Annotated in this window: 48 protein-coding genes; 26 read left to right on the top strand and 22 right to left on the bottom strand. The window is 62.9% G+C overall.

All coding sequences use genetic code 11. The features are described from left to right. Window positions 1-103: 103 nt before the first annotated feature. The 11 genes from AC097A_RS13730 to AC097A_RS13680 all read left to right on the top strand — a co-directional run bounded on the left by AC097A_RS13730 (window position 104) and on the right by AC097A_RS13680 (window position 11,277). On the top strand, window positions 104-340 hold the full coding sequence (locus tag AC097A_RS13730) for a hypothetical protein (protein WP_479621276.1): 237 nt from the start codon (window positions 104-106) through the stop codon (window positions 338-340). A gap of 95 nt (window positions 341-435) precedes the next feature. After that, the gene (locus AC097A_RS13725; RefSeq protein WP_479621275.1) at window positions 436-639 is read left to right on the top strand and encodes a hypothetical protein; all 204 of its coding nucleotides are present in this window, start codon (window positions 436-438) and stop codon (window positions 637-639) included. Window positions 640-699: 60 nt separating this feature from the next. After that, window positions 700-1,740 (top strand): SPFH domain-containing protein, encoded by a 1,041-nt coding sequence (locus tag AC097A_RS13720; RefSeq protein ID WP_479621274.1) that lies wholly within the window; start codon window positions 700-702, stop codon window positions 1,738-1,740. Between the two features lie 231 nt (window positions 1,741-1,971). Next, entirely contained in the window at window positions 1,972-3,375 is a 1,404-nt protein-coding gene (locus AC097A_RS13715; protein ID WP_479621273.1) for a DUF4178 domain-containing protein, read from the top strand. 20 nt (window positions 3,376-3,395) lie between these two features. Continuing rightward, a complete protein-coding gene (locus AC097A_RS13710; protein WP_105260309.1) occupies window positions 3,396-3,614 on the top strand; it encodes a DUF350 domain-containing protein in 219 nt (72 codons plus the stop codon). 8 nt (window positions 3,615-3,622) lie between these two features. Then, the gene (locus tag AC097A_RS13705; RefSeq protein WP_479621272.1) at window positions 3,623-5,167 is read left to right on the top strand and encodes a polyamine aminopropyltransferase; all 1,545 of its coding nucleotides are present in this window, start codon (window positions 3,623-3,625) and stop codon (window positions 5,165-5,167) included. Further along, a complete protein-coding gene (locus tag AC097A_RS13700; protein ID WP_479621271.1) occupies window positions 5,164-5,628 on the top strand; it encodes a thiol-disulfide oxidoreductase DCC family protein in 465 nt (154 codons plus the stop codon). Before AC097A_RS13705 ends, AC097A_RS13700 begins: the two co-directional genes overlap by 4 nt. Next, the gene (locus AC097A_RS13695; protein WP_479621270.1) at window positions 5,625-6,203 is read left to right on the top strand and encodes a DUF4166 domain-containing protein; all 579 of its coding nucleotides are present in this window, start codon (window positions 5,625-5,627) and stop codon (window positions 6,201-6,203) included. The genes AC097A_RS13700 and AC097A_RS13695 overlap by 4 nt, the downstream gene beginning before the upstream one ends. Beyond that, on the top strand, window positions 6,200-7,816 hold the full coding sequence (locus tag AC097A_RS13690; RefSeq protein WP_479621269.1) for an FAD-dependent oxidoreductase: 1,617 nt from the start codon (window positions 6,200-6,202) through the stop codon (window positions 7,814-7,816). The genes AC097A_RS13695 and AC097A_RS13690 overlap by 4 nt, the downstream gene beginning before the upstream one ends. Before the next feature lie 100 nt (window positions 7,817-7,916). Further along, window positions 7,917-8,849 (top strand): TIGR01777 family oxidoreductase, encoded by a 933-nt coding sequence (locus AC097A_RS13685; protein ID WP_479621268.1) that lies wholly within the window; start codon window positions 7,917-7,919, stop codon window positions 8,847-8,849. Between the two features lie 118 nt (window positions 8,850-8,967). After that, complete coding sequence (locus AC097A_RS13680) at window positions 8,968-11,277, top strand: penicillin-binding protein 1A (RefSeq protein WP_479621267.1); 2,310 nt, start codon at window positions 8,968-8,970, stop codon at window positions 11,275-11,277. Between the two features lie 18 nt (window positions 11,278-11,295). Here AC097A_RS13680 and AC097A_RS13675 read toward each other — a convergent pair whose 3' ends face one another. Continuing rightward, window positions 11,296-11,679: an S-adenosylmethionine decarboxylase family protein gene (locus tag AC097A_RS13675; RefSeq protein ID WP_479621266.1), complete on the bottom strand. Its 384-nt coding sequence runs from the start codon at window positions 11,677-11,679 to the stop codon at window positions 11,296-11,298. A 12-nt stretch (window positions 11,680-11,691) separates the two neighbouring features. Then, window positions 11,692-12,813 (bottom strand): NADH:flavin oxidoreductase/NADH oxidase, encoded by a 1,122-nt coding sequence (locus AC097A_RS13670; protein ID WP_105260314.1) that lies wholly within the window; start codon window positions 12,811-12,813, stop codon window positions 11,692-11,694. 132 nt (window positions 12,814-12,945) lie between these two features. Here AC097A_RS13670 and tkt point away from each other — a divergent pair, with 132 nt between their 5' ends. Both tkt and gap read left to right on the top strand, forming a co-directional pair. After that, on the top strand, window positions 12,946-15,018 hold the full coding sequence (tkt, locus tag AC097A_RS13665) for a transketolase (protein WP_479621265.1): 2,073 nt from the start codon (window positions 12,946-12,948) through the stop codon (window positions 15,016-15,018). 50 nt (window positions 15,019-15,068) lie between these two features. Next, on the top strand, window positions 15,069-16,067 hold the full coding sequence (gene gap, locus AC097A_RS13660) for a type I glyceraldehyde-3-phosphate dehydrogenase (protein ID WP_479621264.1): 999 nt from the start codon (window positions 15,069-15,071) through the stop codon (window positions 16,065-16,067). A gap of 70 nt (window positions 16,068-16,137) precedes the next feature. Here the strand turns inward: gap and AC097A_RS13655 are convergent, their stop codons facing one another. After that, entirely contained in the window at window positions 16,138-17,301 is a 1,164-nt protein-coding gene (locus AC097A_RS13655) for a DUF4268 domain-containing protein (RefSeq protein ID WP_479621263.1), read from the bottom strand. A gap of 105 nt (window positions 17,302-17,406) precedes the next feature. Next, entirely contained in the window at window positions 17,407-18,111 is a 705-nt protein-coding gene (locus tag AC097A_RS13650) for a Crp/Fnr family transcriptional regulator (RefSeq protein ID WP_479621262.1), read from the bottom strand. 127 nt (window positions 18,112-18,238) lie between these two features. Here AC097A_RS13650 and AC097A_RS13645 point away from each other — a divergent pair, with 127 nt between their 5' ends. The 3 genes from AC097A_RS13645 to rarD are packed head-to-tail and all read left to right on the top strand — an operon-like array spanning window position 18,239 to window position 20,546. Next, a complete protein-coding gene (locus tag AC097A_RS13645; protein WP_479621261.1) occupies window positions 18,239-18,760 on the top strand; it encodes an Mpo1 family 2-hydroxy fatty acid dioxygenase in 522 nt (173 codons plus the stop codon). Next, window positions 18,757-19,620: a bile acid:sodium symporter family protein gene (locus tag AC097A_RS13640; RefSeq protein WP_479621260.1), complete on the top strand. Its 864-nt coding sequence runs from the start codon at window positions 18,757-18,759 to the stop codon at window positions 19,618-19,620. Before AC097A_RS13645 ends, AC097A_RS13640 begins: the two co-directional genes overlap by 4 nt. A gap of 59 nt (window positions 19,621-19,679) precedes the next feature. After that, window positions 19,680-20,546 (top strand): EamA family transporter RarD, encoded by an 867-nt coding sequence (gene rarD, locus AC097A_RS13635; RefSeq protein WP_479621259.1) that lies wholly within the window; start codon window positions 19,680-19,682, stop codon window positions 20,544-20,546. A gap of 65 nt (window positions 20,547-20,611) precedes the next feature. Here rarD and AC097A_RS13630 read toward each other — a convergent pair whose 3' ends face one another. The 5 genes from AC097A_RS13630 to AC097A_RS13610 form a co-directional block, all read right to left on the bottom strand. Then, complete coding sequence (locus tag AC097A_RS13630; RefSeq protein WP_479621258.1) at window positions 20,612-22,150, bottom strand: PglL family O-oligosaccharyltransferase; 1,539 nt, start codon at window positions 22,148-22,150, stop codon at window positions 20,612-20,614. Next, entirely contained in the window at window positions 22,143-23,018 is an 876-nt protein-coding gene (locus AC097A_RS13625; protein ID WP_479621257.1) for a hypothetical protein, read from the bottom strand. The genes AC097A_RS13630 and AC097A_RS13625 overlap by 8 nt, the downstream gene beginning before the upstream one ends. Window positions 23,019-23,020: 2 nt before the next feature. Next, the gene (locus AC097A_RS13620; RefSeq protein WP_105262902.1) at window positions 23,021-23,425 is read right to left on the bottom strand and encodes a 5-carboxymethyl-2-hydroxymuconate Delta-isomerase; all 405 of its coding nucleotides are present in this window, start codon (window positions 23,423-23,425) and stop codon (window positions 23,021-23,023) included. A 101-nt stretch (window positions 23,426-23,526) separates the two neighbouring features. After that, window positions 23,527-24,387 (bottom strand): PA4780 family RIO1-like protein kinase, encoded by an 861-nt coding sequence (locus AC097A_RS13615; RefSeq protein ID WP_315480212.1) that lies wholly within the window; start codon window positions 24,385-24,387, stop codon window positions 23,527-23,529. A 12-nt stretch (window positions 24,388-24,399) separates the two neighbouring features. Next, on the bottom strand, window positions 24,400-24,651 hold the full coding sequence (locus tag AC097A_RS13610; protein WP_479621256.1) for a hypothetical protein: 252 nt from the start codon (window positions 24,649-24,651) through the stop codon (window positions 24,400-24,402). A 44-nt stretch (window positions 24,652-24,695) separates the two neighbouring features. Between AC097A_RS13610 and AC097A_RS13605 the strand changes: the two genes are divergently transcribed. Both AC097A_RS13605 and AC097A_RS13600 read left to right on the top strand, forming a co-directional pair. Next, entirely contained in the window at window positions 24,696-25,382 is a 687-nt protein-coding gene (locus tag AC097A_RS13605) for a LysE family translocator (protein ID WP_479621255.1), read from the top strand. Window positions 25,383-25,391: 9 nt separating this feature from the next. Next, a complete protein-coding gene (locus AC097A_RS13600; RefSeq protein WP_479621254.1) occupies window positions 25,392-26,870 on the top strand; it encodes an aminotransferase-like domain-containing protein in 1,479 nt (492 codons plus the stop codon). Here AC097A_RS13600 and AC097A_RS13595 read toward each other — a convergent pair. Beyond that, on the bottom strand, window positions 26,839-27,747 hold the full coding sequence (locus AC097A_RS13595; protein ID WP_479621253.1) for a LysR family transcriptional regulator: 909 nt from the start codon (window positions 27,745-27,747) through the stop codon (window positions 26,839-26,841). The genes AC097A_RS13600 and AC097A_RS13595 overlap by 32 nt on opposite strands. A 111-nt stretch (window positions 27,748-27,858) precedes the next feature. Here AC097A_RS13595 and AC097A_RS13590 point away from each other — a divergent pair, with 111 nt between their 5' ends. Together AC097A_RS13590 and alkB are read left to right on the top strand one after the other, a co-directional pair. Further along, a complete protein-coding gene (locus AC097A_RS13590) occupies window positions 27,859-28,716 on the top strand; it encodes a pirin family protein (RefSeq protein ID WP_479621252.1) in 858 nt (285 codons plus the stop codon). Window positions 28,717-28,803: 87 nt separating this feature from the next. Further along, entirely contained in the window at window positions 28,804-29,454 is a 651-nt protein-coding gene (gene alkB / locus AC097A_RS13585) for a DNA oxidative demethylase AlkB (protein WP_479621251.1), read from the top strand. A 66-nt stretch (window positions 29,455-29,520) separates the two neighbouring features. Here alkB and AC097A_RS13580 read toward each other — a convergent pair whose 3' ends face one another. Further along, window positions 29,521-30,306: a tRNA-uridine aminocarboxypropyltransferase gene (locus tag AC097A_RS13580; protein WP_479621250.1), complete on the bottom strand. Its 786-nt coding sequence runs from the start codon at window positions 30,304-30,306 to the stop codon at window positions 29,521-29,523. On the opposite strand from AC097A_RS13580, the gene AC097A_RS13575 reads away from it, so the two are divergent. Then, window positions 30,305-30,892 (top strand): MepB family protein, encoded by a 588-nt coding sequence (locus AC097A_RS13575; protein WP_479621249.1) that lies wholly within the window; start codon window positions 30,305-30,307, stop codon window positions 30,890-30,892. The two genes, AC097A_RS13580 and AC097A_RS13575, sit on opposite strands and share 2 nt — an antisense overlap. Before the next feature lie 5 nt (window positions 30,893-30,897). Here AC097A_RS13575 and AC097A_RS13570 read toward each other — a convergent pair whose 3' ends face one another. From AC097A_RS13570 to AC097A_RS13550, 5 genes are all read right to left on the bottom strand, one after another. Next, window positions 30,898-31,476, bottom strand: coding sequence for a DUF1439 domain-containing protein (locus AC097A_RS13570; protein ID WP_479621248.1), 579 nt, complete (start codon window positions 31,474-31,476; stop codon window positions 30,898-30,900). 74 nt (window positions 31,477-31,550) lie between these two features. Beyond that, the gene (locus AC097A_RS13565; protein ID WP_479621247.1) at window positions 31,551-31,673 is read right to left on the bottom strand and encodes a hypothetical protein; all 123 of its coding nucleotides are present in this window, start codon (window positions 31,671-31,673) and stop codon (window positions 31,551-31,553) included. A gap of 151 nt (window positions 31,674-31,824) precedes the next feature. After that, window positions 31,825-32,703, bottom strand: coding sequence for a nucleotidyl transferase AbiEii/AbiGii toxin family protein (locus AC097A_RS13560; RefSeq protein ID WP_479621246.1), 879 nt, complete (start codon window positions 32,701-32,703; stop codon window positions 31,825-31,827). Then, the gene (locus AC097A_RS13555; RefSeq protein WP_479621245.1) at window positions 32,704-33,324 is read right to left on the bottom strand and encodes a type IV toxin-antitoxin system AbiEi family antitoxin domain-containing protein; all 621 of its coding nucleotides are present in this window, start codon (window positions 33,322-33,324) and stop codon (window positions 32,704-32,706) included. It lies immediately after the preceding gene. A 39-nt stretch (window positions 33,325-33,363) separates the two neighbouring features. Then, complete coding sequence (locus AC097A_RS13550) at window positions 33,364-33,495, bottom strand: hypothetical protein (RefSeq protein ID WP_479621244.1); 132 nt, start codon at window positions 33,493-33,495, stop codon at window positions 33,364-33,366. A gap of 73 nt (window positions 33,496-33,568) precedes the next feature. Here AC097A_RS13550 and AC097A_RS13545 point away from each other — a divergent pair, with 73 nt between their 5' ends. Continuing rightward, window positions 33,569-34,036: a CreA family protein gene (locus AC097A_RS13545; RefSeq protein WP_479621243.1), complete on the top strand. Its 468-nt coding sequence runs from the start codon at window positions 33,569-33,571 to the stop codon at window positions 34,034-34,036. Window positions 34,037-34,117: 81 nt separating this feature from the next. Here the strand turns inward: AC097A_RS13545 and AC097A_RS13540 are convergent, their stop codons facing one another. Continuing rightward, window positions 34,118-34,498, bottom strand: coding sequence for a VOC family protein (locus AC097A_RS13540; RefSeq protein ID WP_479621242.1), 381 nt, complete (start codon window positions 34,496-34,498; stop codon window positions 34,118-34,120). 122 nt (window positions 34,499-34,620) lie between these two features. Between AC097A_RS13540 and AC097A_RS13535 the strand changes: the two genes are divergently transcribed. The 3 genes from AC097A_RS13535 (at window position 34,621) to AC097A_RS13525 (ending at window position 37,738) form a co-directional block, all read left to right on the top strand. After that, window positions 34,621-35,292 carry a helix-turn-helix domain-containing protein gene (locus tag AC097A_RS13535; protein ID WP_479621241.1) on the top strand — a complete coding sequence of 224 codons (672 nt, stop codon included), beginning with the start codon at window positions 34,621-34,623 and terminating at the stop codon, window positions 35,290-35,292. A gap of 106 nt (window positions 35,293-35,398) precedes the next feature. Then, window positions 35,399-36,739 (top strand): type II toxin-antitoxin system HipA family toxin YjjJ, encoded by a 1,341-nt coding sequence (gene yjjJ, locus AC097A_RS13530; RefSeq protein WP_479621240.1) that lies wholly within the window; start codon window positions 35,399-35,401, stop codon window positions 36,737-36,739. Window positions 36,740-37,171: 432 nt separating this feature from the next. Beyond that, window positions 37,172-37,738 carry a YdeI/OmpD-associated family protein gene (locus tag AC097A_RS13525; RefSeq protein WP_479621239.1) on the top strand — a complete coding sequence of 189 codons (567 nt, stop codon included), beginning with the start codon at window positions 37,172-37,174 and terminating at the stop codon, window positions 37,736-37,738. A gap of 22 nt (window positions 37,739-37,760) precedes the next feature. Here AC097A_RS13525 and AC097A_RS13520 read toward each other — a convergent pair whose 3' ends face one another. From AC097A_RS13520 to AC097A_RS13500, 5 genes are all read right to left on the bottom strand, one after another. Further along, window positions 37,761-39,380 carry a DUF2130 domain-containing protein gene (locus AC097A_RS13520; protein ID WP_479621238.1) on the bottom strand — a complete coding sequence of 540 codons (1,620 nt, stop codon included), beginning with the start codon at window positions 39,378-39,380 and terminating at the stop codon, window positions 37,761-37,763. Window positions 39,381-39,408: 28 nt separating this feature from the next. Further along, the gene (locus AC097A_RS13515; protein WP_479621237.1) at window positions 39,409-39,618 is read right to left on the bottom strand and encodes a KTSC domain-containing protein; all 210 of its coding nucleotides are present in this window, start codon (window positions 39,616-39,618) and stop codon (window positions 39,409-39,411) included. Between the two features lies 1 nt (window position 39,619). Further along, window positions 39,620-41,395, bottom strand: a complete 1,776-nt coding sequence (locus AC097A_RS13510; protein WP_479621236.1) for an ATP-binding protein — start codon at window positions 41,393-41,395, stop codon at window positions 39,620-39,622. Beyond that, on the bottom strand, window positions 41,392-42,567 hold the full coding sequence (locus tag AC097A_RS13505; protein WP_479621235.1) for an SIR2 family protein: 1,176 nt from the start codon (window positions 42,565-42,567) through the stop codon (window positions 41,392-41,394). The genes AC097A_RS13510 and AC097A_RS13505 overlap by 4 nt, the downstream gene beginning before the upstream one ends. Window positions 42,568-42,636: 69 nt before the next feature. Further along, window positions 42,637-44,472, bottom strand: a complete 1,836-nt coding sequence (locus tag AC097A_RS13500) for a DEAD/DEAH box helicase (RefSeq protein ID WP_479621234.1) — start codon at window positions 44,470-44,472, stop codon at window positions 42,637-42,639. Between the two features lie 236 nt (window positions 44,473-44,708). Here AC097A_RS13500 and AC097A_RS13495 point away from each other — a divergent pair, with 236 nt between their 5' ends. Then, entirely contained in the window at window positions 44,709-46,568 is a 1,860-nt protein-coding gene (locus AC097A_RS13495; RefSeq protein ID WP_479621233.1) for a diguanylate cyclase domain-containing protein, read from the top strand. Window positions 46,569-46,572: the final 4 nt, after the last annotated feature.

The raw sequence follows: 46,572 nt of genomic DNA, 5'->3' as shown, positions 1-46,572 counted from the left end.
GCTGGGTTGGTTGACTCCTTTGGAGGTTTACGGCCAGTGGCTGGCCAAGCTTGAGCACTCTCCTGACGTCATCCAATAAACTCCAACTGTGTTGCACTTGGATTTGAGTCCGCCCCCTGTACATATTGCGCGAGCAGCTATTAATTCAATAGCACCTATCGCCCACAAGCTCGCCGCCGACCAAGTCAAGATGGAAGTGGGCACCAGTGGCACGGGCAAGCCCAACATCCAAACCCTGCAAGACAGCAGCACGTACAGCAGCGAACAAAGCAGCTCCGGCTTCAGTGTGAGCGTGTGCCTGCCCCCGCTGTGCGTGGACATGGGCGCTGAGCTTAGCTGAGCGATGCGCGCCTGTGGTACAAAACTCCCCATACAAAAGATGGGCCGGGCGCAGCAATGTGCGAAAAGAGCAGGTCAGAAACTACAGAGGGGTATATGGGCGGTGATCGCATTCAAGTGATCTTCGGTGCAATCGTGGTTGCCATGGGGATCTACACCTTTATCAAACGTGAAGCCCGCTTCTCTTGGTGGTCACGTGACGATGGTGATGGGCCAGAGTCCTATTTCACCGGTTTCATGGCCCAGCTCATTGGTGCCGGCCAAGTCGCCATCGGACTCACCACCATCTATTACGCCTGAACCTGGATTGCCAGATCGGCCCGCTATCATCTTCACCACCTACAAGCACGGGAGCACACCATGGCACTTATGGACTTCATCAAGAAACAGTTTATTGACGTCATTCAATGGACTGAAGAGGACGACGGCACGCTGGCCTGGCGCTTCCCCATGGCGGGCATGGAAATCCAGAACGGCGGCACGCTGGTCGTGCGCGAGTCGCAGCTGGCGGTGTTTGTGAACGAGGGCAAGGTGGCCGATGTGTTTGGCCCCGGCACCCACACGCTCACCACGCAAACCCTGCCGGTGCTGACCTACCTGAAGAACTGGGACAAGCTGTTCGAGTCTCCCTTCAAAAGTGATGTGTACTTCTTCAGCACACGCCAGCAGATCGACCAGAAGTGGGGCACGCCCCAGCCCATCACCATCCGCGATGCCGACTTTGGTGCCGTACGCTTGCGCGCCTTCGGTAACTACAACTTCCGCATTGCCGACCCCAAGCTGTTTCACACCGAGATTTCGGGCACGCGCGAGAGTTACACCACGGCCGACGTAGACGGTCAGTTGCGTGGCTTGGTGCTGCAGAACATTAGCAATGCGGTGGCCAGCAGCGGCATTGCGTTTCTGGACCTGGCGGCCAACCAGCTGAGTTTTGCGCAGGCGCTGGTGCGCCAACTGGCGCCCGAGTTCGAGAAGATTGGCTTGAAGCTCGAAGGCATGACGGTGCAAAACGTCTCGTTGCCCGAAGAGCTGCAGAAGATTCTGGACCAGAAGATCGGCATGGGCATGGTCGGCAATGACATGGGCAAGTTCATGCAGTACCAGACCGCGCAGGCGATTCCCAAATTCGCCGAGGGCGCGGGTTCGGGCGGCGGCATTGCGGGCGATGCCATGGGCCTGGGTGCCGGTGTGGCCTTGGGCCAGGTGCTGGCGCAAAACCTGGCGGCCGGCCTGCAAGGTAACGCGGCACCGGCAGCGGCTGCCGTGGCCCAAGTGGCGGGTGTGAAGCCTGAGGACGTGATGGCCACGCTGGAAAAGCTTGGCGAACTGAAATCCAAGGGCATCCTCACGCAAGAAGAGTTTGACGCCAAGAAGGCGGAGCTGCTGAAGAAGCTGGTGTAGTCATTGGCGAAGCGGCGGGTGGAGCGGCAGAGGGTTCTGCTACGTGTCCCCCGCCCTTCGGGCTTCTCCTTGACCTCCGCATAACCCTCTACCGCTCCGCTCTCCTTGGCTAACGAGACTGCTGCTGTCCAACGCGCATACCGGGCTCCGTGCCCGGGCTGTGGTGCGCCTGTCAGTTTTCTGAGTGCACAGAGCACGCATGCGGTCTGCGCGTTTTGCCAGAGCACCGTGGTGCGCAATGGTGATGTGTTGCAGCGCATCGGCAAGATGGCCGAGCTGTTTGACGACCACAGCCCCTTGCAGCTGCATACCAGCGGCAGCTGGAATGGCCAATCCTTCACGCTGCTGGGCCGCTTGCAATACAAGTACGGCGAAGGTACCTGGACCGAGTGGCATGCGGTGCTGGGCGACGGCAGCAGTGCCTACCTGAGCGAGGACAACGGTGCCTATGTGTTCACTACGGCACAGGCCGTGCAGCGCGAGATGCCGCCGGCCGAGCGCTTCCGCGTCGGCGCCACCACGGCCATCAATGGCAAGTCGTTCACCGTCGCCTCCAACCAGCCGGTCGCGCTGATCGCGGCCCAGGGCGAGCTGCCGCGCCTGCCCGCATTGGGCGCCAGCTTTGCGATGGTGGAGCTGCGCAGCCAGGCGGTGGACGCCAAGGGCGTGGGCGAGGTGCTCAGCGTAGACTACAGCAGCCAGCCGCCCAGCGTGAGCATGGGCAAGTCGGTGCTCTTGGAAGACCTGAAGCTCACGGGCCTGAAAGACGAATCGGCCAAGGACGAAAAGGGTCGGCAGTTTGCTTGCCCCAACTGCGGCGCCACGCTGACCGTGAAGCTGGCGGGCAGCCAAAGCATGAGCTGCGGCTCGTGCCACAGCATCATCGACCTGTCGCAGGGCATAGGCGGCGAGCTCAAGCACGCGATCCAGGACGAACCCGTGCAACCCCTGATCCCGCTGGGTACCACGGGCACGCTGCAGGGCTCGCAGTGGCAGGTGGTGGGCTTTCAGCACCGCATGGGTACCGACCCCAGCGACCCCGACGAACATTTTGGCTGGGAAGAGTACCTGCTGTACAACGCCAAGCGTGGCTTCATTTTTCTGGTGGACTCCACCGACGGCTGGAGTGTGGTGCGCCCCGCCACGGGGGCGCCTGTGGTTAGCAGCAACCAGCAAAGTGCCAAATACCTGGGCACACACTACCAGCTCAAGGAAAGCTACACCGCGCGCACCAACTACGTGGTGGGCGAGTTCTACTGGCAGGTGCGACGCGACCAGGTGACCGAGAACCGCGACTACAGCAGTGGCAAAAACCTGCTGTCGCTGGAGCAAACGGCCAACGAGCTGACTTGGTCGGTGGGCAACACCATCGACAGTGCGACGGTGGCCATGGCCTTCAAGCTGAAGGACAAGCAGGAACTGCTCAAACGCACCGACGTGGGGCCATTGGTGTCCGGCACCAATCCCTTCATGCGCCAGGATTTCTGGGTGTTTATTGTGGTGGTGCTGATCTTCCTGGCCATGACACGCTGCTCACCCGATTGCGACCCGAAGGTGGAGAACTGCTCCAGCAGCAGCTACCGTTCTTCGGGCGGATCGTACGGCGGCTTTTCGTCGGGTGGCGGGCACAAATAGATGTTGGAATTTTCAAGGAGATAACCATGGAATGGTTGAAACCGGATGTGGTGTTGGGCTCGGTGTTGTATGCGGTGATGGGGGTGCTGATCTTCTGGATCAGCTTCCTCATCATTGACAAGATCACGCCCTACAACCTGTGGCTGGAGATTGTGGAAAAACAAAACAAGGCGCTGGCCCTGGTGGTGGCGGCCATGTCGCTGGGCATCTGCATCATCGTCGCCGCCGCGATCCATTGAGGCCAGAGATGCAAGCCGGGCCACGCCCGGTGGAGGTCGCGCTGCTCGCCTCGGTGTTTGTGGTGGCCGCCTGTGGGCTGGTGTACGAGCTGGCCGCGGGGGCGCTGGCCTCGTATCTACTGGGCGACTCGGTGTTGCAGTTCAGCACCGTCATCGGGGCCTACCTGTTTGCCATGGGCATTGGTTCGTATCTGTCGCGCTTTTTCGAGCGCCAGCTCACCGCCCACTTTTTGCGCATAGAACTGATGGTGGCCCTTGCCGGTGGTGCGCTGCCAGCTATCCTTTTTGTAGCGCATGCCTGGGTGCCGGGTTCGTTCCGTTTTGTGCTCTACGCCATGGTGCTGCTGGTCGGCATTCTGGTGGGGCTGGAGATTCCGCTGGTCATGCGCATCCTCAAGCGCAATGTGGCGCTGAAAGATTTGGTCTCGCAGGTGCTGACCTTTGACTACCTGGGTGCACTCGCCGTATCGGTGGCGTTTCCGCTCTTGCTGGTGCCCAAGCTGGGGCTGGTGCGCACCGGGTTGTTGTTCGGCTTGTTGAATGCAGCGGTGGCCCTGTGGGCGCTGTGGCTGTTTCGCCATGAGCTGCGGCGGTTTGCGGCGCATGCCTGGGCCTGTGGCGTGGTGCTGGCCCTGCTGGGCGCGGGCATGGTCGCGGCCGACCACATCACCACCTGGGCCGAGGACCGGCTCTACCAGGACAAAGCCATCATCGCGCAGTCCAGCCCCTACCAGCGTATTGTGGTGACCCATTCCCCGGGCGAGGGGCAGTTGGGCTACCGCCTGTTCCTCAACGGCAATTTGCAGTTCGCCCAGCGCGACGAATACCGTTACCACGAGGCGCTGGTGCACCCGGCCATGGCCGCGTTTTCGGCCAGTGGCGCGGCACCCAAAAAAGTGGCGGTGCTGGGCGGTGGCGACGGCATGGCCGTGCGCGAAGTCCTCAAATACCCTGGCGTGGAACAGGTCACGCTGGTGGAGCTGGATCCGGCCATGACCACGCTGTTCAGCCAGACGCCGGAGCTGGCCGCGCTCAACAGCAAGTCGCTGCGCTCGACGAAGGTCAAGGTCATCAACACCGACGCCTTCACCTGGCTGCAGGGCACGGACGAGGTGTTTGATGTCATCGTGGTGGACTTTCCCGACCCCACCAACTTCTCTGTGGGCAAACTGTTCACCAACGCCTTCTACGCCCTGCTGGACAAACACCTGGCCGCCAGCGGCTACGCCGTGGTGCAGACCACCTCACCGCTGATCGCGCGCAAGAGTTTCTGGACCGTGGTGACTACCGTCGAGTCCGTGGGCCTGACCGCCACGCCCTACCACGCCCATGTACCCAGCTTTGGCGAATGGGGCTTTGTGTTGGCCAGCCGCCGCCCCTTCCGCATGCCCACGGCGCTGCCCGCCGGCCTGCGCTTTCTGAATGTGCCCAGCCTGCCGCTGCTGTTTGAGTTTCCGCAGGACATGGGCCGTGTGCCCACCGAAGTGAATCGCCTGTCGAACCAGGTGCTGGTGACCACGTACGAAGAGGAATGGGGCAGGGTGGTGAAATGACAAAGGCCGCCTACAGCTACCGCAGCGACGCACGCGTGCCCCGTTTTGTGGATGACAAACCCCTCATCGTGTTCGATGGCCATTGCGTTCTGTGCTCCGGCTGGGCCAACTTTGTGCTCCGGCACGATAAGCGCCGGGTCTACCGGCTGCTCGCCGCGCAAACCCCGTTGGGGCAGGCCCTGTACGCGCACTACGGCCTGGGGGGTGATGACTACCAGAGCAATCTGCTGCTTGCTTCGGGCCAGGTCTTCATCAAGTCGGAAGGCAGCATCCGCATGGCCGAAGGCCTGGGCTGGCCGTGGCGCGCGGCGGCGGTGTTCCGCCTGCTGCCGCTTCGCTGGCGGGATGCGTTGTACGACGTGGTGGCGCGTAACCGTATCCGCTGGTTTGGCCGGCGGGAGGTGTGTTACCTGCCGGACCCCAAGGATGCGGACCGCTTTGTGACGGGCGACACACCGTGAACACGCAGGACAAGGCCCCTGCCAGCCTGTTCCAGCGCCTGCTGGGCACAGCGTTTGAACAGCTGGCACCAGCCGTGCAACGCGGTCACCAGCCCGGTATGGCCTTGCTGCTGTCGGGCCAGGCTTCGGTCAGGCGCGGGCCGGGGTTGCTGGCGTGCACGGTGTGCCGCCTTATGGGTTTTCCGGCTGCGGGCGACGCGGTGCCGGTCCGTGTGGACATGCAGGCGCAAGGTGCCGAAGAACGTTGGATACGGCACTTTGGTACGCAGCGGTTTGAGAGCCGCTTTCGCTCGGGCCAGGGCGCGCACCAGGGCTTGCTGGTGGAACAGTTCGGCCCCCTGCGTTTTCACATTGCGCTGGCGGTGGTGGACGGGGCGCTGCATTGGACGGTGCGCAGCGGGGCCCTGTGGCGTATCCCCTTGCCCTTCGCGCTGCTGCCCAGCGGAGACAGCCGCGAATACGCGTCCGGGGGGCGTTTCCATTTTGATGTGGAGATTGCCCACCCGCTGGCCGGGCGCATCGTGCAGTACCGCGGCTGGCTGGAGCCCACGGACCCCGTGTCGGCTGCGTCGTGAAACGCCGCCATTTCCTCGCCGCCGCCGCGCCCCTGCCTTTGCTGGGCTGCGCGCCATCGGCCTCCGACACCCGCCATATCACCGGTGGTTTCACCGGCATCCAGGTGGAGCGCGGCCACCGCTTGCGCGACACCACGGCCTGGCCGACGCCCACCGTCACCCACCGCACCCACACCGTCATCGCCGGTGGTGGCGTGGCGGGCCTGGCCGCCGCACGTGCGCTGCGCCTGCGGGGCATGGGCGACTTTGCGCTGCTGGAGCTGGAAGACAGCGCGGGCGGCAATGCGCGCGCGGGTGTGGTGGGGGGCATCCCCTGCCCGCTGGGCGCGCACTACTTGCCGCTGCCCAGCGACGACGCGCCCGAGGTGCAAGACCTGCTGGAAGAACTGGGCTTGCGCCAGCGTGTGGCCGGGCGCTGGTTATACGACGAACGCCATCTGTGCCACAGCCCGCAGGAGCGGCTGTTTTTTAACGGCGCCTGGCAGGACGGGTTGCTGCCGGTGCAGGGCGTGGGCGAGGCCACGCTGGTGCAGTACCGGCGGTTTGCCATGCTGGTGGAGCAGGCGCGAAGTGCAGCCAAATGGACCATTCCCATACAAACCAAGCCTCTGGCCCCGATGCAGCGTGCGCTGGCAGCTATGACTTTCATAGCGTATCTGGAGCAAAACGGCCTGACCGACCCGCACCTGCGCTGGTACCTCGATTACTGCTGCCGCGACGACTACGGCGCGGGCATTGCCACGGTGTCGGCCTGGGCCGGCATCCACTACTTTGCCAGCCGCCATGGCTTCCACGCGCCGGGGGCTGAGTCCGCCGAGCGCGAAGGGTTGCTGACCTGGCCCGAGGGCAATGCGTGGCTCACGCGCCGCCTGGCCGCCCCGCTGGGCGAGCGCCTGCACACGGGTTGTGTGGTGCTGCGCGTGGCGCAGGCCCGCCATGGCGTGGAGGTGGATGCCTTCAACACTGCGACGCAGCAGGTGGAACGCTGGCAGGCGCAGCAGGCCATCGTGGCACTGCCCATTTTTATCGCGGTGCGTGTGGTGGAGGGTGCGCCGGACTTTTTGCGCCAAGCCGCACAGCGCGTGGTCTACGCGCCCTGGCTGGTGGCCAACATCCACATCCGCGAACCGTTGTTTGACCGACCGGGTCCGGCCCCCAGCTGGGACAACGTGGTGTATGGCACCCAAGGCCTGGGTTACGTGGACGCCATGCACCAGAGCCTGCAACCCGTGCCCGGCGCCACCGTGCTCACCCACTACCGTGCGCTGGGCGATGGGGGTGGTGGCCCCGGTGCCGGGCGCAAGCAGTTGCTGGAGCAGCCGTGGGCCCATTGGCGCGACACCCTCCTGGCCGAGCTGGCCGCCGCCCACCCCGACCTGCCGGCCAAAGCCACGCGTTTGGAGCTGACGCGCTACGGCCACGCCATGGCCATTCCCATACCCTCGGTTCAGGGTCAAATAGGCTTCAAACCCCTATGGAATATGCGCACACAGCTATCAAAAACAGAGCGTTTTGGCTTGCAGTCTGGCCGCCTGCGTTTTGCCCACAGTGACTGGGCGGGTTACTCCGTCTTTGAAGAGGCGTTCACGCTGGGGCACTGGGCGGGGGCATGAGGCTGCGCGACGGGCCGCCCCTGCGTTTTCTGGTAGCTTAGGGCACGGTGCCCCGTGTGTGGGTGCCGCCGTTGGTGTGGCCATGGAGACTGAAGCGCGCATGACATCTTCCCTCAATCCCTTTTTGGCCTTGCCCCCGCAGCGTGTGCTGGTGACCGGTGGCACCGGATTCATCGGTTCGGCGGTGGTGAAGCAACTGCTGGACGCCGGCCATGCCGTCACGCTGCTGGCCCGCAAGCCCGCGCGTGCAACGCAACAATTTCAAGCGCGTGCCCGTTGTGTGCCCACCCTGGTAGCGCTGGGGGCGGAGGAGGCTTTTGACACTGTCATCAACCTGGCCGGCGCCCCGGTGCTGGGCCCGCGGTGGAGCCCCAAACGCCAGGCGCAGCTGCTGGACAGTCGTGTGGGGGTGACGCAGGCGCTGCTGCAATGGTTGGGCCGCGCCGTGCACAAGCCCACGGCCTGGTTACAGGCCTCCGCCATCGGTTATTACGGCGTGCGCAGCGGGGATGAACACCTGACGGAATCCAGTGCGCCGGGGCGCGGTTTTATGTCGGTCTTGTGCCAGCAGTGGGAGGCAGCTGCCCAGCCCGTGGCAGACCAGGGTGTGCGCCTAGTGGTGTTGCGTTTGGGCGTGGTGCTGGGGCCCGGCGGCGCCTTGCCACCCATGTTGTTGCCCCACCGGTTGGGCATGGGTGGCCGTTTGGGGGATGGCCAACAGGTGATGAGCTGGATCCACCGCCACGACGTGTTGCAGATCATGGCCCGGGCCATGGCAGACACCGGCATGCAAGGTACCTACAACACCGTGGCACCCGGTGCCATCCGCCAGGCCGAGTTCGCCCACACCGTGGGCCAGGTGCTGCACCGGCCCGTGTGGCTGCATCTGCCCGCAGCCCCCCTGCGTTGGGCCGCCGGCGAAATGGCCGAGCTGCTGCTGGACGGGCAACGCGTGGTGCCCCAGCGTCTGGTGGAGGCCGGTTACCAATTTGCCTACCCCGGTTTGCAGCAGGCGCTGGAAGACCTGGTGTGAGGTGAATGACCCAGTGGCCGCTGCCCGCGGCAACAGCTGGAAACACTTGTGACAGGGCACCGCCATGCGCGGTCCGCGCCGGGTCTGCCCATAATGCGCCCTCACCTTACCCATGCATATGCAATCCACCTCCTGGGGCCCTTGGCCCAAGCAAGCGCTCAAAATTGGCTTGGCCCTCTGTGCCCTGGCCGTGCTGGGCCTGCTGCTGGCCACCGCGTTTTTTTATACCCAACTGCCTGACATTTCCACGTTGTCCAGCTACCAGCCCAAGCAGCCGCTGCGGGTGTTCACGGCCGATGGGGTGGAGATTGGGGGCTTTGGCAGCGAGCGCCGCGTGTACCAGCGCATCGACCAGATTCCGCCGCTCATGAAAGACAGCCTGCTGGCGGTGGAAGACTCGCGGTTTTACAGCCACGGCGGTGTGGACCCGGTGGGCGTGGCGCGTGCCTTGCTGGCCAACCTGACCGGGGGGCGCATGCAGGGCGCATCCACCATCACGCAGCAGGTGGCCCGCACCTTCTTTTTAAGCCGCTCGCGTACGCTGGAGCGCAAGCTCAAAGAGGCCATGCTGGCCTACCGCATCGAAGCGCAGCTCAGCAAGGACCAGATCCTGGAGCTGTACATGAACCAGATCTACCTGGGGTCGCGCGCCTACGGCTTTGAGGCGGCCGCGCAAACCTACTTTGGCAAAACCCTCTCCGCCCTCAGCGCGGCCGAATGTGCCATGTTGGCCGGGCTGCCGCAAAACCCTTACTTTGCCAACCCGATCCAGAACCTGGACCGCGCCCGTGCCCGCCAGATCGTGGCGCTGGGCCGCATGCGCTCACAAGAGGTGATCGACGGTGGCCAGTACGCGGCCGCCCTGTTGGAGAAACTGGTGGTGCGCAAGCGCAACGAGGTGGAGGTGCATGCCGAGTACGTGGCCGAGATGGTGCGCCAGCAGGTTTACGCGCAGTACGGCGAGCTCAGCTACACCACGGGTCTGAACGTCACCACCACGCTGCGCGCGGCCGACCAGCAGGCCGCCTACAAGGCCCTGCGCCGCACGCTGGTGGAGCATTCGCTGCGCCAAGTCTGGCGCGGCCCCGAAGGGCAAGAGAGCCTGGCCGACAACCTCAAGGACGACAACCCGGCTGTGGCCCAGGCGCTGGCCGACTATGACGACGACGAAGACCTGCGCCTGGCTATCGTCACGCGCGCCAGTGCCAAGTCTGTCACCGTGGTATTGGCCTCGGGCGAGGTCATCACCATCGAAGGCACCGGCCTGCGCCCGGCGCAAAGCGGCTTGGCCGACAACGCCGCTGCCAAGCTGCGCGTGCGCCGCGGTGCGGTGCTGCGTGTGCTGCAGCAGGGCAAGGCCTGGAGCCTGGTGCAGTGGCCCGAGACCGAAGGCGCCCTGGTCGCCATGGACCCGGCCAATGGCCAGATCCGTGCGCTGGTGGGCGGCTTTGACTTTCACCGCAACCAGTTCAACCACGTGACCCAGGGCTGGCGCCAGCCCGGCTCCAGCTACAAACCTTTCATCTACTCCGGCGCGATAGAAGCCGGCATGCAGCCCGAAAGCCTGGTCAACGACGCGCCGTTGGAGAACGTGGGCGACTGGGCTCCCGAGAACGACGATGGCAGCACCGAAGGCCCCATCACGCTACGCCACGCATTGGCGCGCTCCAAAAATCTGGTCTCCATCCGCCTCATGCAGCTGCTCTCGCCCCAGGGTGCACGCAGCTGGACCAGCCGTTTCGGCTTCGATGCCGAGCGCCAGCCCGACAACCTGACCCAAGCGCTGGGCACCGGGTCTACCAACCCGCTGCAGCTGGCCGGTGCCTATGCTGTGCTGGCCAATGGTGGCTACCGCGTGAGCCCGCTGCTGGTGCAACGCATTGCCCGCGCCAGTGGCGAGGTGGTGTTTGAGGCCCCACCGCCCGCCGTGCTGGACGAGAGCCAGCGTGCCATTCCCGCACGCAATGCCTTCATGGTGTCCACCCTGCTGCAAGAGGTCACGCGCAGCGGCACCGCCGCACGCGCGCAGGCCGCGCTCAAGCGCCCGGACCTGTATGGCAAAACCGGCACCACCAACGATGTGGTGGACGCCTGGTTTGCCGGCTACCAGCCGGGCCTGGTGGCGGTGGTGTGGGTGGGTTACGACGTGCCACGGAGCCTGGGCAACCGCGCCTCGGGCTCGGCCCTGGCCCTGCCGGCCTGGATCGACTACATGGCCGTGGCGCTGAAGGGCGTGCCGGTGCAAGAGGTGCAGCCACCCGATGGCGTGGTGCGCTCCGGCAGCGAGTGGCGTTATGCCGAGTGGAACTGGGGTGGCTTCATCCCGAGCCTGGGTGTGGATGGCCAGGCCATCAGCCCGGCGCTGCAGGTGCCCCCCAGCTGGGAACCTGCACCGCCGGTCGCGGCAACGCCAGCCTCAGGCCCCTGAGGGGCCGCTTCGGCTGCTTCAGGCGCGCGGCAGGCCGCCGCGTTGCAAGGCGTGCTGCTCCACCTGTGCGGCGTCAAACAGCTGCAGCAGTGCAGCCAGCAAAGCGCGCGCCTTGGCGGAGTGGTCGCCGCCCATATTGCACACATACACATCGAGTGTCACGGCGCGCTGTTCGGGCCAGGTGTGCACACACAGGTGCGACTCGGCCAGCAGCACCGTGGCGGTCACGCCGCCCGGTCCCTGGTCCGTAGACGGAAAGGTGTGCGCCACCTGGGACACCGCTTGCAGCCCAACTGCTTGCACGGCCTGGAGGCAGAAGTCACCCAGCGGCCCGGCTTCGGTCAACCAGTCCATGGCGCAGCGGCAGCCGTGTAAATCGGCGGTGAGGTGCAGTCCCTGCATGGGGCTGTCCGCTCAGCGCCCGCCCACCGCCACCTTGCCAAACACGGCCTGCGCCTCGCGCGGCAGGCTGCGCCAGTAGGTCGGGTGGGCCTGCACTTCACCATGCAGCGCGGCGGCGGCCTGCCAGCCCCAGCGGGGTTGGTACAAAAAGGCACGTGCCAGGCCCACCAGATCGGCCTCGCCACTTTGCAAAATCGCCTCGGCCTGGTGCGGGTCGGTGATCAGGCCCACGGCGATGGTCAGCAGGCCACTGGTCTCGCGGATCTGTCGGGCAAAGTCGACCTGGTAGTTGGGTCCCAGGGCAATCTTCTGTTGCGGTGACACGCCACCACTGGACACGTGGATGAAGTCGCAGCCCAGGGCCTTCAGGCGCTTGGCAAACTCGGCGCTCTGCTGCACGTCCCAGGCGCCTTCCACCCAGTCGCTGGCCGACAGGCGCAGGCCCAGCACGCCGTCATACACGGCCCGCACGGCGGCAAACACCTCCAGCGGAAAGCGGATGCGGTTCTCGAAGTTACCGCCGTAGGCATCCTTGCGCTGGTTGGCAATCGGCGACAAAAACTCATGCAGCAGGTAGCCGTGGGCGCTGTGGATCTCAATCACTTCCAGCCCCAAGCGGTCGGCACGTTGGGCGGCTTCCACAAACGCGTTCTTCACGCGCTCCATGCCCGCAGCGTCCAGCTCCGTGGGGGGTGCTTCGCCGGGCAACTGCGGCAACGCTGACGGGCCAAAGGTTTCCCAGCCACCCTCTTCTTTGGCCATCAGCTGGCCGCCTTCCCAGGGGATGTGGCTGGACGCCTTGCGCCCCGCGTGCGCCAGCTGGATGCATACCGGCACTTGCGGTGCCAGCTTGCGTGCACGCGCGAGCTTGTCGGCCAGGGCTGCTTCGGTGCGGTCGTCCCACAGGCCCAGGCAGGCCGGGGTGATGCGGCCTTCGGGCAGCACACCCGTGGCTTCGATCATGAACAGGCCGGCGCCGCTGTTGAGCAGGTTGGCCCAGTGCATCAGGTGCCAGTCGGTGGCTTCGCCGTTGACGGACTGGTATTGGCACATGGGCGCAATGACGATGCGGTTGGGCAAGGTGAGGCCGCCGCGGGGCGATGGCAGGGTGAGGGGGGTGAAAAGCAGGCTCATGCATAAAAGCATAGCCCATGGGTCAAATTCCGTGCGGTACCGCTCCGTAACGTCCCTCCGGCGCGGCCCGGTAAAATCGGGGGAGTTTCACCCTTCCCACCGTTTTCCAACCTTACCCCGGAGTTGCCCCGCATGGCCCCCACCCCCAACACCAAAGACATGGCAAATGCCATTCGCGCACTTGCCATGGACGCCGTCCAGCAAGCCAATTCCGGTCACCCCGGCGCCCCCATGGGCATGGCAGACATGGCCGTTGCGTTGTGGGGCGATCATCTGAGCCACAACCCGACCAACCCCAACTGGCTGAACCGCGACCGCTTCATCCTGTCCAACGGCCACGGCTCCATGCTGATCTACGCGTTGTTGCACCTGACCGGTTACAAGCTGCCCATCGCCGAGCTGAAGAACTTCCGCCAGTTGCACAGCAAGACCCCGGGCCACCCCGAATTCGGCTACACCCCCGGTGTGGAAACCACCACCGGCCCGCTGGGCCAGGGCATCACCAATGCCGTGGGTTTTGCGCTGGCAGAAAAGCTGCTGGCCACTGAATTCAACCGCGAAGGCCACACCGTGGTGGACCACCACACCTATGTCTTCATGGGCGACGGCTGCCTGATGGAAGGCATCAGCCACGAAGCCGCCGCCCTGGCTGGCGCCTGGAAGCTGGGCAAGCTGATTGCGCTGTACGACGACAACGGCATCTCCATCGACGGCCAGGTCGCACCCTGGTTCATCGACAACACCGCCCAGCGTTTTGTCGCCTACGGTTGGAACGTGATCGGCCCCGTGGACGGCCATGACGCCGCTGCTGTATCGGCTGCCATTGCCCAAGCCAAGGCCGGTACCGACAACCGCCCCACGCTGATCATCAGCAAGACCCACATCGGCAAGGGCAGCCCGAATCGCGCCAACACCTCCAAGGCCCACGGCGAACCCTTGGGTGCCGAAGAAATCAAACTCACGCGTGAAGCCATTGGCTGGAGCCACGCACCCTTCGTCATCCCGAAAGAGGTGTATGGCGACTGGGATGCCAAGGAAAAAGGCAAGGCCGCTGAGGCCGCCTGGAACGACAAGTTCGCCGCCTACAAGGCCGCCTTCCCCGAGCTGGCCAAAGAGCTGGTGCGCCGCATGAAGGGCGATCTGCCCAAGTCCTTTGTGCAAACCGCGGTGGACACCGTGATTGCCGCCCACCAAAAGGGCGAAACTGTGGCCAGCCGCAAGGCCAGCCAGTTGGCGCTGGAGTCTTTCACCGCTGCATTGCCCGAAATGCTGGGTGGCTCTGCCGACTTGACCGGCTCCAACCTCACCAACACCAAGAGCACCCCCAACCTGCGTTTTGACGCGTTGACCGGCGCTGTGGTGACCAACGAAGCCGGCCAGGGTGGCCGCCACATCAACTACGGCGTGCGCGAATTCGGCATGGCCGCCATCATGAACGGCGTGGCCCTGCACGGTGGTTTCATCCCCTACGGCGGCACCTTCCTCACCTTCAGCGACTACAGCCGTAACGCCATCCGTATGGCCGCGCTGATGAAGCTGCGCGTGGTGCACGTGTTCACGCACGACTCCATCGGTCTGGGCGAAGACGGCCCCACCCACCAGTCCATTGAACACGCTGCTTCTCTGCGCCTGATCCCCAACCTGGACGTATGGCGCCCTGCGGACACCGCAGAAACTGCCGTGGCCTGGACCGTGGCGTTGCAAAACAAGAGCAAGCCCACGGCATTGCTGCTGAGCCGCCAGAACATTGCCTACATCGCCAAAACAGACTCTGCCGTGTCGCCTGACGCCTCCGGTCTGGACGCCATCAGCAAGGGTGCCTACGTGTTGGCCGAGCCATCGGACGCCGGCCTCAAGAAAAAGGCCCAGGCTGTGATCATTGCCACAGGTTCCGAAGTGCAACTGGCCATTGCCGCCCAAAAGGTCTTGGCCGAGCGCAAGATCGCCGTGCGCGTGGTCTCCATGCCCTCCACCACCACCTTCGACTTGCAAAGCAGCGAGTACAAGTCGGCAGTGTTGCCAGCCGGCCTGCCGCGGGTGGCGGTCGAAATGGGCTCCACCGGTGGCTGGTGGAAGTACGGTACCGCCGCTGTTGTCGGTCTGGATACGTACGGTGAATCCGCGCCCGCACCGGTATTGTTCAAGCACTTTGGTTTCACCGCAGACAACGTGGCGGACACCGTTGAACAAGTGCTGCGCAAGTAAGTAATTCTGGTTTCTGTGTCCTACGACTTTTTTAGTGAAGTGAGAAGCAAATGACAATCAAGATTGGTATCAACGGCTTTGGCCGCATCGGCCGCATGGTGTTCCGTGCCGCCATCCAGAACTTCAACGACATCGAAATCGTTGGCATCAACGACCTGCTGGAGCCTGACTACCTGGCCTACATGCTGCAGTACGACAGCGTGCACGGCCGTTTCAAGGGCGACGTGTCGGTGGACAACGGTGTGTTGATCGTCAACGGCAAGAAGATCCGCCTGACGCAAGAGCGTGACCCCGCCAATCTGAAGTGGGCTGAGGTCGGTGCCGACATCGTGGTTGAATCCACCGGCCTGTTCCTAACCAAGGAAACTGCGCAGAAGCACATCGACGCAGGCGCCAAGAAGGTCATTTTGTCGGCGCCCTCCAAGGACGACACCCCCATGTTCGTCTACGGCGTGAACGACAAGACCTATGCGGGCCAAGCCATCATTTCCAACGCGTCGTGCACCACCAACTGCCTGGCCCCCCTGGCCAAGGTGATCAACGACAAGTTCGGCATCAAGCGCGGCCTGATGACCACCGTGCACGCTGCCACCGCCACGCAAAAAACCGTGGACGGTCCTTCCAACAAAGACTGGCGCGGTGGCCGCGGCATTCTGGAAAACATCATTCCTTCTTCCACCGGTGCAGCCAAGGCCGTGGGCGTGGTGATTCCTGAGCTGAACAAGAAGCTGACCGGCATGGCCTTCCGCGTGCCCACCAGCGATGTGTCGGTGGTTGACTTGACCGTCGAGCTGAACACCTCCGCCACCATTGCCGAAATCAACGCCGAGTTGAAGGCGCAATCCGAAGGCGCCTTGAAGGGCGTGCTGGGTTACACCGAAGACAAGGTGGTTGCCACCGACTTCCGTGGCGACAGCCGCACCTCCATCTACGACGCCGAAGCCTCCATCGCCCTGGACGGCACCTTCGTCAAGCTGGTGAGCTGGTACGACAACGAATGGGGTTACTCCAACAAGGTGTTGGAAATGGCCCGCGTTGTGGCGAAGTAAGCAACGATCCGTCACAATAAAAAACGCGCCTTCGGGCGCGTTTTTTATTGGTGATTAGCTATGCAAAGATTTACTTTCCTTCCCCATCTATTCCTTGCCCATTTCCACCCGGCATTTGTCGCAGTGCTGACCGGAGCATGGAGACTTGTGGACTAAACGTCTTTTCCAAGCGCTGCAGGTGCTCTACCAGCCACGCGATCATCGCTGGCCAGCTGGCGCGGTTGTGGCCGTCAAATGACTTTCCGCAACCGATGACAGAGATCTTCTTATCATCCATTCGCCGCCAGTTCAGTGGTTCGCCAAAGACACCATCTAGTTCTGCTCTATGGACATGCAGAAGATCAAACATCGCTTTGTTTTGCTCTGATGATGCGCGGTTGAGCTCAAACTGGACGCGGGCTTCGTCTTTGTTAAAGATCATGGCGTAATGCACGCCACTCAGCCCCGATCCGGTGGTCAGCCAATGGTCTCGACTGGGGGACTTGTTGGCATACAGATCGACTTTGGCTTGTTCCAAAGCTTCCAGCGCCTGATGCCAAAAATCGGTGCGTAGCAAATGACGCGGGACTTGGCTGCGTTCGGCGGATATTTCCTCGACTTCTTTTTCCGAGATACCGATCATTAACTCTTCTGCCTCGGGCAGAGGGATGAGCTGCTCCACGGTCAAGAACACATCTTTCCCGTCTTGAAAGGGCGTGGCTTTGAAGCATTTCACGAACACTCGATGCTTTAGCAACCAGAGCACTGTGGATGTGACTTCCTTGCGGAATTCCGCTGCAACCATGATGATGCGCTGATCATTGCCGGGGTTGAGCACCACTTCGGCGAAGTCTTCCTTGCCCAAAAACTCACAGATCTGCGCTTGGGCATCTTTGCCGGGATCGGTCTTATCCAAGTACTTTTGATACATCACTCCGATTTGGGTTTTTGACAAAGTAGAGCAGTACGACGCGTACTTGAGCGATTGCCAGACTACGTTGCGTCCTGAGTCGTCCAGTTTGTTTTCAATAACTACCAAAGCTCCCTGTTTGTCTAATGCCAGCAGGTCCAGTCGCTCGCGGGTATCGTCAAAACCGTCGAATTCTTTTTGCAGTATCAGCAACTCTTCGCCCAAAGCATCGGGCTGGTTGGCTAGCCATTCCTGCAAATGATTCCGTTCCGAAAACCCCAGCTCTGTGAACTTCATCTGCTTGATCTTTGTGATGCGGTTGCTCTGGTGATTGATTCGGTACATAGGGTGCGGCGGGTCTGCATGGGGAAAGAGGTGTGATCAATATACTGGAGGCATAGGAATTGACGGGTGGCTCTTGTTGTATGGCCCGTGAGGATGCTAGTTTTTCTACTGGCACTGCGCCCGCAGCGCCGGCAGGTCCAGGATTTCCAGCTCGCCGCGCTGGATGCGCACAATGTGTTGCGCCTTCAGCGCGTTGAGGATCTGGTTGGTGGTCTGGCGTGAGACGCCGATCATCAGCGCCAGTTCTTCCTGCGTGATGGCCAGCACGCGCCGGGTGCTGCCGTCATCAGCTCGCTGGCCGTAACCCTGGGCCATACCCACCAGGCGGCGTGCCAGGCGCAGCGGGGCGCTCAGCACGGTTTGTTCTTCCATGCTCACAAAGGCCATGCGCAGTTTGTCGGCCATCAGAACCGCCAGGTCGCGCCAGTGCTGGGGGTGCTGTTGTAACCAGGCCAGCAGTTCTTCGTGTGGCACTTGCAGCACCGTGCTGGGTTCGGCGGCATGGGCGTGGTGGGTGCGCACCGATCCGTCAAACACCGAAATTTCGCCAAACCACTGCGGCGGCGTCAGCACCACCAGCAGCGCCTCGCGTGCATCGTTGCGCTGCCCGCTCTGGCCCGAGATGCGGATGGCGCCCGCCACCAGCGCATACAGCCCACAGGGCGCACTGTCGCGCAAAAACAGGGCGTCACCGGTTTGCAGCGTGCGCAGCTTGGCCATCTGCAGCAGGGCCTGGGCAAATTCGGCAGGGAGCTGGGTGAACCAGCGCCCGGAGTTCAGCACCGGCAGATAACGGGACAGGTCGGTCATGGAGGGCAGGGCGTGGCCTAGTGGTTTGTACGGATGACGCGTCTTGTGTCGGCTACCCGACAGACGCAGGGCCGAGGCTAAGCGGATCATTGCGCTTCGTCAATCCAGAAGAATGAAGGAGAGCGCCATGAAAACCCTGACCGACCACCTCACGCAGTACGCGGCTTACCACCAGGACAGCCGCAACGTCGCCACCCACTTTGTCGGCATCCCCCTGATCGTGCTGGCCGTCACCATTTTGTTGTCACGCCCGCAGTGGCAGATGGGGGCGCTGCTGCTCAGCCCCGCGGTGCTGGCAGCGCTGGCCTCTAGCTGGTTTTATGCGCGCCTGGATGCGCGTTTTGGCATCGTCATGGCCCTGCTGCTGGCCGCTTCGCTGGCCGCCAGCCAGTGGTTTGCCGCCCAAAGCACCGGCCTGTGGTTGGGCTGGGGCGTGGGCCTGTTTGTTGTGGGCTGGGCGATCCAGTTTTTGGGCCACTACTACGAGGGCAAAAAACCCGCGTTTGTGGATGACCTGATGGGTTTGCTGGTCGGCCCGCTGTTTTTGGTGGCGGAGGCCGCGTTCCACTTCAATATGCGCACTGATGTGCGTGACGAAATCCAGCGCCGCCTGGGCGCCGTGGCCACCCCCACCGGTGTGGCGGCATGAGTTTTACCGCTGCGCTGCCCACGCTGTTGCTGATCGCGCTGGCCCTGGTCATGTTTGGCCTGGGCCTGTCCCTCTCGCTGGGTGATTTTGGCCGTCTGCGCGAGAACCCCAAGGCCGTGGCGCTGGCCCTGGCCATCCAGATGTTTTTGCTGCCCGGTGTGGCCTACCTGCTCATCGTGGCACTGAAGGTGGAGCCCGTGTTTGCCGTCGGCCTGATGCTGCTGGCGGCCTCGCCCGGTGGGGTGTCGGCCAACCTGTTCAGCCATTTGTTTGGCGGCAATGTGGCCATGAACATCTCGCTCACCGCCATCAACACCGTGCTTTCCATCGTGAGCCTGCCGCTGATTGCCAATTGGGCGATTGCCACGTTTGTGCAAACCGGCCAGGTGGTGCCGCTGCAGTTTGGCAAGGTGTTTGAGGTGGTGGGGGTCATCCTGGTGCCGGTCGCCATCGGCATGGTGGTGAGCAGTAAACGCCCGGCCTTTGCGCAGCGCATGGGCCAGCCCATGAAGGCCTTCAGCGCCCTGGTGCTGGCCACCTTCTCCATCATTGCCATCGCCAAGGAGTGGACGGCGCTGACCGCATCGTTCTCCAGTCTGGGGCCGGTGGTGCTGGCCTTCAACCTGCTGAGCCTGCTTTCGGGGTATTACCTGTCGCGCTGGGCCGGGCTGAACAAACCGATTGCCACGGCCGTGAGTTTCGAGATTGGCATCCACAACTCCACGTTGGCAATTTTTGTGGCGCTGTCGGTGCTGGCCAACTTCCAGCTCGCGTTGCCCGCGGCCATTTACTCGGTCAGCATGTACCTCACTGCCACGGCGTTCGGTTTTCTGGTGCTGCGCCGCCAAGCCGAGGCCTGAGCCAGGCCCTGGTGGGGCGGGTAAGCTAGGCGCTTTCCCGCTCCACCCTCTCCTTCTTCATGCACGCTGGCGTTGTTTACGCGGCCCTGGCCTACACGGCCTGGGGCCTGTTCCCCCTCTTCTTCAAACAGCTGGTCGCCGTCAATGCCTTCGAGGTGGTGATGCACCGCACCGTCTGGTCGCTGGTGTTTTTGCTGGGCGTGCTGGCAGTGCGCCAGCACTGGGCCTGGCTGGGCACGGTGTGGCGCACGCCACGGGTGTTGGGCGCCTTTGTGCTGTCGGCCCTGCTGCTGGCGGTTAACTGGTGCACCTACGTGTGGGCGGTGCAAAACGGCCATGTGCTGGACGCCAGCCTTGGTTACTTCATCTTGCCGTTGGTTAACGTCGCCTTGGGCTTTGTGTTTCTGCACGAGCGCCCGCGCCCCGGCCAGTGGCTGGCCGTGGCGGTAGCCGCAGCAGGCGTGCTGTGGCTCACCGTGCAGGCCGGGCGCCTGCCCTGGGTGGCGCTGGTGCTGGCTATCACCTTTGGCTTTTATGGCCTGCTGCGCAAGGTGGGTGCGCTAGGCGCACTCGAAGGCCTGACGCTGGAAACCCTGGTACTCAGCCCCGTGGCCGCGGGCTGCCTGCTCTGGTGGGGCTGGCATGGCCAGGGCGCGCTGGTGCAGGCGGACGGCGCCACCATCGGCTGGCTGCTGCTGGGCGGGCCGCTCACCGCCATCCCCTTGCTGCTGTTTGCCGCGGGGGCGCGGCGCGTCAGCATGTCCACCATGGGCATCCTGCAGTACATCTCGCCCACCTTGCAGCTGCTGTTGGGTGTGTGGCTGTTTGGCGAGGTGTTTGAACCCGCGCGCGCCCTGGGTTTTGGCCTGATCTGGGCGGCGCTGGGGGTTTACAGCCTGGAGGGCTGGTGGACCAGTCGGCGCTAATTAAAGCCAAATTGGCCTCTAAGGCTGGTAGATACTGCGCAAACAGCTACTAAATGCATAGCAAATTACGGTAATTCTGTCTGCGCTTGGTCGTAGTTGGCCTGCCACTGGCGGCGGATGTGTTCGGTGGCCGCGCTCTCCTGGCCCAGCAGGCGGGCACTCTCCAGCAGCGCCCCTATCACCCGGGGTTCGGGGGAGTAGTGCAGCGCCTGCAGGGCATCGGCGTACAACGCGGCGGCGTTTTCGGGGGCGGGGCTGGTGGTGGTGACGCGGGCAAACCGCACCATGTCGCGGAACAGCCAGGAGGTTTCCACCTTGACCAGGGTGTCGTCGCGGTAGGCCTCGGCCCGGTAGCTCTGGGGCAAGAAGAGTTGGCCCACGCGCCAGTAGTCCCAGCCCGTATAGGCCACCACGGCCAGCATTCCGGTGGCGGCCAGCAGGCTCAGCGGCAGCTGCGCGGTGTCACGGGGCGCTGCGGGGGCGTTCCGCCGGGTGCGCCACAGCAGCCACAGGCACAGCAGCGTGGCCAGCTGGAAGGGCCCGTACCACAGTGGGTACTCCAGCAGGCTGTGCAGCACGATGGTGGCCAGGCCAGCCCAGGCCATTTGCCGTGCGGGGGCGGTGTCGCGCCAGGGCCGGGCCCACACCACGGCGGCCAATGCGCCGCCACACAGCAGCAGCGCGGCGGGCACGCCCAGCTCCACGGCCAGGTGCAGCGGCAGGTGGTGGGCGTTGTCCAGCAGTTCACAAAAACGTTCGCCTGGGTAGGGGGTGATGAAGTGCGCAAACTTGAGCTCACCCCAGCCCCAACCCAGCCAGGGTTGGTGGGCGATCAGCTCCAGCACATTGCGCCACAGAATGGTGCGACTCCCGCAGCCCGAGCTTTCCTGAAACCGTTGCAGTGCACTGGCGCCAGCGCTGGCTTGGCCGGTGCTGGCCTGCAAGCCCAAGGGCAGCGCCCAGGCTGCCAGCAGGTACAGGCCCGCGGCCACCAGGGTCCAGCGCCATAGGCTGCGCTGCCCGTGGCGCCCCCACACCCAGGCCAGTGCCAGCAGTCCCAGCCACTGCAGCACGCCGGTGCGTGAGCTGCTGGCCGCGTTGCCCAGTGCCAGCAGCGCGATGGCCAGCAGCACCCAGAGCCGGTGCTGGGGGCCTGGCGTGGGTGCCTCGTCCGCATGCACCGCCACCAGGTAGAGCAAGGCCACCAGGCCCAAGGACGTGAGCGACGCAAACTGGTTGCGCTGGCGCAGGTTGGCATAGGCTTGGCCTGGTGTGGATGCGCTGATCCAGCCGTCAAACACCAGCCCTTCTGCGCCAAAGTACTGCAACACGCCTGCCCCTGCACTCAGCAGTGCGCCCCCCAGCCAGCCCCAGGCCAGCGTGTGCGCCAGTGCGCGCGCGTCCACACGCGGCCCATATCCCACCCATGCCACCAGCAGCACGGCGCCGCAGCCCACGGACAGCAGGCGCTGCACCATCTCGGGGTTGGGGCCCCAGGTCATGGGGCTTAACCAAGGCGCCACCATGGCCAGGGTGGTGGCCAGGGCCCACACGGCCAGCCCCAGCGGCCCCAAGGGTGGGGTGTGCCAGTAGGGCCTAGTCACGGGCCCAGCAGTTGTGTTCGGTGCGCACCTCGTTGTGCACCCAGTATTCGTTGCCGCCGGTAAGCGTAAACACCCCACCCAGGCTGCCCGCCTGGGCCAGGCGGTAACCGCTGCCCAGCGCTTGTGCACAGGCGGCATCAGCCGCGCTGCGGGTGCTGAACTGGTTGCCTCGCACATCGTCGGGTGTGGCGCGCACATCCTGGTAGCCGCTGTTGCCCTCGGTCACCTGCTTGGCGCAAGCCAGGGGGCGCGGGGTCACACAGCTTTGGGGCTGCACACACTGAAAACCGCAGCCGTTGAGGTCTTGCGCGGTGGCCGGCACCACCACCACACTGCCGGTGGGTGTGCCCGCCGCCAGTGCTGTGCCAGACGCAGTTTGCACTGGCGGCAGCGTGGCCAGCACCTGCGCATTGGCGTCTAGCTGCGCCGCCACATCGGCCACCGACTTCAGCACCTCGGCCCGGCAAAAACGCCCCACGTGCACCGGCGAGGTGTCGCTCACGCAGTCATAAAAAATGCCCGTGGCGCTGCGCACAATCGGCACATAACGCAGCCGCACGGCACGGCCCTCCACCTTGGCATCCAGCGTTACCAGCAGGGTGCTGTCGGCTTGCAGGGCCCAGGTTTTTACGCCGCTTTGGGGGGGCACTTCGGGCAACACCAGGTCACCACTGGCCGCCGCCTGTTGCTGCTTCAAAAAATACGCATGCAGCGGCCGCATCAGCGCCGCCGCATCATTGCCCGCCCAGGCCTCGTAACGCTCCAGGTTGATACGCGCCGTCTCGCTCCCCAGGCGCGACCAGCTGAAAAAAATCAGCAGTGGCACGGCCACGGCCAGCAGCAAACCCCATCCACGCATGCGCGACATGGCTAGGCCTTGTTAAACAGCGGGTGCAGCGTGCTGTGTTTGCCGTCAAACACCTCATGCCCTTCGTCGATCTGCAGCGTGATGCCCAGCGGCTTCTGGGCCAGCAGCGTGGCAAAGTGCGCGCCCACGGCCGCGGTGAGTGCGTCACCCATCTGCTTTTGCAGCGCCGCGCTGCGCCCGCGCGCAATGCGCAGGTTCAGGTAAACAAAACCGTAGTCGCCTTTGCCGTCGGCCACTGCGCTGTGCGCCGCCGGGTAGGCCAGCACGCGCACGCCACCGGTGGGGAACACCTGTTTGCCGGTCTCGTCGCGCTGCGCCAGCATGGTGTCGGCCATGGTGCGGCACAGGGCGGACATATCGCTCTCGCGGTCCAGGTTGGCGGTGTACAGAATGACCAGGTGGGGCATGGCAGGTTCCTTGGGGGGAGATCGGTTTATACAAGAAATAGGCCGCTAGCCCACGTTCTGTATGCGCAAGAAGCTATTGTATTAATAGCAATCTTGGCCGCTTAACCCGCCGTCGCCATGCGCAGCCGGCGCGCCGCGTCTTCGGCGCGTGCATCGTCAATCTCGCGCAACACGCCTGCCATGTCCACATCGGCATGGGCGCGTTCGTAGTGGCCGGTCAGCACCGTCTCGTTGCTCAGCAGGCCGCCCTGGTACAGGCTCCAGATCTCGGGGCCGTAGTCGGTGGTCAAGAGGGCGGGGGCAAACTGGCCAAAGAAGTCGCGCAGGTTGGCCACGTCCCGCATCAGCATGCGCTGCGCGTGGTTGTTGCCCGCGGCGTCCACGGCCTGCGGCAGGTCAATGATCACCGGAAAGTCCACGCCATCAGCGTTGGCGAGAAGGATGTTGAACTCCGACAAATCCCCATGCACCACGCCCGCACACACCATGCGCACCACCTCGGCCACCAGCGTGGCGTGGTGTTGCAGCGCTTGGGCTTCGGTAAATGCGACATCGTTCAGACGCGGGGCGGCGTCGCCGTTCGCATCGGTCACCAGCTCCATCAGCAACACACCGTCGTGAAAATTGATCGGCTGTGGCACACGCACACCAGCCGCGGCCAGGCGGTACAACGCGTCCACCTCGGCGCTTTGCCACGCAGCCTCTTGCTCTTGCCGGCCAAACTTGCTGCCCTTGGCCATGGCGCGGGCCGAGCGCGAGTTCTTCACCTTGCGGTTCTCGGTGTAGTCCACCGCCTGGCGGAAGCTGCGGTTGTTGGCCTCTTTGTAGATCTTGGCGCACAGCGTTTGCTCGCCCGCGCGCACCACAAACACCATGGCTTCCTTGCCGCTCATGAGCTGGCGCACCACGGTGTCGATCAGGCCCTCTTCAACAAGGGACTGCAGTCTGGGGGGAGCTTTCATGGCCTGCCGTGCTTAACGGCGCGGCAGCGACCAGCCGGCTTGCTGGTTGGCCTTGTTGTTCTCGTAGTCCCAGATGGAGCCGCAGCGGTCGCAGCGGTAACGCGTCACCGTCACAAAACGGCCAGCGCGCTCTTCCTTGCGGTTGTCGCCCTGCACCAGTTCGGCGTGGCCAGGGGCGCGGCGCCAGTTGCGCTGGATACCGCGGCAGGGTTCGCACAGGGCGGCTTCTCGTGCCAATTCGGCGGCTTTGTAGTTGTCGGTCATGGGGAGATTGTCGCCGCTGCGGGCCGCAGCCCCTCTGTAGTGCTGTGCAGACTGATACAGCGCAGCACTGCACCACCCTGCCTGTGCAGCGCGGCGGCCCGGGCCGCTTCTACATTGGAGGCCACTTTTGCTGGAGCCCGCCCATGTGGACCGACCTACTGCCCCTGATGACCTACTGCTTTGTGATGTCCAGCACGCCCGGGCCCAACAACCTGATGTTGGCCACCTCGGGCGCGCTGTTTGGCTATCGCCGCGCGCTGCCGCAAATCTTTGGCCAGGTGAGCGGGGTGGCGGTGCAGACCTATGTCACCTGCCTGGGGCTGGGCAGCCTGTTCGTGGCCTTCCCGGTGCTGCACCAGATTCTGCGCATCACCGGCGCCGTGTACCTGATCTATCTGGCCTGGAAACTCTGCGCCAGCTCCATCGGCGAGGCACAGGCTGCCAAGCCGCTGAGCTTTGCGCAGGCCGCCCTGTTCCAGGCGGTCAACCCCAAGAGCTGGGTGCGGGCGATCACGCTGGCCACGGTGTTCATGCCGGCGGGTTTGAGTGCACCTATGGGCGCGCTGGTGGTTGCCGTCGTGGGCGCAGTGATCGGCATTCCCAGCGTCTCGATGTGGGCGCTGTTTGGGGTGGCCATCCGCCGCCTGCTGACCGACCCGCGCAAGCAGCGCATCTTCAACCTCAGCATGGGTGCCATGTTGGTGGTGCTGGCGATCAGCTTTCTGCGCTAACCTTGCTTCATGTTTCCCTTAGACCGCAACGCGCCCACGCCGCTCAGCGACCAGATTGAGCTGGGTCTGCGCGGGCGGATCAGCGGCGGCCAGCTGCCCGCTGCGGCGCGCCTGCCGTCCATCCGCCAGTTGGCCGGGCAGTTTGCAGTCAGCCCCAACACCGTGGTGGTGGCCTATGACCGGTTGATGGCGCTGGGCCTGATCGAGTCGCGCGGCACGGCCGGTTACTTTGTGCGCGAGACGCGCCCGGCCAGCCCCATGCCCGATGCGGCGGCGCTGGAAGCCGGGGAAGAACAAGATGGCGTGTGGTTTGCCCAGCAGGCCAATGACCAGCGCGCCGGTGTGCTGCTGGCCAGCAGTGGCGCGCTGCCGCCGTCGTGGCTGCAAGACGCCGTGCCCGCCACCGTGGTGCAGCGCGGCCTGGCACGTGCCAGCGCCGGCATGGCCTCGCGCTGCCCGCCGCAGGGCCTGCCCGATTTGCGCGAGCGCATCGCCATGGTCTTGCGCGGTGTGGGCATTGCGGTGGACGCGGGCCGTATCCTCACCACGTTGGGCGGCACGCACGCCATTGACCTGATTTGCCGCGCCTTCTTGCAGCCCGGCGACACCGTGCTGGTCGAAGACCCCGGCTACTTTTTGATGTTTGAGCGCCTGCGCAAAGACGGCATCCGCGCCATCCCCATCCGGCGCAACCCCGATGGCCTGGACCTGGCGCAACTGGAAGTTGCCTGCCGCGAACACCACCCGCGCCTGCTGTTCATCCAGACCGTGCTGCACAACCCCACCGGTTGGAGCAGCACCGCCGCCAACCTGCACAAGGTGCTGATGCTGGCGCAGCAATATGGGTTTTTGATTGCCGAGGACGATGTGCACGGCCACTTTCACCCCGGCCATGCCACGCGCCTGGCCAGCCTGTCGGGGTTGGACCGCGTCATCTACTACTCCAGCTTCTGCAAGGCCCTGAGCCCCGCGCTGCGCATGGGCTACATGGCGGCCGAGCCGGTGCTGCTCAAAGCGCTGATGCGCGAAAAGATCTGCTCGGTATTGACCGGCCCCGCGCTCAACGAATATGTGCTGCTGGAGGTGCTGGCCGCCGGGCGCTGGCGCAAGCACCTGGACCGCCTGAACGCCAAACTGCTGGCCGCCCGCCACGCCAGCGCGCGGCAGCTGACAGACGCCGGCCTGCAGCTGGACCATCCCGGTGAAGGCGGCCTGTTTTTATGGGCCACGGTGCCCGGCGATATTGACCTGACCCTGCTGGTACAAGACGCTTACCGCAACAAGATTGTGCTGATGCGCGGCGCCACCTTCAGCGCCAACAACCAGGCCGATGCCCACATCCGCTTCAACGTGGCCTTCAGCCAGCAGCCCCGTTTGGCGGACTATTTGCGCGAGCGCTTGCAGTCGCTGGCGGGTGCCCGTGCGGCGCTGGCCCGGGTGGGCACGCCGGGGCAGCTCAGTCCTGCGTCTGCCCCATCACAGCCGTAAGGCGCTGCACCGCCATCTCCACAAACGCCGTCACCGCGCGCGGCACATGGCGGCGGCTGGGGTAGACCACGTACATGCCGGCCGGCGCGCTGGCCACGTCGGGCAGCACCTCCACCAGCGCGCCGCTGCGCAGGCTGTCCTGCAGCGCGGTGATGGGCAGCAGGCAAATCCCCAGGCCCGCCTCGGCCGCCTTGCGCTGCGCCTGGCCGGTGCTGGCGCCCAGCCGGCCGTGCACGGCCACCTGCACCGGGCCCTTGGGGCCGTTCAGGTTCCAGGTGCCGTGGCCACCGGTGTGCGCGGGGCAGATGCAGTCGTGTGCCGCCAGGTCGGCGATGGTCTGCGGTGTGCCGCGCGCCGCCAGGTAGGCCGGGCTGGCGGCCAGCGCCAGGTAGCTGCTGACCAGCTTGCGCGCCACCAGGCTCGAATCCGGCAGCTCGCCGCTGCCGCGAAACGCCACGTCAATACCCTCGCCCACCACATCGGCCATGCCGTCGCTCAGCACAAACTCCAGCTGCACCGCCGGGTGTGTGGCCAGAAACGCGGCCACCCAGTCCATCGCAAAGTAGTCAAAAAAGCCCGAGGGCGCGGCCACGCGCACGTGGCCTTTGGGCGCCTGGTCGTTGCTGGCCAATGCGCTGGCTGCGTCCTGCAGCGTGGCGATATGCGCCGCGCTCTGGTCAAACAGCGTGCGGCCCGCGTCGGTCAGCGTCAGTTTGCGCGTGGTGCGCTGTAGCAGCCGCGCCTGCAGGCTGTCCTCCAGCTGCGCCACCTGGCGGCTCAGCGTGGTGGGTGGCATACCCAGCCGCCGCGCCGCAGCGGCAAAACTCCCGGCTTGCACTACCTGCACAAACAGCGCCATCTGGTTCAGGTCCAGCATCACACTCCTATCAAAAACGGCATAGTGAATGTCAATTGTGGCGTCTACACAAGTAATGGGGCAAGCCCTAACCTACAGACATCGCTTGATGCATCGTTTGAGGAGATCACCATGTCTGCAGCCGCCACCGCCGAAGTTACTGTCCAACAACGCCCCATCGTCCACCGCACGCGCGGTAGCAGCCATGGCGCCATCACGCGCCTGGTCAGCCCTGGCGACCTGGGCGAGGTGCTCAAGCCTTTTATCTTTCTGGACCGCTTTGAAGTGCCCGCCGGTGGCCAGCCGCCCCGCTTTGGCATGCACCCGCACTCGGGCATCGCCACGCTCACTTATTTGATGAGCGGTCAGACCGCCTACGAAGACACCACCGGCGAACACGGCGCGCGCGGCGTGCTGCCCAATGGTGGCGTGGAATGGATGATGGCCGGTGGTGGCGTGTGGCACACCGGTGCGCCTGAGAACACCGAACGCGTGCTGGGCTTCCAGCTCTGGGTGGCCATGCCGCCCGAACTTGAGCTGGCCGAGGCGCACAGCATCTACCTGGGCCCCGAAGGCGTGCCCCACGCCGGCCCGGCCCGTGTGCTGCTGGGCACGTATGGCGGCCAGACCAGCCCCATCCCCGCACCGTCCAACATGACCTACCTGGGTGTGCACCTGCAGGCCGGTGAAACCTGGCGCTTTGTGCCGCCCGCCGGCCACACCGTGGCCTGGGCCGCCGTGGGCGAAGGCGTGCTGACCGCCCCCGTCGCACTGCGCACGGGTGATCTGGCCGTGTTTGACGACGCGGGTGGTGCCATCGAATTCGAGGCACAAACGGACACGGCCTTCGTGCTCGGCTCGGGTGTGCAACATCCGCACGAGCTGTTCATGGGGAACTACTCGGTGCACACCAGCGCAGCCGCGCTGCAGCGCGGCGAGGCCGGCATCCGCGAGCGCGCGCAGCTGCTGCGCCAGCAAGGGCGCATGTAAGGCTCGGCTGCAGGGCCGGTGAGCTATGGTGTTGTCTTGAGTGCTGTGTAAAAATACAGTATTCAAAGCCCACCCCCAAGCCCACCCGTGGACCTGTTTGACGACCTGCCCCTGGCCACTGAGGACCTGCGCACTGCCATCGCGCCCGGTGCTGTGCTGCTGCGCGGCCTGGGTCGGGCGGACGATGTGCAGCTGCTGGCCGCGGTGGAGTCCGTCATTGCCCAGCTGCCGCTGCGCCACCTGCAAACGCCGGGCGGCCACACCATGTCTATCCAGACCACACGCTGTGGCAGCATGGGCTGGGTGTCCGAGCCCGGTGGCTACCGCTACGCCCCGCGCAACCCCGGCACATGCCAGCCCTGGCCCGCCATACCCCAATGTTTGATGGACTTTGCCGTGCGCGCCGCCACGGAGGCCGGCTACCCCGGCTTTGTGCCCGACTCCTGCATGGTCAACCAGTACCTGCCCGGCAACAAACTCGGCCTGCACCAGGACCGTGACGAACGCGACCTGCGCGCGCCGGTCGTGTCGCTCTCACTGGGCTTGCCCGCCACCTTTCTGTTTGGCGGCTTAGAGCGCACCGGTAAAACCCAGCGCTTGCGCCTCGCCCATGGCGACGTGGTGGTCTGGGGCGGCCCGTCGCGCCTGGCGTTTCACGGCGTGTTGCCGGTGGCCGATGGCGACCACGCGTTGGTGGGGCGGCGGCGCGTCAACCTGACGTTTCGCAAGGTCGGCTGATATATAGCCAAATAGGCCTCTAGCCCCCGTCGAATATGCGCAAGCAGCTCCTAAAACAGGAGCAATTCAACGCTGCTGTCCTAGCGCCCGCAACTTGCCATGTGCCTCGCCATTCCGGTCCGCCGGCTGCTGGTGTTTGGCTTGCAGGTAGTGGTGGGTGAACACGTCCAGGTAGGCCTCCAGCGTTTGGGCGGCCAGGCGTTCGCCGGCCAGCTCCAGGCACAGGGCGCCTACCTCGCTGGTGCAAAAGTGGTCGTCGCGGCGGCTGCGGCGCAGGGTGTAGCGCGACAGCTGTTCGGGCTGCAGGCTCAGCACCGGCAGCGTGTTCAGGTAGGGGCTTTTGCGGAACATCTTGCGTGCCTCGGGCCAGGTGGCGTCCAGCAGGATGAACAGCGGGCGTTTGCTGGTTGGCCCGGCGGCAGATGGTGGTTCTATGAGCTGCGTCACCACGCGCGCAGGGTCCACAAACTCGCCAGGAAACACCACATACGGCTGCCACTGCGGGTCGGCCAGCAGTGTCAGCAGGGCCGGGTCTACCTCGGTGCGGGCCCAACCAAAGGCGTAGGTGTCTGCCACCACATCGGCAATCAGCCAGCCGGTGTTGCTGGGCTTTAGTGCTTCGATGTCGGCCATCAGCAGGCACACACCGGCGCGTGTGGGCACCACGGGGCGCTCGGCGCACAGGCAGTGGCTCAGCACCAGGCGGCAGCCTGCGCAGCGCGGTACGTCGGAGCCACCGCGGGCGAGGAAGGGTTTGGTGGCGCGCGCCAGGCGCGCGGTGCGCAGGCGCGACACCGCGTGGGGCGTTGGGGGCGTGTGTGGGGCGGCTTGCAGGGCAGCGGCAGGGGTCATGCGCCCGAGTATCGCCCGGCGCCGCAGCCGCTACCATGCGCCCATGTTTGCCCCACCCGCCCTGCAGTCCACCGCCAACACGGGCCACCCCGACCTGCAAGCCGCGCAAGCCCTGGCCTACACCCCCAGCGGTCTTGCCTGTACCGATGTGTTGCCCGAGGCCGAGAGCGCGGACTACGGCGCCCACACCCTGCTGCTGGGCGGCCTGCGGGTGTGTTTTCGTGTGGCCAAAATCACGCCCACCAAAGTCGGCCAGTTCGTCACCGTGTGGAAACGCGTGGGCCGCGGCCCGATACAACCGTTTGACCTGGGCGACCCGGTGGACCTGTTTGTGGTCAGCACCCGCAGCGGGCCCCACTTCGGGCAGTTTGTGTTTCCCAAAGCGGCGCTGGCGGTGCATGGCGTGGTGGCCCAACCTGGCAAAGACGGTAAGCGCGCCCTGCGTGTCTACCCGCCGTGGGACACCCCCACCAGCCGGCAGGCGCTGGCCACGCAGGCCTGGCAGCAGGCGTATTTTCTGGACCTGTCAGATCACCACGCGGTGGACCTGGCGCGCGCCAAGCACTTGCTGGCCGCGCCGCGTTAGGCACTTCAGAGCGGTTTGGGCACAAAACCTATCGTCAGCCCCTCGTCGGTCACGGTGATGCTGCCCGGCTGCATGCCCAGGCCATCGGGCAGGGCCAGGTCTTGCGGGCGCATGCGGTGCAGCACCACCTCCAGCAGTGTGCGTTCGGCCAGTGCCGGGCCGTAGGTATTGAGCAGTGCCACCACGCCGGGCTGCAGCGTGGGGAACTGCAGGCGTTTCAGGCGCAACTGGTGCGCGCGCACCGTGCGGTCCGCCACTTCGTAACGCAGCGCAAACTCCACCTCCAGCGTGCCCTGATGGCTGCGGTTGAGTGCGGGGCCGGCCGCGTCCACCACCATCTCGGCCCCCAGCCGGTTGGCCGCGGGCAGCAGGCGCAGCGTGGGCACCTGCACATCCAGGTTCAGCAGCCCCGGCACCGGGTAGCGCAGCGGAAACCGCTGCCCCACCGCCGCCTGCAGCGCCGCGCTTGACACCTTGTAGTGCGGCAACGCTGCGGGCGCGTCGTCTGGCTCGGGTTCAGGCTCCGCCCACGCTAACTGAGAGAGTGGCAGGCACAGGGCGGGCAGAAAGAGGCGGCGGTGCATAGGGGCTGGGTTAAGGGTCAAACGGGTCGCTAGCGCCTGTGGATGTTGCGCAAGCAGCTATTAAATATGTAGCGTTATACCTTGGGCGGCCGGTACAGCGTACAGCTCTTGTTGCCATCCGGGTCGCGCAGGTAGGCCAGGTAGAGCTGGCCCACGCCTGCTGCGTGGAAGGCATTGGCCTGCTCGGGCGATTTCATCTTGAAACCTATGGTGCTGCCATTGCCGTAGGTGGCGGCTGCGCCTTCGATCGCAGGCTGCGCTCACCCCGGCACGTTCACCGCGCAGTGTGTGGTTTGGTAATACGGCTCAAAAAGTGCGGCGTATTTGCAGAAATACGCCGCAGCCGGATTAATGCAGCTTTTGATCGGTAGTGTTGGATGCTGCGCGCACAAGCGCTGGCTGCAGTTTTGTACGCAGTGCATCCACCACATTACCCAACGGCATAGCCGCAAGCGTATTTTTTCTCAAGAACGCGGCCCACAGCGCCATGCGCGATCCATCGTTGGCAAACTCGTCACTCAAACCAATGGGCAGCTCGGTCGGCAATGGCGTAACGCGCCGGGTGAACGTGGCCGCAATCGCGCTGGCCAGGGTGTCAGCGTCTAATGTCTCGCGGTCCAACAGAATCCACAGGTCCAGGTAGTCCTTGAGCCTGCTGTTCGTCATACCCAGCAGCACAATGGCATGCAACTTTTCTGCCACCACGGTGTAGACCGGGTAGGTGCGCAGCTGCGGTGGCGCAAAGTCGGCAATCAGCACCGGGTACTTGGCGTCCACCGGGCCGGGCGTTATGGCATCACCAAAGCCGATGTCCACCTGCACCTTGCAGCGGGCGCGGGCCAGCTCTGCTGACACCAACACCCGCGCACCCGCATAGCCTGCGCTTTTGCGAATCTCTTCCACCTGCACGCTGGCGGCGTCGAACACCATGCCGTCTTCTGCAGCAACCGATACGATCTCGCGGAATGCCTGCGCTATTGCACCCAGATCGCTGGCCCCAAAACCCAGCAGATCAACATCGCGCGTGGGCCGGTGCGGCATGGCGTACCAAAGGTTGAACAGCATCGCACCTTTGAGCACAAAGCGGTCGGCATGGGCGGACTGGCTCAGCCGGTACAAAAAGCGCTCCAATGCATAGCGCACCAGCACGGCGTTGAAATCGGTTTGCTCCGCTTTGGCGATAACGAGCAGCCGTGCCCGCACCGAAGCCACCAGGTCTTGCACCATTCAGCCTCCGTGCCCCAGGGTTTCAAGGTAGGGCCGCATCACGTTGGCCACCCGGCAAATCTTGGCAAAGCGCCACAGGTCATTGGCGGTGGTCTTGTTGGTGGTTAGCGCTTGCTTCAGCGCTTCTATGGCCACATCCAGCCCAATCTTGTTCCGGTGCTTAAAGCAGTCTGCAATGGTTTTCGCCACGCCATACACCCGCAGCTCCACCTGGTCGGCGCGCACCACCTCTATGCCCTGGGTATACGCATCGCCAGAAAACTGCACCATCTTGACTGGCGGGTAGTCCATCTTCGGCGCGTGGCTGCCTTGCGGCATGGCGATCCACACTTGGCGCGGCAACTGCGTGGTGAGCTCGTGAATCTGCAGGGCCGTGAGCAAGCAAAATACCGCCTGCGGCACCTTGACCGAAATGGTGGCCAGGCTTTCATGCTCGGCACCCTGCGTGTCTGGCAGCCGGTAGACGCCGCGCCCCACGCGCTCCAGTTGGCCGCTGGCAGTGAGCCGCGAGAGCACCACCCGCGCAATACCTAGCTCCAGCAGATGGCTGGCGCGCAGCATGCCGCGCTGGCTGGCAAGCGCCAGTACGCGTTGGGTTTGGGTGTCGGTGGTCGCATCCATGGATGCCTGGAGTATGTTCCGTTTACGCGTTAATTGCAATTAAATATGGCGTTTATGGAACGCTGTGCCTATGCACACCTTCACGCCCATCGGCGTGCACAGCTCCACCAAAAAGCCGTTGATGGCGGCCATGTTGATGGCCAATGTCCCGTTGGTTTGTAATACCCGCACGGTACGCTGCCAGCCCGTGCGTGCATGGGCACACAATCAAGCACCCGCCCCATTTTTACCAAGAGAGTTCGCCATGAAAAAACCACTTGCCGCGCTGCTGCTCAGCAGCCTTGCGCTGGCCGCCAGCGCCGAGACCGTGGGCACCGTCAGCACCACTTTTAAACTGCTGAGCCCCAACGACAAAGTGGTGGTCGATGTGTTTGACGACCCGGCAGTAAACGGCGTGGCCTGCTACCTGTCGCACGCCAAAACCGGCGGCTACGCCGGTGCGCTGGGCCTGGCAGAAGACACCTCCGACGCCTCGGTGGCCTGCCGCCAGGTCGGCCCCATCAGCTTCAAGGAGAAGATCGACAAGCAAGACGAAGTCTTCAAAGCCAGCGCATCTTTCCTCTTCAAACACGTGCGCGTGGTGCGCATGGTGGATGTGAAGCGCAACACCCTGGTCTACCTGTCGTACTCCGACAAGATCATCGACGGCAGCCCCAAAAACAGCGTGACGGCAGTGCCCGTGCCGGCCGAGTTACCCATTCCGGTGAAATAAGGGTTACAAGCCAAATCGGCTCGCAGCACACATGGAATGTGTGCGAGCAGCTATCAAAAACGAAAAAGCTCTGCGCTGCGTTCAGCCCATCGGCGTGCACAGCTCCACCAAAAAGCCATTGATGTCGGCCACATAGGCAATCGTCTGGCCCCAGGCCATGGTTTCTACGGGGTGCTTGAGCGTGGCACCCGCAGCCAGCGCGCGCGCCAGTGCAGCGGCTACGTCTGGGGTGCACAGTGCGATTTCGGAGCTGGCTTTGTCAGGGTCGGCCACCTGGGGGGTCTTGCCCATCTGCTGCAACAGGCGGTGGGAGCAAAAAGCCAGGGCCGTGCTACCCGTGTCGAGTTCGCCAAAGTCGCCCCCTTCGGCCAGAAAACGTGTCTTTAAGCCAAAAGCAGCGTCATAAAACTGAAGTGTTGCGGGCACGTCTGGCACGTAGAGAATGGTGTAGCCGAATTGCATGGCAAAGCTTTCTTGGAGTTGCGTAAAGCCCGCACGATACGCCGGGCGCCAGCCCCCGTCTTGTAAAAAACCGACACCTCGCAGCCGCCCGGCACGCGGCATGGCGTAGGCACAATGGGCCCATGGCCTTGTACACCGCCACCGTCGACGTCTGGCAACACCACGCCCGCACCGCCCACACCACCACCGTGGTGCCCGACGGCTGTTGCGACCTCATCTGGCACGCCCTACCGGGCCAAGCCCCGCAGTGGTTTGTGACGGACCTGGCCGACCAACGCTACGACGTGCCGGGCACTGTGGATGAGCGCTACACGGGCTATCGCATGCAGCCGGGCACCTCGATAGACCGGGCGCGCCTGCTGGCCGCCGTGGCTGCGCGGCCTGGCTGCGATGCCGCCGACATCTTGCCCATCTTGCACGACTGCATACGGCTACACGCCCCGGTACACGACGCACTGCTGGCCCTGGCCGACAGCCCCAGCGTGGCCCGCGCAGCCCGCGCGCTGGGGGTGGCCGAGCGCACCTTGCAGCGCGTGGTGCGCACGGGCACCGGCCAACCGCCGGCCTACTGGAAGCGCCTAGCCCGCTTGCGCCGTGCAGCCCGTGCCATTGCGCAAGTACCCGCACAAACACCCCTGCAGGCCACCACACTCGCCGAAACTGCGGCCGACTGGGGCTACGTAGACCAAGCCCACATGACCCACGAATTTCGCCGTTGGCTGGGTACCACCCCCGCTGTCCTGCGGGAGCTGCCTGGTATGCAAGTGGCACTGGCGGCTACTGGGTATGGTTAGAGAGGGGTGGGCCTTGATTTTTTGCAAAAACATCTATTCAAAAACAGGTTTAAATGATTGATTTAAAAAGATATTTACGAAAGTAAATCTATTCATATAATCATTCATGCCCGCCGCCCCAGACCTCTCCGCCAGCATCTTGCAAGCCCTACGCCGCCAGGGCGGCGCGCTGAGCAGCGCCGAGCTGCAAGATACGCTGCGTGTGAGCCAGCCCACCGTGTCCCGCGCACTGGCCCCGCTGATTCAGGCGGGCGAGGTGCAAAAAGTGGGCGCAGCCCGCAAGCAGCGTTATGTGCTGCCGCGCACCGTGCGCGACGTGGGCCGCAGCGTGCCGGTGATGCGCATCAACGCGCAGGGCCAGCCCAGCCCGTTCGGCCGCATGGTGCCCCTGGCCAGTGGTGCCGTTTGGGTGGACGAAGAAGACGGCCTCTCCCAGCGCTTTGACGGCCTGCCCTGGTTTCTGGACGACATGCGCCCCCAGGGCTTTATGGGCCGCACCTTTGCCAGCACCCACCCCGAGCTGCAGCTGGGCAACGACCCCCGCTTCTGGAGCGACGACGACGTGCTGCGCGCCCTGGCCCTGTGCGGCGACGACCTGCCCGGCAACCTGGTGGTGGGCGAGGCCGCGTTTGCGCGCTTTCACAGCCTGCCCCAGCGCGCCAGCCGCGTGGCGTCCATCGCAGACTACCCGGCCCTGGCCGATGCCGCCATGCAAGGCAGCATGGGCGGCTCGTCTGCCGGGGGCGAGCAGCCCAAGTTCTGCGCCATCGTCGGTGGCGACCGCCATGTGCTGGTCAAGTTCTCCCCCGCAGGCGACGCGCCCACCGACCAGCGCACCCGCGACCTGCTGGTCTGCGAACACCTGGCCTTGCAAACGCTGGCCGATGCTGGCATTGCCGCCGCCACCAGCCGCATCAGCACCGGCGCGGGCCGCGTGTTTTTGGAAGTGGAGCGCTTTGACCGCACGCCCATCAACGCCGCCAACCCGCTGGGGCTGGGGCGCATCGGCATGGTGTCGCTCATGGTGTACGACGCCGAGTATGTAGGCGCCATGGACAACTGGGCCGCCACCGCCAACCGCATGCAAGAGCGCGGGCTGCTGCGCCCTGCCGATGCGCGCACCCTGCGCCTGCTAGAAGCGTTTGGCGAGCTGATAGCCAACACCGACCGGCACTACGGCAACATCTCCTTGCTGCTGGACGATGACGACTGGGCCCTGGCCCCCGCCTACGACATGCTGCCCATGCTCTACGCCCCCGTGGGCGGCGAGCTGGTGCCCCGCAACTTTGCAGCGCGCCCCCTGCAGCCCACCGCCGCCACCCTGCCCGAATGGCCGCAGGCCCTGGCCCTGGCCCGCAGCTTCTGGGCGGCGGCCAGTGCCGACGCGCGCATATCCGAAGGGTTCCGGCAGATTGCTGCGGAAAATTTAAGCCATATTGGCCGCTAGCCCAGGTGAAATATGCGCGAGGAGCTATGAAAATAGTAGCAAGTCGCGAGCGGCGGGGATGCGTTGGTAGCGGATGGGGCTGGTTTTGAGTTGGCTCGCAAATGCTCAAGAGCTTGGCTGAACGCCTGATTGCCGAATTTGGCAGCGGCTTCTTAGTCACCAACCTCAAACTCATGCGCCAGTTCTATGCACTGCCCCCCAAAGAATTGGTCAGACAGCGTCTGGCTTTTTCGAGACTCGGACAAAGCAGCCAATTGTCCAGACAGTGACTGGACAATCTGATGCCCAAAGACGCGAGCATCCACGCCCGGGAATACCAGCTCTATTTGCCAAGCAAAGAAGAGCTGCAGCAGAAACTTGCGGAGTGGTCCGACATTGAGAGAGAAATTGACCGCTAACCCCCGCAAAATATGCGCCAACAGCTATCAAAACATGAGCAATAAAGCCCACCACACGTTTGAAACCCCCGAGCAGCTACACGCCTGGCTGCAGGAGAACCACGCCAGCAAGACTGAGCTGTGGGTGCGCATCTACAAAAAAGGCACCGGCCTGCCCAGCGTGACGTGGGACGATTGCGTGGTGGCCGCCATCACCTGGGGCTGGATCGACGGCGTGCGCAACGCGCTGGACGACACCTCGTTTCTGCAACGCCTGACGCCGCGCCGCGCGCGCTCCAACTGGTCGCAGAAAAACGTGCAGCATGCCGAGCGGCTGATAGCGCAAGGGCACATGCAGCCCGCCGGCCTGGCGCAGGTGGAGGCCGCCCGCGCAGATGGGCGCTGGGCCAGCGCCTACGCCGGTAGCGCCACCATGGAGATACCCCAAGACTTTTTGGCGGCGCTGCAGCAAGACCCCGCCGCCCTGGCTTTCTACGCCACCCTGAAGCGGCAACAGCTGTTCACCATCTACTACCGGCTAAACAGCGCCAAGCGGCCGGAAACGCGGGAGAAGCGAATGGTGGAGATATTGGCGAAGTTGGGGCGCGGCGAAAGTCTTTGACCGCCAGTGGAACCATTAGCCTCTACTCTGTCTCAGCCGGGGTCAAGGGGCCTGGCAACTCGGCAAACTTTCCCGCCATCGTGGGGTTGCCCCGTGTGAGCTTTTTGATCGTCAGATCGTCGGCCTTGTCGTTGGCGAGTCGCAAATTGTTCGCAGACTTGTGCAGCGCTTCCTTGGTTTTTTCCAGGTCCTTGATTGCTTCGTCAATGCGCTTGATGGCTTCTTCAAAGCCTTCAGAGGCCAAGCGCCAATTGCGCCCAAACGCCGTCTTGAATTCGTCGAGCTGGGTTTCGAACTTCGTAATGTCCACGTTCTGCGACCGCACCAGCGCCAGCTCGGACTTGTATTTCATCGAGTTCAAAGCCGCATTGCGCAGCAGCGTGATCAGGGGCACAAAAAACTGCGGCCGCACCACGTACATCTTTGGATAACGGTGCGATACATCGACGATGCCGCTGTTGTACAACTCGCTCTCAGGCTCAAGCAGGGACACCAGCACCGCGTACTCGCACGCCTTTTCAGTGCGGTCTTTGTCCAGCTCTTTCAGAAAATCTTCGTTCCTCTTCTTGGTCGCCGTTTCATCGCTCTCGTTCTTCATCTCAAACATGATGGAGACGATCTCGGCGCCCGACTCGTCCGAGTCGCGAAAGATGTAGTCGCCCTTGCTGCCGGTGCGGGCGTCGTTGTCCTTTTCAAAATGCGCCCGTTGAAAGGCGGCAGCACGGATGCGGTTGAACTCGATTTCGCAGTGCTGCTCCAAGGTTTCACCAACCATCTTGGTCGATAGCCGTGCCTTCATGTCCCGCAGGCGCTCAATCGCGCCATCGCGCTCCTTGATCTGCACCTCGTACTTTTCCTTGATGGCCTTCTCTTCAAGCTGGTTTTTCACGGTGATGAGGCTGAGGTCATTTTTCAACCCATCGCGCTCCCGGGCGACCACACCCACGGCTTCATTCACGGCCAGCTGGCGCGCCACGTCACTGGCCTCCAGCTTGGCTTGCAGTGCCTGAATTTCGACGTCCTTTTTGGCGACAACCCCTTGCAGCTCTTGGGCCAGCTTGGCCTCGGCCAACTGAGCAGCTGCCTGCTGCGCGTTGCGCGCTTGCTCAAGCTCGTTCGCTAGCCCATCGCGCTCTTTGCTGACCGCGCCCAAAGCCTCCGTCACCGCCAGCTTGCGGGCTACCTCACCTGCAGCGAGTTGGGCCTGCAAGGCCTGAATCTCTGCATCTTTGCGCGCCGCAGCCCCTTGCAGCTGATGGGCCAGTTGGGCCTCGGCCAGCTTGAGCGCCGCCTGCTGGTCCAGCTTGGCCTGCGCCAGCTCGTTGGCGATGGCATCGCGCTGCTTTTCCACCGTGCCTAAGGCCTCTGCCAACGCCAGCTTGCTCGCCACCTCACCCGCGCCGAGCTGTGCTTTCAGAGCCTGAATCTCCGAATCTTTGACGGCCGCGGCTTTTTGCAGCTCATTGGCGACCTTGGCCTCGGCCAAGGCAATCGCGTCGCGCTTTTCCCGCTCGGCCAGCTCCAGCCGCTCGTGCAACTGTTTGTCAAAATCGCCATCACGTACCTGCTTGAGGATGTCGGCGTATCCGGCCTCGTCGATCTTGAAGGCTTTGTTGCAGTGGGGGCAGATGATTTCATGCATGTACGTGCTTCCGCTTTTTCATTAGTTGTTATACCTCTGAAAAAGCGAATGAATTCTTTATTGATCTCGCAAAATATGACCCAACTGAACCTGCAGACATCAATTCTTGATGAATGTGTTCTGGCACATCAAAGTATTGATAGATACGTCCCGAATTGAACTCGACTTCGAGTGTGGAGGTTGTCGGGTCGTAGCCCACGGAGGCGAGATTGGAAGAGCTTACTGAGTCGCGTTGCATATCATTCCTTCTTCTTCGTTTCCTGATTCCGCCAGGCAGCAACTAAATCTGCATAGGTTTCCTTGTTGAGCGGATCATTCCATCGCTCAGCGATTTTCGGATCGCTGCTGTTTGGATATTTGTCGTCCGGGAGCATGTTGAACCGACAGCGTGTGGGCAGTTGTGCTGCTTCTCCAACGATGATTGCCTCCCCAGTACGCAATACCGGCAATGAATCAATGATCCCCGCAAGTCCCTCCGACATTGCTGCTTTTACGATCCCGCGATCGGTTGAATTATTAATTCTTAGGGAAATTATGGTGCCGCATTGAGACAGGATGGTTTCGTCAATTTCCGAGGGGCGCTGGCTGACAATCATTGCACCGACGCCAAATTTTCGACCTTCTTTGGCAATTCTCTGGACCATCTCCTTTGCAAGGCCAGGTTCGCCCTTTCCTAGGTACCGATGAGCCTCTTCAAGTACAACCAAAAGCGGCCGATGGCGCATACCTTCGTTGAGATTTCGCCCCCAAATCGCCGCTTCAAAAATTAGATCTAAGACTGAACCAAGCAAAAGGCTAAGTCGTGCAGAGGGCATTCCAGACAAGTCGAAAATTGTGATTGGCTTGTCGTGTCCAATCCACTCCTCAAGTAAGGCGTCCAAGTCCTTTTCGACTTTCCCATCGGTATCTGGGTTCCATGGTCCAGGCTCAAGTAGAAATGAATACTGAGTGTCAACCAATCGTGACTTCATCATTTCTAGTTGTCTCTTCATCGCTCCAGAGCCGCCTTTCTTTGGTAGTGATGAACCTGGTCCAGGAGGCTGAAACTTTGGAGCAACTAGGTTTGAAAAATCTCCCTCCCCACCAACGGCGTAGGCAGGCGTCGTCATGTTGTTATCCAGCCAATTCACTCCATCGTCATAAGACAGGTCATGCCACATTTTCCTTATGCGGTAGGGCAGTGGAGTGCTACTGGTGACCTTATTCTGATCAATTCCTGCAATGGCATTCGTGGCAATAGCTTCTTTCTTGTCGTCAACAGTTTTATCCAAGAACTGGGATTTCTGAGACTCGTTTGGACTATTGCAAAGAAATTCAAGAAGCTTGTCTGGTGAGACGCACCAATACGGTATGTATAGCTGATTCTCATCTGAAGGCAATACAGAGAATACTTTCGCAATGTCCTTCAATGCAGATGCGTATTCACCATGTATGTCTATGAGAAGAATTCTTGCAGAAGGAAGTGCGACTCCCTCATTGCGCAGAACCATTGACCTAAGCAAACTGGCTGTGCTTGTTGACTTTCCTGATCCCGTAGATCCAAGAATTGCAGAATGCCTTGAAATTAACTTGTCTAGATCAAGGCTGACACCAATACCCTCAGAGCTGGAAAGACGGCCTACATTGAACTGACTTTGAGAGGTTCTTTTGAAGATATTTTTTAGGTCGCTATCAACGACAAAGTGAACTTGGTCGCCGATGCTGGGGTATTCACTAATGCCACGATCAAATGAATCACCAAGTGACTCTCCAACCAGTTCTACCTTGATCCATTTTCGATCCTTGGCTAGACCTATGTCCATGTCGACGGTCGATGATTCGTTCGATTCGGAGATAACGCCATAGAGATGGTTGTATCCCAGTGGAATCTTCACAAAACTTCCCACTTGACCTATCCGATAGTTCCTCCCTTCCAGCACTACGATTCCCGATTCAACAGAAATAGCGAGATCAACGGAGACGGATGAACTGGAGACTCCGGTGACTACGCCAAGCAATGTGGGTTGAGATGTCATTTTGCTGGCACCACGTCTATCTCAGTAGTCGCATCCTGAGATATATCACTTCCGGCCGTTGCGAGAAATCTAGCTAATTTCTTAAAGTCGCCAAGGAGAAATTTGTTCTCTTTGTAGTATTCGGCTCGTATTTCGTGCCAATTTTTTGTTGGTGGCGTACCTATTTTCCATTTCGCTTGTATGCCATTGATGATCGCACCATCACTACAAAACACACTGATTCCAGGGCACTTCATTGCGAGCTCTATAACGTTTTTTTCCTCTTGAAGCGTTCCAAACTGAAACGCAAATAGAGCGGAAGAGGGGTTTGCTAGCAAGCATTCCAGCAGCTTAGAAGATATGTGTGCATCAGCAAATGAGAACCCACTCGACATTAAAAATGAATCTGGCTCCATTAAAAAATCTTTGAGGCGTTCAAAGAGTGAAGAAAACGGTGCTGCCTGTGTTTGGTCGTATTTGATGTGCGACGGATAAACCATATTTGCATTCTTGGAATTTGGCACGCGCACTACTTCACCTGCGGCATTGCTTTCCCAGCCGATTGAGCCATGAAGTTTCCATAGCCTTACCCACCGAGGCGGTAAGTCATTTTTGGAAATGCTTGAAGGATCAAAAAATGCATTCTTTGATCCGCTGAAGCCATCAAAGTATGGCGTTTTTGCTCTTTCCAATGCTGTTTCAAACAGTAGGTCGTAGTTCGTTGTAAAAATTTCTACGCCGTACTTACGGTTTATCCCATTGATCCAGGCGACCACTTCGGAATAAGGATTGGGTGGCGGTGGCAAATCTTTGCTAACCACATCTCGGATTACGTTGCAGATACAGGTCGAAAGATCTAAAAATTCCGTTGAGGTGTATTCGAAGATTTTGCTAGTTCCAACGACCTCGGCCAGCATTCGAGTTCTTGAGAGAATTTTCTCCAAGTTCGAGTTGGTAATGGACTCTTTTATCTGCGCATAGACCTTCTGATGTGGGGCGCTTAGCTGATTCAGAACGATCACTTCAAGGCCTGCGATATTTGGAATAAGGGGTTCCCATTGACCACCAGTTCCAACGTCAATACTTACTGGAGCGCCGGCACCTAGCAAAAGGCCAATGCGCTTCTTGCCGTTGGTGGCAATTTGTCGTAGCCCAAACATGTGTTGATCGGGGTTGTGAGCGGTGTTTTCCATTCGATCGTTTCCTATTTTCTTTCCGTTAATGATGCGTTGAGCTATTTGCGCACGATTCGCTTCTGTCACCTAGGCACCCGGGCTTTGGCAATCTAGTTGCATGCCAAATACTCCGTTGCCACTCACCCCCATCACCAACCGATGTGTCGCCCGCGTAGCCGCCACATAAAACACCCGCGCCGCTTCCTGCTCGTCCTCCCCCGCCGCAGGCATATGCCCCACGCCGGGTAGCGCCACCACCGGAAACTCCAGGCCCTTGCTGACCTTCATGGTCATGATCTGGATGGCATTGGCGCGGGGGTTGAAGTCGCCCGCCCGCTTGCGCACGTTGAAGGGCAACCTGCGCTGCTCCAGTGCCTTGGCGCACAGGTCCATGGTGAAGTAGTCGTGGCACAGGATGGCCATGTCGCCCCAGGCGTGGCCTTCTTGGTGGGCGCGGCCCATCTCGTCGGCGATGGCAAAGACTTCGTCGCGCAGGCTGGGCAGGCGGATGATGAGTGGGGCCTCGCCATCGCGCCCGCAGCTGATGGGCTTGAGCAGCGGGATGCCGTCGTCGTCTTGGTCTTCGTTGGTCAGCAGGTCCGCCGCCACCAGGCTGGCGGTTTGCAAGATCTGTTTGGTGTTGCGGTAGTTGATCTTCAGGATGGTGGTACGTCCCTGCGCCTGAATGCCCACGCTTTTGAAGCTGAACTGTTTGCTGCGCGCGCGTTCGTAAATGCTTTGCGCATCGTCGTACAGCACCAGCAGGCTGTTGGTGGTGGGGTCCACCATCTGCGTCACCAGCTTCAACCACTCGGGCGCAAAGTCGTGGCCTTCGTCAATCATCACGGCCTGGTATTGGCCGCTGGGGATTTGCTTGCGGTCCACGGCGGTGATCACGCGGTGCACCATGTCGTCCATCATGGCCGATGGCGCTAATCGACTATCGGGCAGTGTCTGCCCAAACGCCACCAGTTGGTCGCGGCACCACCTGTGAAAGTGGCGCACATGCACCTTGCCGCCCAGGCCCTTGGTGGTCATCACGCTGTGCAGCTTCACGCCCAGCGGTTCGTTAAAGCAAAGGATGAGGATGGGTTTGCTGCTAGGAGTGCTGGCCTGCGCCAGATATTCCGCGCGGTAGCCCAAGATCATGGTCTTGCCCGAGCCCGCCACGCCGTGGATGACGCGGTGGCCTTCGCCCAGGCTGCGGGCCAGCTGTTCTTGCTGCAGGTCCATCACGCGCATGATGTCGGGCAGGTTGGCGTCTGCATCGTCGTCGTCAAACAACGCGCCCTGTTGCACGCGCACCTCGGGGAACATGATCCAGCGCACGCGGTCGATCTGTGGCAGGCTGAGGGCGCCGCGCATGCCGAAGGGGAACATGTCCCACAGGCGGCTTTGCAGGTCTTCGGCGTCCACGCTCTCGAGCATTTCGTCTTGGCAGATCACGCGGTTAGGTTCAATGGCGTGATGCAGCTCCGCCGCCTCAAACTGTTTGCGGGTGATGTTGGGCAGCACCACGCCATAGCTCCAGGGGAAGGCCAGCTTGCCCGCGTGCGCGCCGTCGGGCTGCACCAGCTGCGCGTCGCGCTCCAGCGCCTTCACCACCTGGTGCGCGTATTGGCGGGCTTGCTCCAGTGGGTTGATCACCGTCTTGGGGCCGTTGTCGCCCAAGATTTCCCAGTTTTGTTTGTCAGCTTTCAGGATGGTGGTGCCAAGCCGCCAGTCTTTCACCTCCAGCACCAAGATACCGCGGCGCGGGTGCAGCACACAAAAGTCGGGGTGGGTGTTGCGCGGCCCCATGGGCACGTCGTACCAAAGCCGGTAGTCGTCGTCGAGTTTGGCTTCCAGCCGTTCGGCCAGCCTGCGTTCGCCGCTGGTCATGCGCGAGACGCACGAGCCCAATGCAGGAATAAGCGTTGCCATTCCGGTGTCACCCTCCCTGAGTGAGTTGTATCGTTATGTAAGCATCATGCCGCCAAAGGCGGCGTGCGGCTAGTGGGCCTGGGCTGGGTGTGGGCTTTTTACAAAAGAAATAAGCCCCTAGCGCCCGTGGAATATGCGCAAGCAGCTATCAAGTTCATAGCGCCTAGCGCAGGGCCGCTGGCAGAAGCAGGCGCATAATTGCCGCCAAACAATAGGGGTGGGGAGCAAGGCAGCACATGGCACAGACACGGAGCTGGATGGACGGGGCACGCGCACGGCGCTGGCTGTGCTACGCCGTGGGGTGCCTGCTGCCGCTGTGGGCCGCAGCGCAGGCGGTGCCGGTGCAGCCCGCAGGCGCCGGTGGGCGCGACCTGCTGGCCCACGTCACCTACCTGGAAGACCCCAGCGCCAGCCTCAGCCTGGAGCAGGTGCAGCTGGCCGACCGCACTGGCCGTTTTGCGCCACCGCCACCTGCCAGCGGCGCCTTGTCGTTTGGCTTAACGCGCTCTGCCATGTGGCTGCGTGTGGCGCTACACAACCCGGGCGCGCAGCCCAGCACACAGCTGCTGGTGGTGCCCAATGCGCTGATCTCCCACGTGTCGCTGTATGCGCCAGACGCCAGTGGCCACTACCAGGCCACCCACACGGGCGGCGACGCGCCCTTTGCCACCCGGCCCTACCCAGACCGGCAGCTGGCGTTTCCGCTGGCGCTGCCTGCGCAGGCCGAGCAGGTGCTGTACGTGCGGGTGCAGTCCACCATTGGGCTGCTGGTGCCACTGCAGCTGTGGCAGCAGGACGACTACGCCAGGCAGGCGCGTTACGACTACGGTGTGCAGGCCTGGTACTTTGGCATGGCGGCGGCCATGGCTTTGTTCAACCTGATGCTGTTCATTGCGCTGCGCGACCGCATTTACCTGCTGTATGTGGCCTTTGTGCTGTGTATGGCATTCAGCCTGGCCCGCAAGGGTGGGCTGGCTACCGAGTTCTTGTGGCCCGCCGCGGTAACGTGGACCAATGTGTCGTACTACACCGGCTCATCGCTTGCGCTGGCTGCGTTTATGTTGTTCACCCGGCGCATGCTCAACACGGCAGTGCTGTCGCCCCGGGGCGACCGGCTGTTGCAGGTGCTGGTGGTGGCGCAGCTGGTGGCTGTGGTGGGCTATGTGCTGGCGCTGGAGGCGGTGGTGCGCTACGCGCTGGTGTTGTTTTTGGTGTCGGCCGCCACGGTGGTGGCCATGGGCGTGTGGGGCGTGGCCAAGCGCATGCGCAGTGCCTACTTTTACATGGGCGCCTTTGCCATGCTGCTGCTGGGCGCGGTGACCACGCTGCTGCGCACGCTGGGCTGGCTGCCCACCAATGCACTCACGGTGGACGGCCTGCAGCTGGGCTCGGCGCTAGAGATGCTGCTGCTCGCCTTTGCGCTGGCCGACCGCTTTAACCAGATGCGCCGCGAAAAGCTCAAGGCCCAGCGCGAGCTGGTAGAGACGCAGCAGCGCCTGCTGCAGACGCTGCAAACCTCGGAGCGCGACCTGGCCCAGCGCGTGGATGAGCGCACCCAGCAGCTGCAGGCGCTGAACGAGAGGCTGGAAGCGCTGAGCATGGTGGACGGCCTGACTGGCATTGCCAACCGCCGCCAGTTTGACCAGGAGCTGCACAAGGCCTGGGCACGCCTGGAGCGCCTGGGCCAGCCGTTGGCGCTGGTGATGCTGGATGTGGACATGTTCAAGCGCTACAACGACCACTACGGCCACCAGGCTGGCGACGAGTGCCTGCGCAAGGTGGCGCAGGCCATGGCCAGCGTGGGCCGCACCACCGATGTAGTGGCCCGCTACGGCGGAGAGGAGTTTGTGATGGTGGCCCCCGCATCCGACGGCCCCAGCGCCCTGCTGCTGGCGCAGCGCGCCTGCCAGGCCGTGCAGGCGCTGGGTGCAGAGCACGCGCAGTCGCCCTTTGGGGTGGTGACGGTAAGCTGCGGCGCCGCCTGCGTAGTACCTGGCCCCAGCCACACCCCGCAAGACCTGTTGCGCCAAGCCGACGCCGCGCTGTACCAAGCCAAGTCCCAGGGGGGCAACCAGGCGGTGCTGGCTGATTTTTAAGCCA

This window comes from Rhodoferax sp. XS2R6 (assembly GCF_056521365.1).
This window is presented reverse-complemented; position numbering and strand designations above follow the sequence as displayed.

Coding starts and splice junctions, on each gene's coding strand:
- AC097A_RS13560 (WP_479621246.1), bottom strand. CDS start 32,703: ATGGTGCAAGACCTGGTGGCTTCGGTGCGGGCACGGCTGCTCGTTATC.
- AC097A_RS13590 (WP_479621252.1), top strand. CDS start 27,859: ATGTCTGCAGCCGCCACCGCCGAAGTTACTGTCCAACAACGCCCCATC.
- AC097A_RS13640 (WP_479621260.1), top strand. CDS start 18,757: ATGAGTTTTACCGCTGCGCTGCCCACGCTGTTGCTGATCGCGCTGGCC.
- AC097A_RS13545 (WP_479621243.1), top strand. CDS start 33,569: ATGAAAAAACCACTTGCCGCGCTGCTGCTCAGCAGCCTTGCGCTGGCC.
- rarD (WP_479621259.1), top strand. CDS start 19,680: ATGCACGCTGGCGTTGTTTACGCGGCCCTGGCCTACACGGCCTGGGGC.
- AC097A_RS13700 (WP_479621271.1), top strand. CDS start 5,164: ATGACAAAGGCCGCCTACAGCTACCGCAGCGACGCACGCGTGCCCCGT.
- AC097A_RS13525 (WP_479621239.1), top strand. CDS start 37,172: ATGAGCAATAAAGCCCACCACACGTTTGAAACCCCCGAGCAGCTACAC.
- tkt (WP_479621265.1), top strand. CDS start 12,946: ATGGCCCCCACCCCCAACACCAAAGACATGGCAAATGCCATTCGCGCA.
- AC097A_RS13565 (WP_479621247.1), bottom strand. CDS start 31,673: ATGAAATCGCCCGAGCAGGCCAATGCCTTCCACGCAGCAGGCGTGGGC.
- AC097A_RS13580 (WP_479621250.1), bottom strand. CDS start 30,306: ATGACCCCTGCCGCTGCCCTGCAAGCCGCCCCACACACGCCCCCAACG.
- AC097A_RS13675 (WP_479621266.1), bottom strand. CDS start 11,679: ATGCAGGGACTGCACCTCACCGCCGATTTACACGGCTGCCGCTGCGCC.
- AC097A_RS13725 (WP_479621275.1), top strand. CDS start 436: ATGGGCGGTGATCGCATTCAAGTGATCTTCGGTGCAATCGTGGTTGCC.
- AC097A_RS13655 (WP_479621263.1), bottom strand. CDS start 17,301: ATGTACCGAATCAATCACCAGAGCAACCGCATCACAAAGATCAAGCAG.
- AC097A_RS13670 (WP_105260314.1), bottom strand. CDS start 12,813: ATGAGCCTGCTTTTCACCCCCCTCACCCTGCCATCGCCCCGCGGCGGC.
- AC097A_RS13500 (WP_479621234.1), bottom strand. CDS start 44,472: ATGGCAACGCTTATTCCTGCATTGGGCTCGTGCGTCTCGCGCATGACC.
- AC097A_RS13520 (WP_479621238.1), bottom strand. CDS start 39,380: ATGCATGAAATCATCTGCCCCCACTGCAACAAAGCCTTCAAGATCGAC.
- AC097A_RS13615 (WP_315480212.1), bottom strand. CDS start 24,387: ATGAAAGCTCCCCCCAGACTGCAGTCCCTTGTTGAAGAGGGCCTGATC.
- AC097A_RS13555 (WP_479621245.1), bottom strand. CDS start 33,324: ATGGATGCGACCACCGACACCCAAACCCAACGCGTACTGGCGCTTGCC.
- AC097A_RS13510 (WP_479621236.1), bottom strand. CDS start 41,395: ATGACATCTCAACCCACATTGCTTGGCGTAGTCACCGGAGTCTCCAGT.
- yjjJ (WP_479621240.1), top strand. CDS start 35,399: ATGCCCGCCGCCCCAGACCTCTCCGCCAGCATCTTGCAAGCCCTACGC.
- AC097A_RS13705 (WP_479621272.1), top strand. CDS start 3,623: ATGCAAGCCGGGCCACGCCCGGTGGAGGTCGCGCTGCTCGCCTCGGTG.
- AC097A_RS13620 (WP_105262902.1), bottom strand. CDS start 23,425: ATGCCCCACCTGGTCATTCTGTACACCGCCAACCTGGACCGCGAGAGC.
- AC097A_RS13570 (WP_479621248.1), bottom strand. CDS start 31,476: ATGCACCGCCGCCTCTTTCTGCCCGCCCTGTGCCTGCCACTCTCTCAG.
- AC097A_RS13680 (WP_479621267.1), top strand. CDS start 8,968: ATGCAATCCACCTCCTGGGGCCCTTGGCCCAAGCAAGCGCTCAAAATT.
- AC097A_RS13575 (WP_479621249.1), top strand. CDS start 30,305: ATGCGCCCGAGTATCGCCCGGCGCCGCAGCCGCTACCATGCGCCCATG.
- AC097A_RS13540 (WP_479621242.1), bottom strand. CDS start 34,498: ATGCAATTCGGCTACACCATTCTCTACGTGCCAGACGTGCCCGCAACA.
- AC097A_RS13515 (WP_479621237.1), bottom strand. CDS start 39,618: ATGCAACGCGACTCAGTAAGCTCTTCCAATCTCGCCTCCGTGGGCTAC.
- AC097A_RS13685 (WP_479621268.1), top strand. CDS start 7,917: ATGACATCTTCCCTCAATCCCTTTTTGGCCTTGCCCCCGCAGCGTGTG.
- AC097A_RS13535 (WP_479621241.1), top strand. CDS start 34,621: ATGGCCTTGTACACCGCCACCGTCGACGTCTGGCAACACCACGCCCGC.
- AC097A_RS13650 (WP_479621262.1), bottom strand. CDS start 18,111: ATGACCGACCTGTCCCGTTATCTGCCGGTGCTGAACTCCGGGCGCTGG.
- gap (WP_479621264.1), top strand. CDS start 15,069: ATGACAATCAAGATTGGTATCAACGGCTTTGGCCGCATCGGCCGCATG.
- AC097A_RS13610 (WP_479621256.1), bottom strand. CDS start 24,651: ATGACCGACAACTACAAAGCCGCCGAATTGGCACGAGAAGCCGCCCTG.
- AC097A_RS13720 (WP_479621274.1), top strand. CDS start 700: ATGGCACTTATGGACTTCATCAAGAAACAGTTTATTGACGTCATTCAA.
- AC097A_RS13645 (WP_479621261.1), top strand. CDS start 18,239: ATGAAAACCCTGACCGACCACCTCACGCAGTACGCGGCTTACCACCAG.
- AC097A_RS13625 (WP_479621257.1), bottom strand. CDS start 23,018: ATGTCGCGCATGCGTGGATGGGGTTTGCTGCTGGCCGTGGCCGTGCCA.
- AC097A_RS13600 (WP_479621254.1), top strand. CDS start 25,392: ATGTTTCCCTTAGACCGCAACGCGCCCACGCCGCTCAGCGACCAGATT.
- AC097A_RS13595 (WP_479621253.1), bottom strand. CDS start 27,747: ATGCTGGACCTGAACCAGATGGCGCTGTTTGTGCAGGTAGTGCAAGCC.
- AC097A_RS13495 (WP_479621233.1), top strand. CDS start 44,709: ATGGCACAGACACGGAGCTGGATGGACGGGGCACGCGCACGGCGCTGG.
- AC097A_RS13505 (WP_479621235.1), bottom strand. CDS start 42,567: ATGGAAAACACCGCTCACAACCCCGATCAACACATGTTTGGGCTACGA.